At 72.8% G+C, this 56,032-nt stretch carries 50 protein-coding genes (1 of these 50 only partly in view); 21 read left to right on the top strand and 29 right to left on the bottom strand.

The features are described 5' to 3' along the window. Positions 1 to 92: the end of an FAD-binding oxidoreductase gene (locus ACPA54_RS17420; RefSeq protein WP_423530716.1), read on the top strand. The gene continues 1,570 nt to the left of window position 1, outside the view; 92 of the gene's 1,662 nt are visible here — the last part of the coding sequence; its start codon lies off the left edge, out of view; its stop codon occupies positions 90 to 92. Positions 93 to 255: 163 nt separating this feature from the next. Then, positions 256 to 2,232: an SMI1/KNR4 family protein gene (locus ACPA54_RS17425; RefSeq protein WP_423530718.1), complete on the top strand. Its 1,977-nt coding sequence runs from the start codon at positions 256 to 258 to the stop codon at positions 2,230 to 2,232. A gap of 92 nt (positions 2,233 to 2,324) precedes the next feature. Here the strand turns inward: ACPA54_RS17425 and ACPA54_RS17430 are convergent, their stop codons facing one another. After that, the gene (locus ACPA54_RS17430) at positions 2,325 to 3,146 is read right to left on the bottom strand and encodes an alpha/beta fold hydrolase (RefSeq protein WP_423530720.1); all 822 of its coding nucleotides are present in this window, start codon (positions 3,144 to 3,146) and stop codon (positions 2,325 to 2,327) included. A gap of 257 nt (positions 3,147 to 3,403) precedes the next feature. On the opposite strand from ACPA54_RS17430, the gene ACPA54_RS17435 reads away from it, so the two are divergent. Continuing rightward, entirely contained in the window at positions 3,404 to 4,192 is a 789-nt protein-coding gene (locus ACPA54_RS17435) for an SDR family NAD(P)-dependent oxidoreductase (protein ID WP_423530722.1), read from the top strand. A 78-nt stretch (positions 4,193 to 4,270) separates the two neighbouring features. Here the strand turns inward: ACPA54_RS17435 and ACPA54_RS17440 are convergent, their stop codons facing one another. Further along, positions 4,271 to 5,503 carry a metallophosphoesterase gene (locus ACPA54_RS17440; RefSeq protein ID WP_423530724.1) on the bottom strand — a complete coding sequence of 411 codons (1,233 nt, stop codon included), beginning with the start codon at positions 5,501 to 5,503 and terminating at the stop codon, positions 4,271 to 4,273. 78 nt (positions 5,504 to 5,581) lie between these two features. Beyond that, positions 5,582 to 6,247, bottom strand: coding sequence for a TetR/AcrR family transcriptional regulator (locus ACPA54_RS17445; protein ID WP_423530726.1), 666 nt, complete (start codon positions 6,245 to 6,247; stop codon positions 5,582 to 5,584). Positions 6,248 to 6,338: 91 nt separating this feature from the next. On the opposite strand from ACPA54_RS17445, the gene ACPA54_RS17450 reads away from it, so the two are divergent. Continuing rightward, entirely contained in the window at positions 6,339 to 7,268 is a 930-nt protein-coding gene (locus ACPA54_RS17450) for a zinc-binding dehydrogenase (RefSeq protein WP_423530728.1), read from the top strand. A gap of 171 nt (positions 7,269 to 7,439) precedes the next feature. Then, complete coding sequence (locus ACPA54_RS17455; RefSeq protein ID WP_423530730.1) at positions 7,440 to 8,471, top strand: DUF4328 domain-containing protein; 1,032 nt, start codon at positions 7,440 to 7,442, stop codon at positions 8,469 to 8,471. Between the two features lie 181 nt (positions 8,472 to 8,652). Here ACPA54_RS17455 and ACPA54_RS17460 read toward each other — a convergent pair whose 3' ends face one another. Continuing rightward, the gene (locus ACPA54_RS17460; RefSeq protein WP_423530732.1) at positions 8,653 to 8,928 is read right to left on the bottom strand and encodes a hypothetical protein; all 276 of its coding nucleotides are present in this window, start codon (positions 8,926 to 8,928) and stop codon (positions 8,653 to 8,655) included. A 282-nt stretch (positions 8,929 to 9,210) separates the two neighbouring features. On the opposite strand from ACPA54_RS17460, the gene ACPA54_RS17465 reads away from it, so the two are divergent. Continuing rightward, complete coding sequence (locus ACPA54_RS17465; RefSeq protein ID WP_423530734.1) at positions 9,211 to 9,963, top strand: RNA polymerase sigma factor; 753 nt, start codon at positions 9,211 to 9,213, stop codon at positions 9,961 to 9,963. A gap of 3 nt (positions 9,964 to 9,966) precedes the next feature. Beyond that, positions 9,967 to 10,632, top strand: a complete 666-nt coding sequence (locus ACPA54_RS17470; protein ID WP_423530736.1) for a hypothetical protein — start codon at positions 9,967 to 9,969, stop codon at positions 10,630 to 10,632. A gap of 5 nt (positions 10,633 to 10,637) precedes the next feature. Here the strand turns inward: ACPA54_RS17470 and ACPA54_RS17475 are convergent, their stop codons facing one another. The 3 genes from ACPA54_RS17475 to ACPA54_RS17485 all read right to left on the bottom strand — a co-directional run bounded on the left by ACPA54_RS17475 (position 10,638) and on the right by ACPA54_RS17485 (position 12,279). After that, on the bottom strand, positions 10,638 to 10,766 hold the full coding sequence (locus ACPA54_RS17475; protein WP_423530738.1) for a hypothetical protein: 129 nt from the start codon (positions 10,764 to 10,766) through the stop codon (positions 10,638 to 10,640). Next, positions 10,763 to 11,509 (bottom strand): hypothetical protein, encoded by a 747-nt coding sequence (locus ACPA54_RS17480; protein ID WP_423530740.1) that lies wholly within the window; start codon positions 11,507 to 11,509, stop codon positions 10,763 to 10,765. Before ACPA54_RS17480 ends, ACPA54_RS17475 begins: the two co-directional genes overlap by 4 nt. Before the next feature lie 89 nt (positions 11,510 to 11,598). Beyond that, the gene (locus ACPA54_RS17485) at positions 11,599 to 12,279 is read right to left on the bottom strand and encodes an SMI1/KNR4 family protein (protein ID WP_423530742.1); all 681 of its coding nucleotides are present in this window, start codon (positions 12,277 to 12,279) and stop codon (positions 11,599 to 11,601) included. Between ACPA54_RS17485 and ACPA54_RS17490 the strand changes: the two genes are divergently transcribed. Continuing rightward, positions 12,265 to 12,804, top strand: coding sequence for a DUF6461 domain-containing protein (locus ACPA54_RS17490; RefSeq protein WP_423530744.1), 540 nt, complete (start codon positions 12,265 to 12,267; stop codon positions 12,802 to 12,804). The two genes, ACPA54_RS17485 and ACPA54_RS17490, sit on opposite strands and share 15 nt — an antisense overlap. Before the next feature lie 57 nt (positions 12,805 to 12,861). On the opposite strand, the gene ACPA54_RS17495 is transcribed toward ACPA54_RS17490, so the two are convergent. Further along, complete coding sequence (locus ACPA54_RS17495; RefSeq protein ID WP_423530746.1) at positions 12,862 to 13,854, bottom strand: zinc-dependent alcohol dehydrogenase family protein; 993 nt, start codon at positions 13,852 to 13,854, stop codon at positions 12,862 to 12,864. Between the two features lie 390 nt (positions 13,855 to 14,244). Between ACPA54_RS17495 and ACPA54_RS17500 the strand changes: the two genes are divergently transcribed. Further along, the gene (locus tag ACPA54_RS17500) at positions 14,245 to 14,787 is read left to right on the top strand and encodes a pyridoxamine 5'-phosphate oxidase family protein (RefSeq protein WP_423530748.1); all 543 of its coding nucleotides are present in this window, start codon (positions 14,245 to 14,247) and stop codon (positions 14,785 to 14,787) included. A gap of 170 nt (positions 14,788 to 14,957) precedes the next feature. Here ACPA54_RS17500 and ACPA54_RS17505 read toward each other — a convergent pair whose 3' ends face one another. From ACPA54_RS17505 to ACPA54_RS17515, 3 genes are all read right to left on the bottom strand, one after another. Next, entirely contained in the window at positions 14,958 to 16,097 is a 1,140-nt protein-coding gene (locus tag ACPA54_RS17505; protein WP_423530750.1) for an alkene reductase, read from the bottom strand. Between the two features lie 92 nt (positions 16,098 to 16,189). Beyond that, positions 16,190 to 17,410, bottom strand: coding sequence for an MFS transporter (locus tag ACPA54_RS17510; protein WP_423530752.1), 1,221 nt, complete (start codon positions 17,408 to 17,410; stop codon positions 16,190 to 16,192). Positions 17,411 to 17,446: 36 nt separating this feature from the next. Further along, the gene (locus tag ACPA54_RS17515) at positions 17,447 to 18,175 is read right to left on the bottom strand and encodes an SDR family oxidoreductase (protein ID WP_423530754.1); all 729 of its coding nucleotides are present in this window, start codon (positions 18,173 to 18,175) and stop codon (positions 17,447 to 17,449) included. A 130-nt stretch (positions 18,176 to 18,305) separates the two neighbouring features. On the opposite strand from ACPA54_RS17515, the gene ACPA54_RS17520 reads away from it, so the two are divergent. Beyond that, positions 18,306 to 21,533, top strand: a complete 3,228-nt coding sequence (locus ACPA54_RS17520; RefSeq protein ID WP_479729415.1) for an AfsR/SARP family transcriptional regulator — start codon at positions 18,306 to 18,308, stop codon at positions 21,531 to 21,533. An 84-nt stretch (positions 21,534 to 21,617) separates the two neighbouring features. On the opposite strand, the gene ACPA54_RS17525 is transcribed toward ACPA54_RS17520, so the two are convergent. From ACPA54_RS17525 to ACPA54_RS17545, 5 genes are all read right to left on the bottom strand, one after another. Further along, a complete protein-coding gene (locus ACPA54_RS17525; RefSeq protein WP_423530755.1) occupies positions 21,618 to 22,124 on the bottom strand; it encodes a hypothetical protein in 507 nt (168 codons plus the stop codon). Positions 22,125 to 22,245: 121 nt separating this feature from the next. Next, positions 22,246 to 23,817: an ABC transporter substrate-binding protein gene (locus ACPA54_RS17530; RefSeq protein ID WP_423530757.1), complete on the bottom strand. Its 1,572-nt coding sequence runs from the start codon at positions 23,815 to 23,817 to the stop codon at positions 22,246 to 22,248. Positions 23,818 to 24,040: 223 nt separating this feature from the next. Continuing rightward, positions 24,041 to 27,952: an ABC transporter ATP-binding protein gene (locus tag ACPA54_RS17535; protein WP_423530759.1), complete on the bottom strand. Its 3,912-nt coding sequence runs from the start codon at positions 27,950 to 27,952 to the stop codon at positions 24,041 to 24,043. Between the two features lie 59 nt (positions 27,953 to 28,011). Continuing rightward, on the bottom strand, positions 28,012 to 28,548 hold the full coding sequence (locus ACPA54_RS17540) for an NUDIX hydrolase (protein WP_423530761.1): 537 nt from the start codon (positions 28,546 to 28,548) through the stop codon (positions 28,012 to 28,014). Between the two features lie 29 nt (positions 28,549 to 28,577). Continuing rightward, entirely contained in the window at positions 28,578 to 29,561 is a 984-nt protein-coding gene (locus ACPA54_RS17545; protein WP_423530763.1) for a polysaccharide deacetylase family protein, read from the bottom strand. A 527-nt stretch (positions 29,562 to 30,088) separates the two neighbouring features. Here ACPA54_RS17545 and ACPA54_RS17550 point away from each other — a divergent pair. Next, positions 30,089 to 30,289: a hypothetical protein gene (locus ACPA54_RS17550; protein WP_423530765.1), complete on the top strand. Its 201-nt coding sequence runs from the start codon at positions 30,089 to 30,091 to the stop codon at positions 30,287 to 30,289. A 602-nt stretch (positions 30,290 to 30,891) separates the two neighbouring features. On the opposite strand, the gene ACPA54_RS17555 is transcribed toward ACPA54_RS17550, so the two are convergent. After that, complete coding sequence (locus ACPA54_RS17555) at positions 30,892 to 31,164, bottom strand: helix-turn-helix domain-containing protein (RefSeq protein WP_423530767.1); 273 nt, start codon at positions 31,162 to 31,164, stop codon at positions 30,892 to 30,894. 220 nt (positions 31,165 to 31,384) lie between these two features. Here ACPA54_RS17555 and map point away from each other — a divergent pair, with 220 nt between their 5' ends. Continuing rightward, on the top strand, positions 31,385 to 32,152 hold the full coding sequence (gene map / locus ACPA54_RS17560) for a type I methionyl aminopeptidase (RefSeq protein ID WP_423530769.1): 768 nt from the start codon (positions 31,385 to 31,387) through the stop codon (positions 32,150 to 32,152). A 12-nt stretch (positions 32,153 to 32,164) separates the two neighbouring features. Here the strand turns inward: map and fabG are convergent, their stop codons facing one another. Both fabG and ACPA54_RS17570 read right to left on the bottom strand, forming a co-directional pair. Next, a complete protein-coding gene (gene fabG / locus ACPA54_RS17565) occupies positions 32,165 to 32,914 on the bottom strand; it encodes a 3-oxoacyl-ACP reductase FabG (protein WP_423530771.1) in 750 nt (249 codons plus the stop codon). Between the two features lie 83 nt (positions 32,915 to 32,997). After that, positions 32,998 to 34,767 carry a serine/threonine-protein kinase gene (locus ACPA54_RS17570; protein WP_423530773.1) on the bottom strand — a complete coding sequence of 590 codons (1,770 nt, stop codon included), beginning with the start codon at positions 34,765 to 34,767 and terminating at the stop codon, positions 32,998 to 33,000. 315 nt (positions 34,768 to 35,082) lie between these two features. Between ACPA54_RS17570 and ACPA54_RS17575 the strand changes: the two genes are divergently transcribed. The 4 genes from ACPA54_RS17575 to ACPA54_RS17590 all read left to right on the top strand — a co-directional run bounded on the left by ACPA54_RS17575 (position 35,083) and on the right by ACPA54_RS17590 (position 41,284). Beyond that, positions 35,083 to 36,021: an SDR family NAD(P)-dependent oxidoreductase gene (locus tag ACPA54_RS17575; RefSeq protein WP_423530775.1), complete on the top strand. Its 939-nt coding sequence runs from the start codon at positions 35,083 to 35,085 to the stop codon at positions 36,019 to 36,021. Between the two features lie 597 nt (positions 36,022 to 36,618). Next, positions 36,619 to 36,984 carry a hypothetical protein gene (locus ACPA54_RS17580; protein ID WP_423530777.1) on the top strand — a complete coding sequence of 122 codons (366 nt, stop codon included), beginning with the start codon at positions 36,619 to 36,621 and terminating at the stop codon, positions 36,982 to 36,984. Positions 36,985 to 37,254: 270 nt separating this feature from the next. Next, complete coding sequence (locus ACPA54_RS17585; RefSeq protein WP_423530779.1) at positions 37,255 to 38,850, top strand: fibronectin type III domain-containing protein; 1,596 nt, start codon at positions 37,255 to 37,257, stop codon at positions 38,848 to 38,850. 112 nt (positions 38,851 to 38,962) lie between these two features. After that, on the top strand, positions 38,963 to 41,284 hold the full coding sequence (locus ACPA54_RS17590) for a HelD family protein (protein WP_423530781.1): 2,322 nt from the start codon (positions 38,963 to 38,965) through the stop codon (positions 41,282 to 41,284). A gap of 28 nt (positions 41,285 to 41,312) precedes the next feature. On the opposite strand, the gene ACPA54_RS17595 is transcribed toward ACPA54_RS17590, so the two are convergent. The 4 genes from ACPA54_RS17595 to ACPA54_RS17610 all read right to left on the bottom strand — a co-directional run bounded on the left by ACPA54_RS17595 (position 41,313) and on the right by ACPA54_RS17610 (position 44,997). Beyond that, positions 41,313 to 41,846: a septum formation family protein gene (locus ACPA54_RS17595; RefSeq protein WP_423530783.1), complete on the bottom strand. Its 534-nt coding sequence runs from the start codon at positions 41,844 to 41,846 to the stop codon at positions 41,313 to 41,315. Between the two features lie 322 nt (positions 41,847 to 42,168). Beyond that, positions 42,169 to 42,768: an FMN reductase gene (locus tag ACPA54_RS17600; protein ID WP_423530785.1), complete on the bottom strand. Its 600-nt coding sequence runs from the start codon at positions 42,766 to 42,768 to the stop codon at positions 42,169 to 42,171. After that, complete coding sequence (locus ACPA54_RS17605) at positions 42,765 to 43,895, bottom strand: LLM class flavin-dependent oxidoreductase (RefSeq protein ID WP_423531285.1); 1,131 nt, start codon at positions 43,893 to 43,895, stop codon at positions 42,765 to 42,767. Before ACPA54_RS17605 ends, ACPA54_RS17600 begins: the two co-directional genes overlap by 4 nt. A gap of 133 nt (positions 43,896 to 44,028) precedes the next feature. Further along, positions 44,029 to 44,997 (bottom strand): aldo/keto reductase, encoded by a 969-nt coding sequence (locus tag ACPA54_RS17610; RefSeq protein WP_423530787.1) that lies wholly within the window; start codon positions 44,995 to 44,997, stop codon positions 44,029 to 44,031. A gap of 93 nt (positions 44,998 to 45,090) precedes the next feature. Here ACPA54_RS17610 and ACPA54_RS17615 point away from each other — a divergent pair, with 93 nt between their 5' ends. Continuing rightward, on the top strand, positions 45,091 to 45,456 hold the full coding sequence (locus ACPA54_RS17615) for a cupin domain-containing protein (RefSeq protein WP_423530789.1): 366 nt from the start codon (positions 45,091 to 45,093) through the stop codon (positions 45,454 to 45,456). Positions 45,457 to 45,507: 51 nt separating this feature from the next. On the opposite strand, the gene ACPA54_RS17620 is transcribed toward ACPA54_RS17615, so the two are convergent. Genes ACPA54_RS17620 through ACPA54_RS17630 form a run of 3 tightly spaced genes read right to left on the bottom strand, consistent with a single transcriptional unit; the run spans position 45,508 to position 49,315 of the window. After that, the gene (locus ACPA54_RS17620) at positions 45,508 to 46,800 is read right to left on the bottom strand and encodes an alpha/beta fold hydrolase (protein WP_423530791.1); all 1,293 of its coding nucleotides are present in this window, start codon (positions 46,798 to 46,800) and stop codon (positions 45,508 to 45,510) included. Between the two features lie 26 nt (positions 46,801 to 46,826). Next, the gene (locus ACPA54_RS17625) at positions 46,827 to 47,708 is read right to left on the bottom strand and encodes an SDR family NAD(P)-dependent oxidoreductase (RefSeq protein ID WP_423530793.1); all 882 of its coding nucleotides are present in this window, start codon (positions 47,706 to 47,708) and stop codon (positions 46,827 to 46,829) included. Positions 47,709 to 47,737: 29 nt separating this feature from the next. Further along, positions 47,738 to 49,315: a flavin-containing monooxygenase gene (locus ACPA54_RS17630; RefSeq protein ID WP_423530795.1), complete on the bottom strand. Its 1,578-nt coding sequence runs from the start codon at positions 49,313 to 49,315 to the stop codon at positions 47,738 to 47,740. 129 nt (positions 49,316 to 49,444) lie between these two features. Here ACPA54_RS17630 and ACPA54_RS17635 point away from each other — a divergent pair, with 129 nt between their 5' ends. Continuing rightward, a complete protein-coding gene (locus tag ACPA54_RS17635; RefSeq protein ID WP_423530797.1) occupies positions 49,445 to 50,059 on the top strand; it encodes a TetR/AcrR family transcriptional regulator in 615 nt (204 codons plus the stop codon). A 208-nt stretch (positions 50,060 to 50,267) separates the two neighbouring features. On the opposite strand, the gene ACPA54_RS17640 is transcribed toward ACPA54_RS17635, so the two are convergent. Together ACPA54_RS17640 and ACPA54_RS17645 are read right to left on the bottom strand one after the other, a co-directional pair. Next, positions 50,268 to 51,677 carry a CoA transferase gene (locus ACPA54_RS17640; protein ID WP_423530799.1) on the bottom strand — a complete coding sequence of 470 codons (1,410 nt, stop codon included), beginning with the start codon at positions 51,675 to 51,677 and terminating at the stop codon, positions 50,268 to 50,270. A gap of 55 nt (positions 51,678 to 51,732) precedes the next feature. Beyond that, entirely contained in the window at positions 51,733 to 52,161 is a 429-nt protein-coding gene (locus tag ACPA54_RS17645) for a MarR family winged helix-turn-helix transcriptional regulator (protein WP_423530801.1), read from the bottom strand. 138 nt (positions 52,162 to 52,299) lie between these two features. Here ACPA54_RS17645 and ACPA54_RS17650 point away from each other — a divergent pair, with 138 nt between their 5' ends. The 3 genes from ACPA54_RS17650 to ACPA54_RS17660 all read left to right on the top strand — a co-directional run bounded on the left by ACPA54_RS17650 (position 52,300) and on the right by ACPA54_RS17660 (position 54,548). Next, positions 52,300 to 53,229 carry an MBL fold metallo-hydrolase gene (locus tag ACPA54_RS17650; protein ID WP_423530803.1) on the top strand — a complete coding sequence of 310 codons (930 nt, stop codon included), beginning with the start codon at positions 52,300 to 52,302 and terminating at the stop codon, positions 53,227 to 53,229. Positions 53,230 to 53,541: 312 nt separating this feature from the next. Next, positions 53,542 to 53,916 carry a hypothetical protein gene (locus tag ACPA54_RS17655; RefSeq protein WP_423530805.1) on the top strand — a complete coding sequence of 125 codons (375 nt, stop codon included), beginning with the start codon at positions 53,542 to 53,544 and terminating at the stop codon, positions 53,914 to 53,916. Between the two features lie 176 nt (positions 53,917 to 54,092). Further along, on the top strand, positions 54,093 to 54,548 hold the full coding sequence (locus ACPA54_RS17660; protein WP_423530806.1) for a DUF4442 domain-containing protein: 456 nt from the start codon (positions 54,093 to 54,095) through the stop codon (positions 54,546 to 54,548). 58 nt (positions 54,549 to 54,606) lie between these two features. Here ACPA54_RS17660 and ACPA54_RS17665 read toward each other — a convergent pair whose 3' ends face one another. After that, complete coding sequence (locus ACPA54_RS17665) at positions 54,607 to 56,001, bottom strand: type I glutamate--ammonia ligase (protein ID WP_423530808.1); 1,395 nt, start codon at positions 55,999 to 56,001, stop codon at positions 54,607 to 54,609. Positions 56,002 to 56,032: the final 31 nt, after the last annotated feature.

Raw genomic sequence — 56,032 nt, forward strand, 5'->3', positions numbered from 1 at the left:
ACTATCCGCGCCTGCAGCGCACCAAGACCATCTGGGACCCGCAGAACCGCTTCCACCACAAGCAGTCGATCGTGCCGATCCGGCGGTCGTAGCCGGAGGCCGTGTGCCGTGCCCCCGTCGTCTGGAGGACGACCGTTCGTTGCGGAGCCTCCGGGCGGCGGGGGAGCTCGTCCGGGGTGCCGCAGTGCTGCGGCACTGTGGCACTGCGGGACCCCGGCGCCGGACGCGCGCCAAGGCGCCTCCGGGATGTCGGTGGTGACTGCGAGCATCCCGGGCATGGGCGAGCGTTACCAGCGTGACAACTGGACTGGTTTCCTTCGGCGTTGGAGCGAGGAGTGGGCGGATGCCCAGGCATCCGACGGCGTCCGGTACCTCGGCGCGGACGGGCTGACAGCCCTGCGGCAGCGCTGGCTGGGGTTCCCCGGCGCCGACGAGGAGCGCCTGGCCGCCGCCGAAGCGCGGATCGGGCACCGGCTGCCGCCGTCCCTGCGGTCGTTCCTGAAGGTCACCGACGGCTGGCTGAACGCGGGCAACTTCGTGATGCGCTTGGCCGGCACGGCCGAACTGGCGCCCTTGGACGAGGTCGAGGCCGAGCGGTACACCGGCTTCGACGACTGGATGCTGGAAGGCGGGGAGCCCTCCGAGGAGGTGCTTCACCGGCACGGGATGTGGCATCGGGCGGTGCGCCTCGGCCTGGAGGTGGACGCCGGGATCCTGGTCCTCGACCCGGGTGACGTCGGACCGGACGGCGAATGGGCGGTCTACATCTGTCACAGCTGGTCGGGCGTAGGCGCGGAACGCTTCGCGTCCTTCCGGGCATTCATGCGTGACAGGTACCGGGAGTTCCATGCGCTGGCCGCGGACCATGGGATGGTCAACGAGACCACCGAGGCGCTGGACGCGGCGTTGGAGTTCGGCCGCGAGGAGGCGTACGCGGGACGCTGGGAACGGGCGGCGAACATCTTTGCCGAGGCAGCGGCCTACGGCCGACCCGGAGCACGCGAACTGCTGGCTCGGCTGGATGCGTTCCTGACCGGTGACCGCAGGATGGGGCTGTACCACCCGCCCCTGGCCCCGGCCGATCGCGGCGAGGCCCTCCCCGTCTACCTGGCCGCCCAGTTCGAGCGCGGCTGGCCACCCCCACACGAGGTGGTGCAGCGGCAGCCGGCCGAGGTCCGCGACCTGGCCACGAGCATCGCCGATGGCACCTACGTCTACGAACCCGACGGCGCTTTCGGCGCCTTCGTCGCCCGCGCCCGCGAACTCGCCCGGTGGGGCGACACCGACGGGGCGTGGCGGCTCATCCGCGACGGTCTCCCGCACTGGGAACCGCCCGCCGAAGGGCTCCTCGCGCCCCTCGGCCTGCTCGCCGACCCGCTGCTCGCCCCCGTGGTCACACGCGAACGCGGCCAGGAGCTGCTGGCCACGCCGCGCGCCGGCCGCACCGGCCCGATGCCGGAGCCGGTGCCCGACCTGGACCCGCCGGGCCTGGACTGGCTCGCCGCGCGGGAAGGGTGGTGGAGGGAGGGCTACCGGCTCGTCCTGGTGGAAGGCGTAGACCCGGAACGGCTCGTGGAATTGATCGGGCACGAGGAACAGGACGGACTCGCGGCCCCCGCCACCGCGCACGAACTCCGTTACCGCCGAACCGATTCGGGAAACCGGCGGGCCGGAAACCCGTGGGACGACCGCGCCTTGATGACGGTAGGGCGCGCCGGCCCCGGATGGAGCTTCGCGTTCGCCCACGAGTACGCGCCCCCGGACGCCGACCGCCTCCGCAGCCCTGCGGTCCCCGCGTCTCTCGCGACGCCGGACGGGCGCGCCGTCGCGGTCTGGTGCACGACAGGGCGTCAACCGCCGGCGCAGGGACCGGCCGAGCAGTTCTCGTTCCACATCTCGGTGGCCCGAGGGGGAGAACTCGAAGGCGCGCTGACAGTCGAATCACCGCATCACGGGACCGAACCGCAACGTCCTCCTCTCGTACACCGCGTCGGCACGTTGCCCGAGGCATTCGACCCGAACAGGCTGCAGGTTGCGTCCGTCGAATCAGCCCGGTCCATGGACGCATGCGAGGCCACCCACCGGCGCGTACTCCGCGCGGTTGCCAACGAGTTCGGCGTGACCCTGCCCCGCTTCGCCCTGCTCCAAGGACGCATGCACGCGTTCGAAACGATCAGCTGGTCCCGCGGACCCCGAGCGGGGGACCGCTGGGTCAGCATCACGGTGCAATAGCGCGCGAGCCGAGGTGAGTGCCGCTGCCGGTTTTGTGTGGTGGCGGTGCAGCCCGTGCGAGGGCCGCACCGCCACCGATCACTCGATGGGGCTCAGTCGGCGAGGAACGCCAGCAAGTCGGTGTTGAAGGCCTGTTCGAAGGGGCCGTTCAGGCCGTGTGGGGCGCCCTCGTAGACGCGCAGGGTGGCCTTCGGCAGCAGTTCGGCGCTGCGCAGGCCGGAGGTTTTGATGGGGACCATCTGGTCGTCGTCTCCGTGGGCGACGAGGACCGGGATGTCGATCTTGGGGAGGTCGTCGGTGAAGTCGGTCTCGGAGAAGGCCTTGACGCAGTCGTAGGCCGCTTTGAAGCCGACCTGCATGCCGCCGAGCCAGAACTCGTCGCGCTTGCCCTGGGAGACGGCGGCCCCCGGGCGGTTGAAGCCGTAGAAGGCTTCGGAGAGGTCCTTGTAGAACTGCGAGCGGTCGCCTGCGATGGCGGCGCGGATACCGTCGAGGGCGTCCATCGGGACGCCGCCGGGGTTGGCGTCGGTCTGCAGCATCAGCGGCGGGACGGCGCCGAGGAGGACGGCTTTGGCGACGCGTCCGGTGCCGTGCCGGGCCAGGTAGCGGACGACCTCGCCGCCGCCGGTGGAGTGGCCGACCAGGACCGCGTCGCGCAGGTCGAGGTGCTCGATCAGTTCGGCGAGATCGTCGGCGTACTGGTCCATGAAGTTGCCGTCCCACGGCTGCGACGACCGGCCGTGCCCGCGCCGGTCGTGCGCGATCGCCCGATAGCCGTGCGAGGCCACCAGGTGCGCCTGCGGATCCCAGGCGTCCGCGTTCAGCGGCCAGCCGTGCGAGAACACGACCGGCCGGCCGGTACCCCAGTCCTTGTAGAAGATCTCGGTGCCGTCCTTCGTCGTGATCACCGGCATAGCTGTTCCTCCAAATGGGGTGGCGTTTCGCCCACGCTAAGCCCATGCATCGGATCCGTCACGGGGGTTGCTCCGGGCGCTCGGGCCGCGTGTCGGGCGGTCGCCGCCGAGGGGCACGCCTCCTCGGCGGCCGCGTGCATGTTCGGTTCCGGGAAATCCGGGCAACCTGGACGCGTCCTTCCGCGTGGGGGCCGGGCTTCGGCCGGGCTCCGACCCGGGGGCGTGGTGGATTGCCGATGTGCGGAAAGGGCCCGGTCATGGATCTCGGAATCACCGGCAAGACGGCCGTCGTCACGGGTGCCGGGCGCGGCATCGGCCTGGCCGTGACCCGCGCGCTCGTCGCGGAGGGCGCCCGGGTGGTCGCCGGATCCCGCTCGGTCACCGACGAGTTGGCGGACCTCGCCGCCGACGGCGGGGTGGTGCCTCTCGCCGTGGACCTGGCCGAACCGGGCGGCCCGGCCCGGCTGGTCGCCGTGGCCGCCGAGGCGGGCGGCGGCGTGGACATCCTGGTCAACAACGTCGGCGCGGTCCGCCCGCGCACCGCCGGGTTCCTCGCGGTGACCGACGACGATTGGGCCGCGACCCTGACCGTCAACTTCCTGGCCGCCGTCCGCACGACCCGGGCCGCGCTGCCGTTCCTGCTGCAGCAGGGCAGCGGGAGCATCGTGACGGTCTGCTCGGTCAACGCCTTCCTGCCCGACCCGCTGGTCGTCGACTATTCGGCGGCCAAGGCGGCGCTCCTCAACTTCTCCAAGTCGCTGTCGAAGGAAGTCGGTCCGCAGGGCATCCGGGTGAACACCGTCAGCCCCGGCCCGGTCGCCACGGCCTTGTGGCTGGGTGATTCCGGGGTGGCGGCGTCGGTCGCCGAGGCGTCGGGCCACACCCCCGACGACATCGCGGCACAGGCCGCCTCCGGTGCCGTCACCGGCCGGTTCACCCGGCCGGAGGAAGTCGCCGACCTGGTCGTCTACCTGGCGGGGGAGCGGGCCGGGAACATCACGGGTTCGGACTTCGTCGTCGACGGCGGCCTGGTCACCACCCTGTGACGGCGCCGCTTCACCCGCGGGTTCGCGGCCGCGTACGGCGCCGCTCGGCCGGTGCGGCGCCGACTGTGCTCGGCCCCGTCAGGTCGTCGAGCGCAGGGTGAGCAGGGTGATCTCGCTCGGGGCGAAGACGCGGAAGGGCGGGCCCCAGAAGCCGGTGCCGCGGCTCGTGTAGAGCCGGGTGCGCTCGCCGTGGTGGCTCAGGCCCTGGACCACCGGCTGGTCGAGGCGGACGAGGAGGCCGAACGGCCAGATCTGGCCGCCGTGGGTGTGTCCGGAGATCTGCAGGTCGATGCCCGCGGCGGCGGCCTGGGGGATGTACTTGGGCTGGTGGGCGACGAGCAGGACCGGGAGGTCCGGATCCGCGCCTGCCAGGGCGCCGTCCAGGTCGGTGCGGTGTCCGGCCAGTCCGGAGTGGTGGGCGGTGACGTCGTCCACGCCGGCGAGGACGAGGCGGTCACCGCCGCGTTCGACGACGACGTGGCGGTTGTGCAGGGCCTCCCAGCCGAGGTCGGTCATGCGGTCCAGCCAGCCCTGGGCCTCGCCGAGGTACTCGTGGTTGCCGGTGACGTACACCCGTGCCAGTCGCGCCCGGACCGCGCCGAGGGGTGCGGACTGCTCGCGGCGTTGGGTGGGCGTGCCGTCGGCGATGTCGCCGGCGTGGACCACGACGTCCGCGTCGAGCCGGTTGACGGCCTCGGTCACACGCGCCGACCAGGCGGCCCGGTCGATCGGGCCGTAGTGGGTGTCGGCCAGGACGACGACACGGGTTCCGTCGAGGCCCGCGCCGAGCCGGGGAAGGGGAACGTCCAGCTGCCGCACGCGGGGTACGCGCATCGCTTCGTAGTGGCCCCACGCCAGCAGCCCGGCCGAGACCGCGGCGACAGCGCAGGCGATCACCCGGGCGCGGTCGGCGCCGCCGGTGCCGAGACCGATGAGCAGGAGGTGCGTGAGGCCGCCGAGCACCGACCAGGTGAACAGGACCCAGGCCACCCCGAGCGTGGTGTCGGCAATGCGGGCCGCACCGTCCGCGCGCCGGGCATGGCCGGTGAACATCAGGAACGGGAAGGCGACCATGGCGCCGACGAAGACGACCGTACCGGTCACGAAGACGGGGAACGGCCAGTCGGTGCCGGAGCCGAACAGCGTCCACCACGGCAGCAGGAAGAGCAGGGCAAGGACCAGGAGGAAGACCCCGACGCCGCCCAGCCGCCGCAGCACGCGCGGCGGCTTCGCCGCGCGGGGGCGGGGCGGGGTGTCGGTGGGCGTCCGGCCGGACGCCTGGACGCTCCTGGCGTCGGACTCGGTCGGCATGCGCCAAGTCTCGCAGACGCGGCGGAGTGCGGTGCGGAGGAGAGACCGACGCTGACGAGGCCCTTGCGGACGCGTCGACTACTCCGTGGCGCGCGGCGTCGCGGTGACGGTCACGCTCTGCGGGATTGCCGCGAAGGCGGTGCGGAGTTGGGCGGTGAAGGTGTCGCGGTCGGGTTCGCCGGGGATTTCGACCCAGCGTTCCAAGGCCCAGTGGTTGGCGGCGGCGAGGAGGTCCAGGGCGAGCCGGGCGCGGGGGTCGTTCGGGTCTTCGAGGGTGAGCCTGCGCTGCAGTGTCGTGAGGGACGTGCGGATGGTGTGGTCGCAGAACTGCAGGCCGTGGGCGTCCATCGACGGGTTCTTCGCGGCGAGCCGGCGGCTGAGTCGGACGCGTCGCGGCCATGCCTCGTCGGTCATGCGGTCGACGGCGGCGAGCAGCGAATCCTGGAGGAAGGCCAGCAGGGTGCCGCCGCCGGTGACGGGGCGGGTCTCCAGTTCGTCGGTGAAGGCCGTCCACATGTCCTGGGTAGGCGCCATGACGACGTCTTCCTTGCTCGCGAACGTGCGGAAGAACGTGCGCTTGGAGACCTCGACCGCGTTGCACAGGTCGTCCAACGTCGCGCCTTCGAAACCGCGTTCGGTGAACAAGTCGAGCGCGGTGCCGATCAGTGCTTCGCGGGTGCGGAGCTTCTTGCGTTCGCGCAGGGACGGTTGCGGGGCGGCGCGGTCGGCTTCGGTGGCAGTCATGGTGCCGCCAGTGTAGCCAAAGGAGCGAATGCCGCTGATAGGCTTTTGCCACTGAGTGGCACAATCGGTGCCCACGAAAGGCGGCCTTGCCATGCGCGCACTCCTCGTCGACCGCTCCCACCCCCGGAACCTGCGTCTGGGAGATGTCCCGGACCCCGAACCGGCTCCGCACCAGGCCCTCGTCCGCGTCCGCGCGATGTCCCTCAACTTCGGCGAAGCCAAGTACGTCCTCGCCGAAGCCCCGGACGGGTCGGTGCCGGGCTGGGACGCCGCCGGGGTCGTCGAACGCGCCGCGGCGGACGGCTCCGGCCCGCCGGCCGGCACACCCGTCGTCACCCTCGGGTGGGACGGCGCGTGGGCCGAACTCCGCGCCGTCGACACCTCCTGGCTCGGTACCGTGCCGCCCGACGCCGACTTGGGCGTCATCGCCACCGTCCCGGTCGCCGGCGCCAGCGCCCTGCGGGCCCTCCGCCGCCTCGGTCCGCTGCTCGGCCGCCGCGTCCTCGTCACCGGCGCCACCGGGGGCGTTGGCCGCTACGCCGTCCAACTCGCCCGCCGCGCGGGCGCCCACGTGATCGCCTCGACCGGCGACCCGGCAACCCATGCCCCCGGCCTCCAGGCCCTCGGCGCCCACGAAGTCGTGCGCGCGCCGGAGGAGTTGACCGGACTCGTCGACGGTGTCGTGGACATGGTCGGCGGTCCCCAGCTCGTCGACGCGTACGCCCGCCTCGCGGAACACGGCACCCTCGTCTCCGTCGGCCGCGCCACCGACGCCCCCGAGCACTTCCCCGCGCACGCCTTCTCCGGCGCACCCGAAGCCCACGACCGCGCCATCGTCAGCTTCTTCCTCCTGCGCTGCACCGACCTCGCCCCCGACCTCGCCTTCCTGGCCTCGTTGGTGGCCGCGGGCGAACTCGACCCCCATGTCACTTGGCGGGCCTCGTGGGAGAAGGCCGCGGACGGCGTCGACGCTCTTCTCGACCGCGCGGTGCATGGGAAGGCGGTTCTGGACGTCGTCTGAGCCGCGGCGGGTGTCTCCGTCGGCGGCGCCGGGGCGGATCGGGTCGGATAACGACTCGGTGATCGACAACCGTTCGGTGATGACGATCTTCGTCGGAAGCGGAATGATGCGGTGCACACTTTCCGGCCGCGGGGGATGCTGCGTGCCGCTGATTTCCGGTGGGGGCTTTGGTTGATCTGTTCGGAATGTGAGGCGCGTTCCACGCGCGAGGACCGCTGCACGAACTGCGGTGCCGAGTTGTGGGCGATGCCGGACGACGGCGAGGCGCCGCGCGACAGACCCGGCGGGCCTGCCCCGGGGTGGCAGGCGGACGCCACGGTCACCAAGTGGGCGGTGCCGCCTCCGACTCCGCCGGCCATGGGCTGGCAGTTGTACGGGGTGCGGGCGAACCGGGGGCTCGGCATCGCGGTGGGGGTCCTGCTCGGCGTTGACGTGCTGCTGAACGTCCTGAACGCGATTGCCCGGTGGCGGACCGCGGAGGCGGCGGACGACCTCCTCCGCGGCAGCGGAGACGGGGGATTTCCGGGGATCACCGAGCAGGACTTGGAGACGGTGAACTCCGCGATCACGTTCTCGAACAACGTGTACGGACCTGCCGTGCTCGGGTTCATGATCACCGTCGTGGTCGCGATGGTGTGGTTCTACCGGGCGCGCGCCAACGTCGCGCTGTTCGGTCTGCACCAGCCGGGCCTGGCCGCCGGCTGGTCGATCGCCGGCTGGTTCTGCCCCTTCGTGAACTGGTGGTTCCCGGCGCGCATCGCCAACGACATCTGGAAGGGCAGCGATTCACGGGGCCGCCGGGAGCGTGTCCCGCTGATCCTGGCTTGGTGGCTGGTTTTCCAACTGGGCATCGTCCTGGAATTCGTGGGTGCCGGCGAGGAAGCCGGCGAGTTCGCGCGGCCCGACAGCCTCACGACGCTCCGGGACAACAGCTACGTGTCCGTGGCCGCGTCCCTCGTCAGCGCGGTGGCGGCCCTGCTGTTCGTGCTCGTCGTGCAGCGCATCACCATCATGCAACTGGACCGCGAACGCGAACTGTGGGCATGGACCGGGCACGGCGGGCTGCCCCCGCTGGGACATTGGCCGGTGCCGGTGCCCGCGCCGCTCCCTGGGGCGGGGGCGGACAAGGCGCCGCCGCCTCCGCTCAACCCCGCGAACGCGGCGGGCGGCGGAGAGAGCAGCGGGGCGGAAAGCGGTAGTTGACGCGGAGGCGGGACGCGGGACACGAGTGGGTGTTGCGGCGCGCAACAGGTCGAGTTGCCCGTGCCGCTCGTCCGCGGCGTGGGAGCGGAAACGACCGGACCCCGGCCCGCAGGCGCGACCTCGCGGCTCCCCCTCGGTGCGCGAAGTCGCCCGCCCACGGGCCGGGGTCCGGCTCACCCGGTCAGCGCACCCACAGCTCGTAGTTCTCCACGGGGCTGCCGCCGGTGCACTGGTAGGCGTTCCAACGGTGGGTCGCGATGCCCTGGTTGCCGGTGTCGGCGCAGGCGCTCGCCCAGAAGTAGTCGGTGATGTACGTCCATCCCGGCCCGGGCGAGTGGCACGGATGCTCGCAGGCGGCCGTCGCCGGGGCGGCCTGCGCCGGGGCGGCGGCAAGCACGCCGCCGAAGGCGAGGGCGGCACTGGCGGTCACGGTCATCACCAGGTTGCGCAGTCGCATGATCGTCTTCCTTTCGCGTGGTGACGGACATGGGGTACACGTCCGAACCCCGCCCCGATGACGACGCCGTCCATGTGGCGTGCGTCACACACGAATGGGCTAACTGCGGTCACTCGTTCGCGTGCAATGGTGACGGTGCGTGCCTCTTCGCTCACTTTGCGTTCTAGGGTGAGGCCCATTGCACACGCAGGCGCCCAGGCGCACGCAGGCGCGCTCGTACACGTGCCGGCGCGGACGCCGCACCGCATGCGCAGCACACTCGGGGAGCGGGGGGCGGCCACCATGGACACGGCCGATGAACTGGCCACGGTGCCGGGCGGGCCGGGCCCGGCGGGCACGTCCGTCGGCACGCGGCCGCAGGGGCGGCGGGAAGTCTTCGACTCGGTCTTCGCCGGCATACTGCCGCGGCTGTACCGTGCCGCGATGCTGCTGACCGGTGGCAGTGCGCACGCACAGGACCTGGTGCACGACGCGTACCTGAAGATCGGCCGCCGTCCGGAACGGTTCCTGGCCCACCCGGAGCCGTACGCGTACGCGTTCACCGCCGTGGCCAACCTGGCCCGCGACCAGTGGCGGCGCAACCGCCGCCAGCTCCCGGCCGGTGAGCCGACCGACGACTGGCACCGCGACGGCATGTGGCCCGGCGACGGCCGGCTGCCGAACGCCGCCGCGGGCGAGGATGCCCTGCTGCGGGAACACCAGGACGGTGTCGAGGTGGTGCGGCTGCTGCGTCGCCTGACGTTCAAGCAGGCGCGCTCGGTGCTGCTGGTCGACGTGGAGGGCTACACGATCGACGAGGCCGCACAACTGATCCGCACCCACCGCAGCACCGTGGCCATCACGCGCCGCCGCGGACTGGAACGGCTGCGGTCGCTGATCGAGCAGGAACGTGCCGCCGAGGTGCGGGGCGCGGGCGGCCAGGTGCACGGCGTGTCCGCCGCCGCGCTGCCCGCGCAGCCGCACCCCCATCCGCTTCCGCAGCCGGAAGGGTGGCACGTCCGGCCAGGGAACTCCGAGGGACAAGGAGACGATTGAGCCATGGCATCCCGGCAGCACGGTCCTACGGCGCCGCCCGGCCATCCGCGTGAGCGGATAAGCGACGAGCAGATCGGCGCTCTGCTGCGCCGCGGCGCCGAGACCATCACGGTGCCTCCGGCCTTGATGGCGCGGCTGCAAGCGGCGGCGCGGGAAGACGAGGCGGCGCGCTCCCACCCGACGGGGGGAGCGCGCCGCCTCGCGCTGGGCGGACGCATGCGGGTTGCGTTCGCGGTCGCCGCGGTTGCCGCCGCGCTCGTGCCGGCGGCACTCGCCGCCGACGCGCTGCAGCACGGCGGGAACGACCACGGTCGCAAGGCCGCGGTCCAAGCGCCACCGCCGCCGTCCGGGATCGCCCTCACCGTCTACAACGTGGAAGAGGCCTGCCAGCCGCTGCGCACTCTGGAGTGTGCTCTGGGGCTGGCCCGTTCGCCGTACACCCGGTACACCGCGGCGAACGTGGTGGCCCACGTGTGGCACGGCGACGTCCTGAACGCCGACTGCGTGGTGCGCGACGGTCAACTGGTCACCGACGAGCACGGCATGTCGTCCGGTCGCTGGTATCACGTGGCGTCGCCGCAGGGCTGGCTGCCGGGGGTCCGCACGCGCAACGAACTTCCGCTGCCGGACTGCCCGATGCTGGTACCGGCCGAGACGCCCGCGCCCTGACGGTGTCAGCAGTCGAACACCGACCAGCGGATCTCGTCGCGCAACCGCTGATCGTCCAGCACCGGGTCGCGGTTCATGGCATGGCCGCGCTCCTGTGCCTGTCGCGACGAACCCGTCCGGGCGTGGCGGATCACAGGTGCTTCGTCCGGTTGAGGTTGGGCGCGAGGGCCGGGACTTGGCGCTCCACGCTCGCGGTGCGGTCGGCGATGCGCTGGTCGAGGGCGACGTTCGCGTGTGATTCCCCGGTCTTGGGCAGGGCGAGGTCCACGACCGGGCCGAGGCCCTGGGTGGCGGCCGCGGGCGCCGGGCGCCGGTTGTGCTCGTTGAGCCGTGCCGCGGCTGCCGCCGCACGGTCGGGTGTGGCTTGCGCCGGGGAGATCGCCGGCGCGCGGTTGGGGACCACGGCGATCTCGGGGTGGCGGGGTGGCGGGCCGGTGTTGACGGGGATCGCGGCGGCCTCGGTCCGGCCCGCGAGGTACCCGAGGACGGTGGACAGGACGGCTTGTTCGTTCCCGCCGGGGAAGTGTCCGCTGCCCTGCTGCTCGATGAGCCAGGTGCCGCCTCCGGGTTTGGCCTTGTCGCCGTAGTACGCGGAGCGGGCTTCGTCGAAAGCCGCTGCGGTCACGCGTACCGAGTAGTCCGGAATCCGCGGATCGGCACTGCCGAGGATGAAGACCAGGTGACGCGGGGGATGCCGGACCTCTTCGGCGATGCCGCCGGAGTGGGCGTAGCCCGCCCGGCGGTCGACGGGGTCCGACTCGTCCATGTGGACGAGTCGCTGGCTGTTGTCCGCGGACAGCGTGGTCAGGATCGGGCGGTTGAACACCATGCTGTCGAACCGGTCGGCCATGTGCCGGAGCACGTCCAGCCCGGTCATGCCGCCGGCCGACTGGAAGAAGCCGATGCGCCCTTCCTTGCCCGCGTGTTCGGGGGCGTGATTGCGAACGACGGAGAGGAGCCGTGGGCTCAGTCCGCCACGTGCGGGGCGTCCGCCATGAAGTGCTCCCAGACGCTTGCGCCGTTGGCCCAGATCGACAGCCAGCGGCGCAGCGGCATCGCGTAGTGGACGGCGTCGTGCGGGCCTTGGCCTCGTTCGGGTGCCCACCAGTCGCAGTCGTAGACCAGTACCGGGCTGTCGATGGCGATCAGCGACAGGTGGGTCTCGACGGTGCAGCCGCAGTATGTAAGGAAGAGCCACGACCGTGGCGGCTCCCGGTCCCCTGCGTGGCCGGTGCGTTCGCGGACGGCACACGGCCAGTCGTGGGTCTGGCCTGGCGCGCGGTTGGTGCGGCGCAAGGACGCGATACCCGAGTCGGGGCCGAAGCCGCCGTCGCCGACTTCGGTGTAGACGCGGCGGAGCAGTTCGGGCAGCGGCCGCCCCAGCTTGCGCTCGGCCTGCTCGACGTCGGACGCGGTGGCCGGGGTGAACAACGGCCCGCGTGGGGCGTCGGCGAAATAGGCGGCGACTTCGAGCGACCGGGACGGGAGTTCCAGGTCTGTGCCGTCGGCTGCCTGCGAGACGGCGCGGTGGGCGAGCTGCGCTGGGCTGTCGGGGCCGTAGCGCTCGACCAGCCATGCGGCTGGATACGCAAATCGCCGACCTTCGACCTGGCGTTGGAGGTCGGCTACACGGTGGTTCTGGTCCATGGCCTCGGGCCTGAGCAGTTGCGCGGTGTTCTGCGGGCGGAACCGTGCGGCATGGCTGTGGGGATCGACCCGATCGTCGAGGCGGCGTACGACGGCGTGGATGTCGTCGGTGTGGTCCCGGTGTCGGGTGACGGCGGGTCCTGGTCGCTGCTCGTGTCTGTCACCGACGCGATGGCGATGCGGCCGCGGCTCCTGGAAACCCTGTCGGAGGGGCGGCGCGTCGTGGCGCATTCCGGCAACGGCGGCAAGCCCATGGACTTCTTCTTCTGGTACCAGGACGGCGAGTTGCGCATGGGGTTCGAGAGTCCTTGCGACCGTGACGGAACCACCCCCGATGAGCTGGTGCCGCTGATGCGGGCACTCGGCTGCGACGTCGATGGGGAGCAGGATCTGGACGTGTACGACGAGAAAGCGGCCGTCCTCGCCCTCGCGGAGAGACTGACCGGGGTGCGGATCGCCGAGGGGTTCCTGCGCGAGGCCGAGTTCCGGATGATGCGGGTACCGGGCGTGCCCGACGAGGAGTAGCGCGGATTTGGGGTGTGGCGGCCGCCGCCCGGGAACGGGCGGCGGCCGTTGTGCGGGTCAGTGGTCGACTGTGGCGACGATCTTGCCTATCTGGGTGCCGGATTCGAGGTGGCGGTGGGCGTCGGCGATGGCCGTGAGGGGGAAGGTGCGGTCGACGACGGCCTGGAAGTCCCCGGCGCGGAGGCCTTCGGTGACGAAGGCGTGGGCGCGGCGGAGGAGTTCGGGGTCGCGGGTGATTTCGTGGACGGTGAAGGTGCGCAGGGTGAGCGCGGGTAGGCCGAGGTCGATGCCGGGGAACGGCGTGGGCCGGCCGCTGAGCGCCCCGTAGACGATGACGCTGCCGCCGGGGGCGGTGGCGCGGGCGAGGTCCGTGACGCCCGGACCGGCGACCGCGTCGAACGTGTGGTCGGTGCCGCGGCCGTGGGTGAGGTCGAGGATCGCCGCGGCGACGTCCTGCGTGTCGGTGGTGATGACGTGCGCGGCACCGTGAGCCAGCAGGGTCGCCTTCTTGGCGTCGGTGCGGGTGACGGCGATGGGGGTCGCGCCGAGGCGGCGGGCGACGCGCAGCGCGGCGAGGCCGACGCTGCTGGACGCCGCGGTGACGACCAGGGTGTCGCCCGGAGCCAGCGTGCCGGCGAGCGCGCCGTAGGCGGTGAGGTACGGCATCCACACGGCGGCACCGTCGACGGCACCGACGGTGTCGGGTCGGGGGATCACGGCGGACGCCGGGACAAGGGCGTGGTCGGCGTAGACCGCGTAGTCGTTCTGGGAGAACGCCGGGATGACGCTGACGGCTTGCCCGGGTGCGAAACCGGTGACCCCGTCGCCGACGGCGTCGACCGTGCCGGCGGCTTCGGTGCCCAGGCGGGCGGGGAACCGTGCCACCGTTTCGATGTAGTTGCCGTCGCGCCACAGGACTTCGGCGCGGTTGAGGCCGATCGCGTCGATCCGCAGCCGTAGTTCGCCGGGGCCGGGCGTGCCTACCGGGAGATCGGCGAGGGTGAGGACGTCGGGTCCGCCGTGCTGGTGGAAGAGGACGGTGGTGGCCATGGCGCAGCTCCTTGGTGAGGGCGAGAACGGCAGCCCCCGCGTGCGTGGGACGGCTGTCCCGATCGCCATCAACCCCTCCGTACCGACTTCGATTCCGGACGCCGATCCTCAGAACGGCTGATTCGCGAACAGCTCCGGATGGCCGCACGCCGGGCACCGGAACACCTCGATGACGAACTTGCGGCTCTGTCCGTATCCCTTGGCGCCGCCGAATGCGTGGCGCCGCAGCAGGCCGCTGACCCACAGGGCAAGGTGGCCGCCGGACGAGGGCCGGGCAGCGGCCGCGCGGGCGAATCTCGGCGGAGAACCACCGATGATTCGGGCGCCTCCCCTCGGTCTATAGGAAACCGGACAGGAAAACGGACCGGAAACCGACCAGGAAGGACCCTCATGCCCGCCCACCCCACGACCGAGCTGGACGCCCGCTACAGCTCCGCGGTCAACCCGCGCCCGGGTGCCGAGAAAGCCACCGCGGCCGCTTGGGACGACGCGCGGCGCCAGACGCAGGACGCCGAGATCCTCCAGGTCGTCACGGTCCGCCCGGACGGCCGACCGCACATCACCCCGGTGATCGCCGTCTGGCACGACGGGACGCTGTACTTCTCCACCGGCCCTGAAGAACAGAAGGCGAAGAACCTCGCCCACAACCGGCACTGCGCGCTGCTCACCGCCGGCAACGCCCTCACCGAGGGCCGCGACGTCGTCGTCGAAGGCGCCGCGGCGCAGGTCGACGACCCCGCGCTGCTGGAAGCGGTGATCCGCGCGTTCGAGGCCAAGTACGGCCCGCACATCACCTCTCCCGAAGGTACGTTCCACGGCATCGGGGACGCCTTCCGCACGGGCCAAGCCGTCGTGTTCGGGGTCGCCCCCGCCACGGCCTACGGCTTCGGCCGCGAGAACGGCGTCTACACCCACACCCGCTGGACGTTCTGACCCCGCGACCCCCGCGACCCCCGCGACCCCCGCGACCCGACCCCGCGACCCCCGAGCCCACGGCACGGCGAGCGGGCGCCACCCGCCCCGGGTGACGCCCGCTCGCGTCGCCGTCGCGCCCGGACACCCGCGAGGGGCCGGGCGCGGCGGATCGTGAGGCCGACCGCGGTTCACACTCCGGCAGGAGCGAGGCCGGCGTGGTCCAGCGTCGGGTAGTCCGTGTAGCCCTCCGCCCCTCCGGTGTACATCAGCCCGTGGTCGCGCACCTGGTTGACCGGGGCTCCGCTGCGCAGCCGGTCCACGAGGTCCGGGTTGGCGAGGAACGGCCGGCCCAGCGCGATCAGGTCGGCGCCCGCGGCGAGCAGGCGTTCGGCGGCGGCCTTGCCGCCGTCCTCGGGCAGCGGGCCGCCCCAGCCCAGCACGGGGTTGGCGATCAGTACGCCGGTCCAGGCCGCGCGGAGTTCCCGGAACAGCGGCTGGTCGGGGTCGGCGAACACGACGTGCAAGTACGCCGGGCCGATCTCGGCGAGCGCGGCGACGAGTTCCGGGTAGATCGCCTCGGTGTCGCCTTCCGCCATCGCGTTCGCGGTGACGCCGGGGGCGATGCGGACGCCGACCCGCTCGGCGCCGATCGCGTCGACGACGGCGCGGACCACCTCGACGGGGAACCGGATGCGGTGGGCGACCGGGCCGCCGTACGCGTCGGTGCGCCGGTTGGTGCCCTGGCCGAGGAACTGGTGGAGCAGGTACCCGTTCGCGGCGTGCACCTCGACACCGGCGAAGCCCGCGGCCACCGCGTTGCGGGCGGCGTTCGCGAAGTCCTGCACCGTGGACCGGATTTCCTCGACGGTCATTTCGCGCGGCACAACCGGCGGGCGCGACCCGGACGGCGTGTGCATCGCGTCGGGGAACGGCACCGGCGACGGCGCGACGGGGTGTAGTCCGCTCGTCTCCGGGTGTCCGATCCGGCCGCCGTGCTGCAGTTGCAGGAACATCCGCCCGCCCGCGGCGTGCACGGTATCCGTCACCGCCCGCCAGCCCTCGACGTGCGTATCGCGGTAGATGGCGGGGATGTTCGGGTACGTCGCGCCGACCGCGTTGGGCGTCGTGGCCTCGGCGATGATCAGCCCGGCGCCGGCCCGCTGCGCGTAGTACTCGGCCATGACCGGCAGCGGCGTTCCGTCGTCCGCGGCCCGGTTGCGGGTCATCGGGGCCATCACCAGGCGGTTCGGCAGGTCGAGCGGGCCCAGGCGGGCGGGGCCGAACAGGTCGCGGGCGGCGGAGGCGGCGGGGACGGGGTTGATGGTCATGACGGAGGTCCTTTCGGGCATGGTGAATTGGGCGTTAGGGGTGCCGGGTGCCTGGTGCCTGGCGCTTCGGGAAATGAGGGGAGGACGGACGTTCAGGACGCCGTGCCGCGATCGCCCGGGAATCCGTGCCGCCGGGCAGCCGCCACCACGGCGAGCACCGGTACGAGCAGCAGGAGCGCGCTCCATGCGAACGCGTCCGCCCCGATCAGGTTGTAGAGGAGCCCGCCGAGCAGGCCCCCGGCGGCCATCGCCGCGTTCCACAGCGTGACCAGGGCGGCCTGTGCCGCGTCGGCGGCGTCCCCGGCCGCGTCGCCCGCGGCGGTCTGCAGCAGGGTCGGTACGCCGCCCCAGCCGAGGCCCCACAGGGCGGCCGCGGCGTAGACGACGGGGGTGCTGTCGGCCCACAGCGCGAGGCCGGTCGCGGCGACCGCGACGAGCAGCGTGCTCGCCACCATCAGCGCCCGGAGCCGGCGGTGGATGAGCGCGCCCACCACCCAGATCGCGAGCAGTGACGCCGCGCCGAACACCAGGAGCACCGTGTCCGTCGACGAGCCGAGGCCGAGGTCGTCGAGGAGCGTGGCGATGTAGGTGTAGAGGATCGTGTGGGCGAGGACGAACACGAGCGTGACGGCCAGCACCGGCAGCACACCGGGCACCCGCAGCACGGCCCGCAGGGGTGTTCCCGCGGCGCGCTCGCTGCCCGGCTGGTCGGGCACGAGGACGGCGATCCAGGCGAGCAGCAGCAGGGTCAGGCCGGTCATGATCAGGAACGCGGTCTGCCAATTCACGGCGTGTCCGAGGAACGTCCCGGCCGGGACGCCGAGCGACAGCGCGAGGGGGATGCCGGCCATCGCCACGGCGACGGCCCGGCCTTCGAGGTGCGGCGGGGCCAAGCGCCGGGCGTATCCGGCGAGCAGCGCCCACGCGAGACCGGCGGCGACGCCCGCGACGAAGCGGGCCGCCATGGTCAGCGCGTACGCCGACGACAGCGCGGTGACCGTGTTGGCGGCCGCGAACCCGGCCATCGCGGTGAGCAGCAGCCGCTTGCGCGACCAGCGGGCGGTGGCGGCGGTGAGCGGGATCGCGGTGAGGGCGGTGCCGACGGCGTAGACGGTCACGGTCTGTCCGGCCGCGGACTCGCCGACGCCGAGGTCGGCGCTCATCGCGGGGAGGAGCCCGGCGGGCAGCGTCTCGGTGAGGCTGGTGACGAAAACGGCGGTGGCCAAAGCCAGCAGGGCGGGGAGCGGAAGCCGGTCGGTGCTCGCCGGCGGAGGAGCTGCTTGCCGGGGTATCCCGGATGCGGTGGCAGACATGGCGAAGCGTCCTGTTCGTGAGAAAAGAGAGGTGTGCTAGGGCCGGAGGCCCGGGCGGCTGTCGGATCCGAGGCCGCCGTCGACGGCGAGCACCGTGCCGGTGGTGAACGTCGCGTCCGCGGCGAGGAAGAGCGCGGCGCGGGCGACGTCGTCTACGGATCCGCGCCGGCCGAGCGGTGCGGTGCCGGACCGGAGGTTCCGGGCCAGGGGCATGTCGATGGCGCCGGGTGCGACGGCGTTGACGCGGACGCCGCGGTCCGCGAGTTCGACCGCGAGCACCCGGGCGAAGGCGTGGACGGCCGACGCCGTCATGGCGTGCACGCCCGCATCGGGCATGCCGGGGCGGCAGGCGTCCGCCGCGATCGTGGTGAAGACGACGGCGCCGTCGTCGGCGAGCAGCGGCGCCAGCGCCTGGGCGGCCAGGTAGGCGCCCTTCGCGGTGGAGGCACACCCGTCGAGCGCGCCCTGCGCGGCGGGGGGCTCGGCGCCGACGAACAGCATGTCGACCGTGCCGAAGACGCGCTGCGCTTCGGCGGCCAGCGCCGCGGCGGCGTCCGAGGCGTTCGCGGCGTCGGCGGCGGACAGGTCGCAGGCCACCAGCGACGCCGCGCTGCCCAGCCGGCCTGCGGCATCCGCGAACCCGTGCGCCCCGTCGGCGGTCACCAGGACCTGGGCACCGCCCTCGACCAGGCGCTTGGCGATCGCAAGGCCGACGCCCGTGGTACCGCCGACGACGACCGCGTTCCGGCCCGTGTACTTCGGCACGGTGTGCTCCCTTCGACCGCTTCGTTCCGGTGTGCCGTGCTTCCGACGGGAACGACTCTGGCCGAGGGCGCTTCGGGTCGGCTGATGATCCGCTGACGGTGCGCCGTAAGGCGCTGTGTAGCGTTCAGCCATGCGTTTCGGGGTGCTCGGGCCACTGGCGGTGTGGGACGCCGCCGGGGAGCCGGTGAAGGTCCCCGAGGCGAAGGTCCGCGCGCTGCTCGCCGCCCTGCTCGTCCGGGAAGGCCGGGTGGTCTCCGCGGACCGGCTGGTCGACGACCTGTGGGGCGACGAACCGCCCGGCAACCCGGCCAACGCGCTCCAGGCCAAGGTGTCGCAGCTGCGCCGCGCGATCGGCCGGGACCGGGTGCCGCGGCAGGGCCCCGGCTACCGGCTCGACCTCGCCGACGGCGCGGAGGCGGCCGAGGTGGACGCCGTGCGGTTCCTGGCCCTGGTCGCCGAGGCCCGCGCCGTCGGCGACCCCGCGGAACGCGCCGCCCGGCTCGCCGACGCACTGGACCTGTGGCGCGGACCGGCCTACGCGGACTTCGCCGACGAGACGTTCGCGCGCACCGCGGCCGACCGCCTCGACGAACAGCGCCTCGCCGTCCTCGAAGAACACGCCGAAGCCCGCCTCGCCGCGGGCGACGACCCGCTCCTCACCGGCGAACTCGCCGACCTGGTGGCCCGGCACCCGCTGCGCGAACGCCTGCGCGCCGTGCACCTGCGGGCGCTCTACCGGGCCGGGCGGCAGAGCGAGGCGTTGGCGTCCTACGCCGACCTGCGCAGCCGACTGGCCGACGACCTGGGCCTCGACCCGAGCCCCGCGCTGGCGGCGCTGCACGAGGCGATCCTGCGGCAGGATCCGGCGTTGGACGTGCGGGCGGAGCGGACGGACGCCGGCACCGCGGCTGCGCCCGTGGTTACCCTGGACCCCGCCCCGGACCCCGCCCCGATCAGCTCCAACCTCCCGGCCGACCTCACCCCGCTGATCGGCCGCGACGCGGTGCTCGCGCACGTCGCCCGGTGCATGGACGAGGCACGCCTGGTGACGCTGACCGGCCCCGGCGGTGTCGGGAAGACGCGGCTGGCGATCGCCGCGGCCCGGCGCCGGATCGACCCGGCCGCCGCGGCTTCGCCGCTTCCGGACAGCGTCCGGTTCGTCGAACTCGCCGGCCGGTACGGCGATGCCGCCGACCTGGCCGCCGAAGTCGCCGCCGTCCTCGGCATCCGCGACGACACCCCCGCGGGCGCCCCACGCGTCGGCATGCCGTCGGCGCCCGCCGAACGACTGGTGCAGGCATTGCGCGACCGGTCCGTGCTGCTCGTGCTGGACAACTGCGAGCACGTGGTCGACGCCGCCGCGGAGTTGGCCGCGCTGCTGCTGCGGGGCGCGCCGGGCGTCCGGATCCTGGCCACCAGCCAGGAGCCGCTCGCGGTCCACGGCGAGGCCGTCGTGCTCGTCGAACCCCTCGAATCGGTGGAAGCCCAAGCCCTGTTCCTGGCCCGGGCGGCAGCCGCCGCGCCCGGGTTCGGACCGTCCGGCGGCGACCCGGCCGCGATCGCGGAGATCTGCGCCCGCCTGGACGGCATCCCGCTCGCCCTCGAACTCGCCGCGACCCGGGTGCGGGCGCTCGGCGTCCGCGGGCTGGCCGACCGGCTCGGCGACCGGTTCGGGCTGCTCACGTCCGGCCGCCGCGACGCACCCGCCCGGCAGCGCACCCTGCGCGCCGTCATCGACTGGAGCTGGGAACTCCTCGGCGCACCCGAACGCATCGTGCTGCGGCGCCTGGCCGTCCACCGCGACGGCTGCACCCTCGACGCGGCCGAGGCGGTGTGCGCGGGCGACGGGGTGGCGTCGGCGGACGTCCTGGACGTGCTGACCCGGCTCGTCGAACGGTCGCTCGTCGTGGTCGTCGCCACCCCCGCCGGGACGCGCTACCGGCTGCTCGAAACGGTCGCCGCCTACGCCCACGACCGGCTGCACGAAATGGCGGACGCCGCCGACACGCAGACCCGGCACCTGCACTACTACCGGGCCCTCGCCTCGGCCGCCGAACCGCACCTCCGCGGCGCGGACCAGCAGATCTGGCTTGCCCGACTCGATGCCGAAGCCGCCAACCTGCGCGCCGCGCTCGACACGGCACTCGAGGACCCGTCCGAGGCGGCCCGGCTCACCGCCGCGCTGTGCTGGTGGTGGCTGCTCCGCGGCCGCCTCACCGAGGCCCGGCGCCGCCTGGAAGCCGCCCGCAAGGCAGCCCCGGACGATGCCGAACTCGCCCTACTGCACTATGCGTTCGCCCGCATGACCGGGGGACCTGCTGCGCCTGTCGACGGCATGGCCGACGACATGGCCGACGGAGTGCCCGATCCGGTCCGCCGGGCCCGGGCGTTGTGGCTGTGCGCGTACGGCGAGTTCAGCGCGAACGACATGTCCGCGAGTGCGGAGCTGAACGACGCCGCGGTGGCGCTGTCCGAGGTGGCCGGCGACCGTTGGGGCGTCGCCGCCGGACTCGCCCTGCGTGCGATGCACGGGCTCTTCACCGGCGACCTGGCCGCTCTCGACCGCGACGGTCTGCGCGCCGCCGACGCGTTCCGCGAACTCGGCGACCGCTGGGGCGAGCTGCAGACCGTCTCGCCCCTGGCCGCGCACGCGCAGATCCTCGGCGACTACGCCACCGCCGAACGCCGCCAACAGCAAGGCCTGGCCCTGGCCGAGGAACTGAACCTGCACGCCGAGGTATCCGCGCGCCTCTCCGGCCTCGGCCGCCTCGCCCTGCTCGCCGAGGACTGGCCGCGCGCCGCCGAACTCCACGAACGGGCCCGAAAGTTGGCCGCCGAGCAGGGCTACCGCTTCGGTGAGGCCGCCGCCGAAACCGGTCTCGCCCTGGGCGCGCGCCGCTCCGGCGCGTTCGACGAGGCCGAAGCCCGGCTCCTCGGCATGCTGAACCGCTTCGTCTCCCCGGCCGGCGACCATCTCCGCTACGCCGAACTCGGCTTCACCGCCGAACTCCGCGGCGACCGCGAGGCCGCCTTGGCACACCACCACCACGGCCTCGACCGGGCCTTCACCCTGGCCGACCCCCGCGCTTTCGCCCTCTCCCTGGAGGGCCTCGCCGGCGCCGAATCCCTCACCCCGGCGGGCACCCTCCGCGCCGCCGTCCTCCTCGGCGCCGCCACCGCCGCCCGCGACAGCGTCGGCGCGCCCCTCCCCCCGCCCGAACGCACCGACGTCGACCGCATTACGTCCCGCACCAGGAAGGCCTTGGGCGACCGGGCATTCCGCGAAGCCTTCGACCGCGGCACGGCTATGACCCCCGAAGCCGCCGCGAACCTGGCACGGACATCGACGACCGACTGATGCCGGGGCCGGCTGAGAGGCGGAGGTCGGCCCGGGCCCGCGCGTCGGCGCCGTATCGGCGCGAGTGCGGGCCCGGGCGGGCGGTCAGGCGAACACGATCGTGTCGCCCTGGTCGATGCGGCAGTCGCCGTCGCACGAGACGGATTCCTGGCCGGCGGAGTTGATGTCCAGGGTGATGGACATGGCGCGGCCGTCGCTGCTCTCGTAATCGGCCGTGGAGCGCTCCGAGAAGGCGACGGTGCTGCGAAGCAGACCGAAGATGCTGCCGGGGAAGTTCGCGTCGCCGGTGTGCCGGGTGAGCGTGAGGGTGGCACGCGAATTGTTCTGGATCACGGCGGTGAAAGTCGGTGCCGGGGACGGGGTGCCTCCGACGCCGGTTCCCGGGCCGCCCGCGCCGATCGAGCCGATCGAGCCGACGGTGTTGTCACGGCCGGCGTTGAAGACGTTCTGCCCGGCGAGCTGGTTGTTGTTGCCGACGACGACCACGGTCGAGGGCGGCGGAGCGGGGGCGTCGGCCACGGCGATGCCCGGAAGGCAGGCAATGCCGACGGCCGTCAGCAGGACTGCGGCTCGCTGGAACGTTCGGTGCACGTCGTACCCTTTCGTGACGGAAAGTCGGGGCCGACACTAGGACCGAATTCTCGCCGCGTCGCGGATCGTCCCTCGGTTGGCGCATGTCGAAGGCGCGCCCCCGCGTCCGCTCCTCCTCACCTCACTTCAGTCCGATGCGGTCCATGAACACCACCCCCGCGTTGTAGACCTCCACTCCCGTCACCTTGTCGTTGTAGATCGGGCCCACGACGGCCTCCGAGTACACCCACAGCGGCATGTCCTCGATCAGGGCGCGTTGCAGGTCGGAGTAGGCCTGTTTGCGGACCGCGGCGTCGGAGCTGCCGCGGCCGGTGAGGAGGGCCTTGTCCACCGCGGGGTTCTTCCACGATCCGTAGTTGAGGGGGCTTTGTGAGAAGAACGCCATGAAAAGCTGCGGCTCCGGGTCGACCACCCAACGTTGGGTGAGCAGGCCTTGGAAGTCGTGCTGGATCGCGGACTTCTGGATGTACGCGCCGATCTCCAGCGCCTCGATCTTCATCGACACGTTGGAGTAGGTCAGCAGACGGCTCTGCATGTACTCCGCCGTCTTCTGCGACGACGGGTTCTGCGGAATCAGGTACGAGAAGTCGACCTTCTTCCCCTCCGCCGCCAACTGGTCGAACAGCTTCTGCGCCTCCGCCCGGTTCGGCGGCGGCTGGACGAACGCCGGGTCGAAGAAAGCGGATTGGGACGAGAACAGGCCCTTGGCCGGGATGTAGCCGTTGTTCAGCGTCTTCGGAATGTCCGCGGGATCGAGGGCCAGCGAGATCGCCCGCCGGGCCCGCGGGTCGTCGAAGGGCGGGCGCGAGAGGTTGAACATGAAGTACTGGCCGCCGTCGACACGCAGCACCGACGCGTGCGCGTCCTTCGCCGCCTTCTCCAGCAGCGCCGGGTCGGAACTGGTGAACACGTCGGCCTGGCCGTTCTTCACCGACGCCAACTGCTGCTGGATGTCGGGCACATTGCGCACCGTGAACCCGTCCAGCTTCGGCAGGCCCTTGTCCTTCTGCCAGTACGTGGGGTTCCGCGCGAACACCTGCTCGCTGCCGCGCGTCCAGCTCTTCAGCACGAACGGGCCCGCGCCGACGGGCTGCGTGCCGTACACAGCCGGGCCCTTCGCTAGCTGCAACGGCGACTCGATGTACGTGAGTTCCTGGGCGAGCGTGCGGTCGAAGTTGGCGTTCGGCGTCTGCGGGGCGATCGTCAGCGTCAGCGGATCGGCCACCGTCAGCTTCAGCCCGGTCGCCGCCGCCCGGTGCAGCGAACCCGTCGCCGGATCCGCGTGCATCTCCCAGTTCGTCTTCACCGCCGCCGCGTCGAACGGCGCGCCGTCGCTGAACTGCACCCCCGAACGAAGCTTCAGCACCCACGACTTGCCGCCGTCCGGCGACGTGATGCTCTCACCGAGATGCGCGAGGAGCTTCCCGGTGCCCGGCTGGATCGCGAACAGCGGGTCGTACAGCGCGGACAACCGCGGCTCGTCGGTCACCGCCACATAGGCCGTGCGGAACGGGTCGAGCTGCGCGGAGTCCTGCACGGCGAGCATCGTGATGGTCCCGCCGGTCTTCGCGGGCGGCTGCGCACTGGCCGCACCGGTCGCGGCCGGGGGAGCGGCGCTGGGCTTCGGGGACGCCTTGTCGCCGGAACTGCTGCACGCCGACGCGGTGAGCGCCAGCGTCAGGGCGGCGGCCACACCTGGGCCACGGAATCTTCGTGTGGGCATGGGGGATCGGGGCAACGTGCACACCTCCGGGGCGGGAAGCGACGTGCCGGATAAGGAGCAGCCACAGTAGGGCCGCGCGGCGGCCAAATACATGCCCTCGAAACGGTTTCTTCCGATCACTTCACGGACATGTCCGCATGAAGCGCCATCCCGACCGTTGTTTGGCCGCCCCTCTGCTCCCCGGCTGCTCGGACTACGCGACCCGCTCGTGCGCCCCCGTGAACGCCGCCCACAGACCCGCGTATACCCCGCCCGCGTCGACCAGTTCGGCGTGCGTGCCGGTCTCCACGATGCGGCCCCGGTCGACCACCGCGATCCGGTCCGCCTTCGCCGCCGTCGTCAGCCGGTGCGCGACCACCAGCGTGGTGCGCCGCTGGGCGAGTTCGTCCGCCGCACGGGTCACCGCCGCCTCGGTCGCCAAATCCAACGCCGCTGTCGCCTCGTCCAGCAGCAGGATGTCCGGGTCCACCAACTGCGCCCGGGCCAGCGCGATCAACTGCCGCTGCCCGGCCGACAGGGTGCGGCCGCGTTCGCCGACCGGATGCAGATAGCCGCCCGGCAGCATCGCGATCGCGTCGTGCGCGCCGACCGCCCGCGCCGCGGCCTCGACCTCGGCGTCCGACGCGTCGGGGCGGCCGTATGCGATCGCGTCGCGCACCGTGCCCGCCGCCAGATAGGCCTCCTGCGGCACAACGCCCAGCCGGTGCCGGTACTCGGCCAGATCCCAGTCCCGCACGTCCACACCGTCGACCAGGACCGCACCGGAGCCCACGTCGTAGAAGCGCGCGACGAGCTTCACCAAGGTCGACTTGCCGGCGCCGGTCTGCCCGACGAGCGCGACCGTCTCACCTGGGGCGATCCGCAGGGAAATACCGGTCAACGCCTCCGGAGCCTTGCGCGGTCTGCCGCCCGCGACCGGCTCGCCGGCCAACGTGTCCGGCGCTTCCGTCGCATACGCGAAGTGCACGTCGTCGAACACGATCTCGCCCTTGAGGCCGGCCTCCGGCACCGGCACCGGACGCGCCGGCGCCGGCGTCGACGTCGGCGTCCGCAGCAGGTCCCGGATCCGGCGCAGCCCCACCGCGGCCTGCTGATACCCGTCGAACACCTGCGACAACTGCTGGATCGGCGCAAAGAACATGTCGATGTACAGCAGGTACGCGATCAGCGCACCCGCCGTCATCGTCCCCGCACCCACCCGGTGCGCCCCCACGATCAGCGCCAGCGCCGCCGCCACGTTCGACAGGAACTGCCCGAACGGGAAGTACATCGCGATGTACCGCTGCGCCGTCAGCCGCGAGTCGTAGTAGTCCCGGCTCCGCGCCGCGAACCGCGCCGAATTGCGCTCCTCGCGGCGGAACGCCTGCGCGGTACGCATGCCCGCGACGTTCTCCTGCAGGTCGGCGTTGACCACGCTGACCTTCTCGCGCGCATCGTTGTACGCGGCCGACGACCGCTTCCGGAACACCACCGTCGCGGCGATCAGCACCGGCAGCACGCTCATCACGACCAGCGCCAGCTCCCAGTCCAGGACCAGCAGCGCCGCCATGATGCCGAAGAACGTCAGCACGCTCACCACCGCGCTGACCAGCCCGGTCTGCAGGAACGTCGACGCCGCGTCCACGTCGGTCGTCATCCGGGTCATGATCCGCCCGGACATCTCCCGCTCGTAGTAGTCCAAGCCCAGCCGCTGCAAGTGCGCGAACGTCTTCACCCGCAGCGTGTACAGCAGCCGCTCGCCGGTCCGCCCCGCGATCCGCACCTGCGCCACGCTCACCAGCCAATCCGCGGCCACCACACCGAGCGCGACCAGCGACACCGCCATGATCGTGCTCGTCGCCGCGTCCGCGACACCCCGGTCGACGCCGGTCCGGATCAGCGCCGGCAGCGCCAGCTGCGCCGCGGCGTCCAAGGCCACCAGCAGCAGGCCGATCAGCAGCGGCCACCGGTACGGCCGCAGGAGCGACTTCAGAGTGAACTGCGGGTCCTCGGCACGCGCCGCACGCTCGTCGATCCGCGGCGTATCGGTCGCGGGCGGCAGCGCCGCGACCTGCGCGAGGAGTTCCGGGGTGGCCGACAGCATCGACGCGAACCCGCCGCCGGGACCGCCACGCCCGCCGCCCCCGCCGCCGAGGGCGACGGACTGCGCGGCGGTGGGCTGGAGGTCCGAGGGGGCGTCGTCCGGGGCCTGGGAACGGTCCCAGAGCTCGGGGGTGACGCCGTCGACGCGGCCGGTCGAAGCGGCCGGGGCCGCCGGAACGGCGGGGACGGCGATCTGCTTGCCCGCGGTGTCCGCGACCGACTCCCGGCCTTCCACGTCCGCGTCACAGCCTTCGGCGTCCTCGCCCGGGCCGGACAGCAGCAGACGGAACAGCGGGCAGCGTTCGTCCAGCTCCTCGTACGTGCCGATGTCGACGAGACGGCCGCGGTCCAACACGGCGATCCGGTCCGCGAGCTGCAGCGTCGAGCGGCGGTGCGCGATGAGCACCGTCGTGCGGCCCGCCATCACCCGGCGCAGCGTCGCGTGGATCTCGGCCTCGACCTTCGGGTCGACCGCCGACGTCGCGTCGTCCAGGATCAGGATCCGCGGATCGGTGATCAGCGCCCGCGCGAGGGCGATGCGCTGGCGCTGGCCGCCGGAGAGGGTCAGGCCCTGCTCGCCGACGACCGTGTCGTAGCCGTCCGGCAGGTCGGAGATGAAGCCGTCCGCTTCGGCGGCCCGCGCCGCCGCGCGGACCTGCGCGTCGGTCGCGTCCGGACGCCCGTACGCGACGTTCGCGCGCACGCTGTCGGAGAACAGGAACGAGTCCTCCGCGACCAGGCCGATCGCCTCGCGAAGCGAACCGAGCGTCACGTCGCGGACGTCGTGGCCGTCGATGCGGATCGCACCGCCCTGCACGTCGTAGAACCGCGGCAGCAGCATCGACACCGTCGACTTGCCCGACCCCGACGTGCCGACCAGCGCGAGCGTCTCACCCGGCGCGACCGCGGCCGTGAACGAGTCCAGCACCGGGCGCGACGCGACGTAGCCGAAGCTGACGCCGTCGAACTCGATCCCCGACGCCCGGGCCGGCAGCGGCGGCGCGTCCGGTTTCTCGGTCACCAGCGGCTGCGAGTCGATCACCTCGTACACCCGCTCGACCGACGCCCGCGCCTGCTGCCCCATCGTCAGCAGCCCGGCCAGCAGCCGCACCGGGCCGACCAGCTGCCCCAGGTATGTCGAGAACGCCAGGAACGTACCCAGCGTGATCTCGCCTTGGATCGCCAGCCAGCCGCCCAGCGCCAGCACGCCGACCTGGCCGAGCGCGGGAATCGCCGACAGGGTCGGCGTGTAGCGGCTGTTGAGCCGCACCGCCCGCATCCGCGCCGCGAACAGCCGCCGCCCGGAGTCCTCCAGGCGGCCGACCTCCTGGGCCTCCTGCCCGAAGCCCTTGACGACCCGTACGCCGGTCACCGCGCCGTCCACGACACCCGCGAGCGAGGCAGCCTCCTGCTGCGCCGCCCACGTCGCCGGGAAGAGCCTGCGCCGCGACATCCGCGCGATCACGAACAGCCCGGGACCGACGGCGATCGCCACCAGGGTCAGCAGCGGCGACAGCGAGAACATGACGACCAGCGAGATCACGAACAGCAACGCGCTGCCGGTGAGCATCGGCAGCATGGCCAGCACGCCGGAGATCATCGTGATGTCCGAGCCGGCGCGGCTGACGATCTGTCCCGTCTGCAGTTCGTCCTGACGGGCGCCGTCGAGCCGGGAGAGCGCGCCGAAAACCTGGTTGCGCAGGTCGTACTGCACCTCGAGGGACAGGCGCCCGCCGATATAGCGGCGGATGAACGACGATCCGAAGTTGATCACCGCCGCCCCGAGCAGCAGGAAGGCGAGCGGGGCCAGGGGGCGGTTGTGCGCGAGGACGGCGTCGTCGATCACGGCGCGCTGGACGAGCGGCACGAACGCGGTGACGGTCATGCCGACGATGGACGCCCCGAAGGCCCACAGGACGCTGCTCTTGTGCCGCCAACAGGCAGCCAGCAAGCGCCGCAACCACCCGCGCCCGGCGGCGGCACGCGAAACCTCGGTAGCGGCCTGCGCCGCGGGGGTCGTCACAACCGCCAAGTATAGATGCTTAGCACGTCTAACGATTATGGGATTGTCCTGGGGTCGCTTTACGCCCAAGTGAAGGTGGCTTCGTTCATCGGCGGCAGGAGGGCTTGCGCGGCCTCGACGGGTGCGCGCGGATGGGCCAGTCCGGCGAGCGGGACGCGCGGGAAGAGGTGGAGGCCGCCGGTCTGCCGGTAATTGAGCCAAACGACATCGCCGGGGCCGGCTTCGTCGTCTTCGGTCGTCCGGAGGCCCGCGCGCAGGCCTGGGGCGAGGTGCACCCGGTAGACGAGATGCAGCTTGCGGGGCGGGGTGCCGCCGGGGCGGGACACCATCGCGTCGACGAGCCAGGTGAAGCCGGGAACGGGACCGACGGGGGCCAGGCGCAGGCCCAGCTCCTCGTCCAGTTCGCGGCGCAGGGCGTCGTCGAGGTCCTCGCCGGGCTCGACGTTCCCGCCGGGGAGGGAGTAGTGGCTCGCGCCGGTCGGCTTGACGCGGCGGACGAGTGCCACGTCGTCGCCGTCGAAGACGGCGGCGGCCACCCGGATTTTGATGTGGTGGAAGGGGGGTTCGTGGGTGGGTTGGGGGGTCGTCGGAGGCATGGCGGCGACCGTAGCGGCAGGGGATCGGCTCAGAGATAGTCCTCCAGGCGTGCAAGTGCGAACCCCTGGTCGGTCACTTCGCGGAGGACACGGCGGAGCATGTCGGCCATCGTGCCCTTCCACGTGTCCGTGCCGCGGAAGTGGGTGAGGATGATGTCGCCGGACTGGAGCTTGTGGTCGCCGTAGCGGTACTCGATGCGGTCCGGGAAGGCTTCCTCGTTCCAGAGGGGCACCGCGGTGACGCCGCACGAGCGGGCGATGGAGAGGGCTTCCGCGGTGTATTCGCCGTAGGGCGGGCGGAAGAGCTTGGGGCGGACGCCGATCTGCTTCTCCAAGCTGTCCTGCTGGCCGCAGACTTCGCGCTGCAGGGCGTCGCCGCCGAGCTTGCGCAGGTCCTTATGGTTGAGCGTGTGGTTGTTGATGGCGACGCCGTGCGCTTCGAGGTCGCGGAAGTAGCCGTAGTCCGTACGGGCGAGGTAGTCGGATACGAACGCGCTGACCGGGACGTTGAGTTCGCGCAGCATGCGGCTGAAGTCCGGGTCCTTCTCCGCACCGTCGTCGATCGTCAGGAAGACGACCTTGTCGGTGGTCGGCACGCGGCGCACCACGGGCGGCAGTCCGGGGCGGACGATCACGTGCTGCCCGTTGTCGACGAGCACCGGTTTGGTCACGGGCGGTGCGGGGGCGGCGAGCGGGGGAGTGGCGAGCCCCCACTTGCGGGCGGCGGCCTCGCGGGCGGTACGCGCGACGCGCTCGGCTTCGGCGCGCGCCGCCTCGGCTTCGACGGCGGCCCGCGCCTCCGCGGCGGCGCGCTCGGCGGGGTCCTGCTCGGGCTTGCCGGGAACAGCCTTGGCGTGCGCATCCTGCGACGGCGTTGCGGGCCGAGTCGATGTATCGGCTTGCCGCGGCCAACCGGACCCGCTGGACGAGGAGCAGCCCACGGCCGCCGAAACGGCGATCAGACAGGCGACGGCAAGGCGTCGACGGCGTCGGCGGGGATTCGTGGGGATCACCTCCGGGGCGCTGGGATATGCCCTAGATGATCCCTTATATGGTTATATTCCTGCGGCAGGTGGGGCGGATGGCGTGTCGGAGCGGTCGATTCGGCCCTCGTCGGCCGGGTGCGGGCACCCGGCGAACACGGCGGTCCAGCGGTTCAATGGTCGGGTGGACGACCTGCCCGACGGCTGCACGAACGACTGTCGCGGTTGAACGCCGACCTGTTCCTGGACCTTCTGAAGTCGCGGGAGGTCGTTCGCGCGGCCGACGCGCGGACGGCCGCGGGAGCGTAGTCCGTCGCGTGATCGGCTGTGCTTTGGACACCGCAAACGGCGTGGCAAACAGCCCCACGATGCTCACTCTTCGGGGTGAACTTGCGTGTCCCAGCCCGCTCACGGGCCCTTCGCTTCACCCGTGCGGCTCAACCTGGCGCATCGGAATCTCGACAAAACGCTAGCGTCATGCCGCCGCCACGCGGGTGGCGGGTCACGGCGCCAAGTCCGGGGTGGACGGCGTCGGTTCACGAGGAAGCGAGACAGGCATGAGGTTCGGTTTCCGGCGTGCGGCCGTGGTGGCCGTCGCGGTGCTGTTCGGGTCGATGGCGTCGTTGTACGTCCCCGCCGCGCGGGCGTCGCAACTGCCGCGGATGCCGCGCGTTCCGGACCGCCTCGTGCCGGCGTACTTCGCGTCGCCGTTCCCGGGGCCGCTGTGGGGCACGGCGGGCACCGCCGCGTTCGTCTGAGCGGGGCCGCGGGCGTTCCGCGGCGGTCCGTGCGGGTGTGGTCCCTCGCGCCCGAACGAATAGTCGCCTGACCGTCCGCCTACCCGTTGCTCCCGCCCCACGCGCCGCTCCGGGCGCACGGACAGGGCTCAGCGTGCCGGCTCCCCCCTTCGGCCGCACGCACGCTCCGTCCGATGCCCCCGCACGCGGCGCGGGCGACTCGGGAACGCGCCCGCGCCGCGGGGAGCTTGCCGTCCGGCGGCACGGGCATCAGCTGGTCGGCTCGACACCTCGACCTCCCGAACCGGTTGCGGCGCCGCTCCGATGCGGCGGCGTCTACCGCACACAACGCGTACCGCCCGGCGAAGACACGGCCGCGGCGCGGAAAGTCGGCGGCACACGTCCCCAATCCTCCGATCGGCGCATCGGCCGACGGCCCGGGGGCGGTGCGGACGGCACCGGTCTTCCGGTACCCCGACGGGGGTACCCGGGCCGGCCGTCCGGTGCGGAGCCGGCTTGCTCGGGAAAACCGCGCCGCGGCACCGCCCACGCCGGGCGGCCGCGCCACCGGCGGCGATCACCGCCGGGAAAGTCGCAAGCTGTCGCGACGACCGCCGGAAGGCTCAGGACGCCACGGCGTGATCCGCGTCCCCTGCCGCCAGCATGTCGTCCGCCAGCGTCGCGAGATCCAGGTCGAGGACGCGGGCCAGCTGCGCCACGGTGAAGAACGCGGGCATCGCGATCACACCGCGCTCGATCTTCCGCAGCGTGTCCAGCGGCACGCCGGACTCCGCGGCAATCTGCGCGGCACTCCGCGCCCCGCGCGCCTCGCGCAGCGTCTGCCCCAGCGCGCGGCCGCGATACCGCTGTTCCTCGGTCAGGGGAGTTCGCACCATGCGCCGAGTCTAAGCCTTGTCCCCTCGGGGCGAACCAGGCTTCCGTCACCAGCGCCAAGATTTTTCGGCTGGGATTTTTTGGTGTGTATTATTTGGCCACTGCTTGGCCGCTGCTCGGTCACCAGTGGCCCCACCCAGCCGCAGCCCAGCCGCAACCCGGCCGCGCCCTGGTCGTCCCCGACCCCACCGGCCGTCGTCCCCGCACCGGAAGGCCCCTGCCTTGGTCTCCCTCAAGAGCCACTCCGAGATCGAACTCATGCGCGCCGCAGGCCGCGTCGTCGCCCGGACGCTGCGCGTCACCGCCGCCGCCGCGGTCCCCGGCGTGTCCCTGATCGAGCTGGACCGCCTCGCCGCCGACACCATCCGTGCCGCGGGCGCCGAGCCGAATTTCCTCGGGCAGCGCCCGCACTGTTCCGTGCCGCCGTTCCCCGGCGTGCTGTGCCTGTCCGTCAACGACCGCATCGTGCACGGCGTCCCCGACGACACCGTGCTCCGGGAGGGCGACCTGCTGTCCATCGACGGCGGCGCCGCCGTCCGCGGCTACCACGCCGACGCCGCGATCACCGTGGAAGTCGGCAAGGTCGACGCCGCCGCCACCCGCCTGTCGCGGGCGACGAAGGAAGGGCTCGACGCCGGGATCGCCCAGATGATCCCGGGCGCCCGCCTCGGCGACATCTCGTACGCGATCCAGGAGGTTGCCAAAGCCCACGGCTACGGCATCCTGCACGGCCACGGCGGCCACGGCATCGGCACGTCGCTGCACGAAGACCCGCACGTCGCGAACGAAGGCCGCCCCGGCCGCGGCTACCGGCTGCGCGAAGGCCTCGTCCTCGCCATCGAACCGATGTACCTCGAAGGCGGCACCGGCGACTACCGGATCCTCCCCGACCAGTGGACGCTCGCCACCGCCGACGGCCGCCGCGCCGCCCACTTCGAACACACCGTCGCCATCACCGCCGACGGCCCGCAGATCCTCACCCGGGAATGACGGGCCCGGCGGTCACATCCCGCGGCCGCCCGTCACCTCCACGACCGACCCCGTGATGTAGCTGGACAGGTCCGACGCCAGGAACAGCACCGCATTCGCCACCTCGGAAGGCTCGCCCGCCCGCTGCAGCGGGACCTCGCGTTCCTTCGCCTCCCAGATGTCCGGCCGCATCGCCTCGGTCATCGGCGTGCGGATCAGGCCGGGCTGCACCGCGTTGACGCGGACGCCGAGGTGGCCCAGCTCCTTCGCCGCAGCCTTCGTCATGCCGACGATCCCGGCCTTCGCCGCGCTGTAGTTGGTCTGCCCGGGCAGGCCGATCTTGCCGGACAGCGACGAGATGTTGACGATCGCGCCGCGACCCTGCTCCCGCATCACCAGCGACGCGGCGCGCAGACCGAGCCAGGTCCCCTTCAGGTGCACGTCGACGACCGCTTCGAAGTCGTCGAGGCTCATCTTGCGGAGTGTCGCGTCCCGCGTGATGCCCGCGTTGTTGACGAAGACGTCCAAGGCCCCGAACGTGTCCACACAGGTCCGCACCAGCGCGTCCACATCCTCCGGCACGGTCACGTCGCAGCCCGCGGCCACCGCCGTGCCGCCCTCCGCGGTCAGCGTGTCGGCCGCCGCGCGGGCCGCGTCCGCGTCCCGGTCGCCGATCAGCACGCGGGCGCCCTGCGCGCAGAACACCCGGGCGATCGCCAGCCCGATGCCTTGGGCCGCGCCCGTCACCACCGCGCCGCGCCCCTGGAGCAGTCCTTCGACCATTGCCCGTCCTCCTCGCCGCACGCGGCCGGCCCGAGCGGCCGGCACCCCGCATACCTACCGCGACTTGCCCGAACGCGGCACCCCTACCGCGACCGCCAGTAGTCCCGCCGCCGGATCATGTCCCGCGTGAACCCGGCATCCGGCCCGTAGGCGGTCTGCGCCTCCGCCAGGATGAACTCGTACAACTGCGCCGCCCGCCGCGGGTCGCCGGCCGCGCCCGTCCAGTGCGCGTGCGACGACTTCGCGTCCAGCGTGATCGCGGCGATCTCGGACAGCGTCGCCCGGCAGTCCGCCACCACCGCGTGCAGCTGGTACGACGCCGCGCCCGGGTCACCGGCCAGCCCCGTCCACAGCGCGAGTTCCGTACGGACCGCGAGCGTGGCGGGCGCCGTCGGCCCGACCGTCGCCGAGTACTCGGTGACCAGCGACTGGAGCAGCTCCGCCGCGTGCCCCGGGTTGCCGCCGTGGCCGGTCCACAGCGCGTGTTCGCCGCGCATGAGGAAGGTGTGCGGATGCCCCGCGCCGAGGGCCTGCGTGAGGTGGTGCACCGCCTGCTGCGCCTGGTCGCGGGCCATCGCGTGCCAGCCGAGGCGGCCCAGCGCATGGATGTTGCCGAGCTGGGCGAAGACCGCCAGCGTGTGGTGGGCGCCGAACCGGGCCGACACTTCCTGGTACAGCTGGTGGAACGCTTTCGCGGCTTCGCGGTGCTGGTTGCGGGACGCGAGCTGCGCGGCCTGGTCGTGGGCCGCGGCGTAGGGACGTTCCTGCGGGGTCAGCGTGTGGACCGCGGAGTCGAGCGCCGCGTAGCGGGCCTGGCGCGGTTCCGGCGGGTTGACCCGGCCCGGCGGCGGGGCGACGACGGGCACGGCGGGCATGGTGCGGTCCGGGTCGCCGTCGCGCGGCTGGGGCGGCGCGGCTTTGAGGAGGCCGGTCGGCGACGTCGTCCCGGGCGTGGCCGCGCTGCGGAACGCCTGGAGGAACTCCCATGCGGCGGGGCTGAGCCAGCCTTCCGCGCCTTCGTAGGCCATGAGGTCCACGCTGCTGCCGAGTTCGGCGATGATGCCGGAGGTGCTCGGGCGGCGGCGCGGGTCCTGTTCCACACAGCGCGCGATCAGGTCGCGCAGCGTGGCGGGCAGGGTGGGGAGCTGCGGCACGGGCTGGCCGGGGCTGCATCCGGTGGCGGCGTACAGCATGGTGAGGCCGAGGGCGTAGACGTCACTGGCGGTGCTGAGCGCGTGCCAGCCGACGTGCGCCTGTTCGGGGGCCATGTAGCCGGGGGTGCCGATGGCCGTGGTGCCGCCGGTGGTGGTGGCGCGGCCGGGGGCGCCGGTGGCGATGACGCTGCCTACCGCGTAGACCAGGCCGAAGTCGATGACGCGCGGGCCTTGTTCGTCGACGAGGATGTTCGACGGCTTGAGGTCGCGGTGGATGATGCCGACGGTGTGGATCGACTGGAGGGCTTCCGCGGTGCCCGCGGCGAGCCACATGACCGCGCCGGGCGGCAGCGGGCCGCAGGTCTCCACGAGGGTCTGCAGCGAGGGCGCGCGCACGTAGTCGGTGGCTATCCAGGGCACCGGCGCGTGCGGGTCGCTGGCCACGACGGCCGCGGTGAACGCGCCGCTGACCCGGGCCGCGGCGGCCGCTTCGTGGGTGAAGCGGGCACGGAACTCCGGGGTCGCGGCGTGCTCGGGCCGGATGGTCTTGACCGCCACGCGGCGGCCCGCGGGGGAGCGGGCCAGGAACACCTGGCCCATGCCGCCCGCACCCAGTCGGCCGAGCAGCGTGTACGGGCCGACTTGCGCGGGGTCGCCGGGTTCCAGCGGCGTCCAGGCGCGCGGTGCCAACGGGTCCACGCCCCCCTCCCCTCCTGCCTGACGATCCGTCGTGCCATCGAGGGCGCATATATCCGGGTTTCCCCGTCGCGGCCGGGGCGGCCGCCCCGAAAGCGCTCCCGAACAGGGAATCTTTCCACACGCGGCGGCCCGCGGAGTGCGCTCGGCGCGCCGGATGGACGGAGCCGGACCGGAGCGGTCCGGGACGGGTGCTTTTGCCGGGTCCGGCGCACGGCGGACGAACCGGGCGGATGGGGTCCGCGCCGGGCTTGTGCCCGCGTCCGCCGTGCCGCATAGTGCATGATCGAGTCAAGCATTCTGTCGAGGAGCCGCCCCATGACCGCCTACGGAGCCGACACCACCACCGACGAGGTCATCGCCGGCATCGACCTCACCGGCACCACCGCGGTGGTCACCGGCGCCACCTCCGGGCTCGGCCTGGAGACCGCCCGGGTGCTGTCCGGCGCCGGCGCGCACGTCGTCCTGACCGCGCGCACCGCGGAGAAGGGCGCCGAAGCGGTCGCGGCGATCGCCGACGCCGCCGAGCCCGGGAAGCGCGCCGGATCCGTCGAGGCCGGCGTGCTCGACCTCACCTCCCTCGCCTCGGTCCGCGCGTTCGCCGCCCGGGTGACCGAGCGCCACCCGGAGATCGGGCTGCTGGTCAACAACGCGGGCGTGATGGCCACCCCGTTCGAGCGCACCGCCGACGGCTTCGAGCTGCAGTTCGGCACGAACCACCTCGGCCACTTCCTGCTCACGAACCTGCTCGCGCCCGCGCTGCTGCGCGCCGCACCCGCCCGTGTCGTCAACCTCAGCTCGGGCGGCCACGTGGCGAGCGACATCCTGTGGGACGACCCGAACTTCGCGGAGACCGAGTACCACCCGTGGAAGGCCTACGGGCAGTCCAAGACGGCCAACATCCTCTTCACCGTCGAACTCGACCGCCGCCTCGCCGACCGCGGCGTCCGCTCCTACGCCGTCCACCCCGGCATGATCCGCACCAACCTCGGCCGGTACATGACCCGCGAGCAGGGCGGCGACCTGCAGAGCAAGATCAGCCGCGCCGGCATGCCCGCGATGAAGACCGTTCCGCAGGGTGCCGCCACCCAGGTCTGGGCCGCCACCGCGCCCGAACTCGCCGCGCAGGGCGGGGTGTACGCGGAGGACTGCGCGGTCAGCAGCGGCCACGCGGCGTGGGCCCGCAACCCGGAGTCGGCGGCCCGGCTGTGGACGCTGTCCGAGGACCTCGTCGGCGAGAAGTTCCCCGCCCCCTGACCGGCGGACCACCGAAACCGCGCACCGGCGCGCACCGGCGCGCACCGGCGCGCGGCGGCGCGCGGCGGAAAAGCGCGCAAAGGGAAACGGGCCCGCAGACGGGGGGAATGTCTGCGGGCCCGTCCCATGCCGGCCGCGCGCTGGGGGGAGGTGCGCGCTCTGCCGGTCCTCCCGCGACCGGCTTGCGCCGTCGGCGGGGGTCGGACACCGGCCGTGCGGCCGGTATGTCGATCCTACGCACTCCACGATGCCCGACGCCCCACCCTGCCGCCGGGAGACCTGCGGATTCGGCGCCGGATGCGCGATCCGGACAGCCCGGCGCGCGGATTCCCGACGGGGGCGACCGGATCGGATCGCCTGCGATCGGGCTTGGCCGGAATCTGGCCGCATCCGTGACGTCAGGCCACCTCGCCGCCCGTGGCGCGCCCATCGCGGATTGGCCCAGTCCACTCGCGGCCGATTGGCCCTTGGATCATGATGGCGCCTTCCGCAGACTGGAGAAGACCGAGAACGGGACCCCGCGAAACCCACGCGGCTCTCGCCCGCTCCCGGTCGGTTTCCGGGGAGGTGCCAGTCGTGGAGTACGTTTTTGCCGCAATGGCGGCGCTTTTCTTCGTCGCGCTCGCGGTGCTCGGCCCGCTGTTCGGCGCGGACAGCCGCGACGGCCGCGACTGGCGGCCCACCGGTCCGACGAGGACTCCGGGGCCACGGCCGCCGGGGCGGATTCGGGCCTTCTGGCGGCGTCAAGTCCGGTTGTGGGAACGGGTCTTGACCGCGCATCAGCCGTGGCGCGGGCAAGGCGACCCACTGCGCTGGCGGCGCGACGGCGACCGGTGGATCCTCGACGGTTCCACCGCACCCGCGGACGACGCCGGGCCGGTATCCGATGCCGGTGCGCTATCCGGCAATGCATTCGACAACCGCGTCGACGACGGGGAAGACTTGCGGCGCATCGGGTCCTGACGCGACCCGGTCCACAATCCCTGTCCGGTGGCCGCCGTTCGACCAACCAACCCCTGTCGGTCGGTGGCTGCCGGGCAGGCTTTCTTCTGCCCCGGTGCGAACTCCCGGGCATCCCACGGGAATCTCACGGGAATCTCACGGCGATCTCCGCGCGCAGCCTCTCGCGGTGGCGCGCGCACGGCGCTACCATCCGCGCGTACGACCGACCGGACACCCGTGAGCTGCGACGACGTCCGGTTCCGGACGCAGCCCACGGGGGTCCCGCACAGCATGGTCGAACGTCTTCGTCACCGTTTCCCGTTCGGCGGCGCACGGCCGCGCCCACGCGCCGGAGCGCGCCCCGGCGCGGTGCTCCTGGCCGCCGCGCTCGTCGCCCTGAGCGGGCCCGCCGCCGCCGCCCCGGCCGCCCACCGCGCGGCCGGCCAACCCGCGCACCCGGCCCGCCTGACGGCCACCGTCACCACCCAGCACGAAGTCACCGTCACGCAGTCCGGCACAGTGCCGATCCCGGCGGACGCCACCTCGGTGTCGGTCACCCTCTACGGCGCGGCCACCGTCGCCGGCCCCGGCGCGACGGCCACCGGCACCGCCCGCATCGCCGCCGACACGCCGATCAAGCCCGGCGGCAGCGTGACCGCGATGCTCGACCAGATATCCACGTCCCTCGGCGGCACCGCCTTGACCCCCTGGCTGTCCGCGCCCGCGGGCGGCTCGCCGGGGTCCTTCCCGACCGACCGCAACGTCTTCCCCGACGGCAACGTCGTCATGGGCGGCGGCAACGGCGCCCCTCGTGCCGTCCTCGTGTTCAGCGTGCCCGCGGGCGACATCGGCGACCTGCCGACCGGCGTCGACTTCGGCAGCAGCCCGGTGCCGTCCACCGTCAACCGCAACGTGCCGGTGTCCAGCAGCGGCGCGGCACCGCTCACGCTGACCTCCATGACCGCGTCGCCGCCGTTCGCCGTCGAGAACACCCAGACCAGCTGCCCGCTCAACACCCCGCTCCAGCCCGGCACCAAGTGCAGCGTCAACGTCACGCTCACCGTCGGCCAGCGCGGCCCCGCCACCGGGACGCTCACCTTCGCAGGGAACTTCCCCGGCGGCACCCGCAGCGTGCCGCTCACCGCGGCCGGCGTCACCATCCCCGGCGCGCCGTCCGCACCGACCGCGACCGCGGGCGACGGCGAAGCCGTGCTGTCCTGGATGCCGCCCGCCGACAACGGCGGCTCCGACCTCACCGGCTTCCAGATCTACCGCACCGGCGGCACCGCGCAGCCGACCCCGATGCTCATCACCACGGTGACCCCCGCCACGCTCGTCTACACCGACACCGGGCTGACCCAGGGCACCTCGTACGCCTACGTGGTGCGCGCGGTCAACGCCGTCGGCACCTCGCCCGAATCGCCCGCCGTCACCGCCACGCCCAGCGCCGGGCTGAAGATCGCCTCCGGGGCACTGCCGCAAGGCACCGCCGGACAGCCGTACAGCATGAAGATCCAGGCGCTCGGCGGCACCGAGCCGTACCGGTTCGGCGCGGACGGGCTGCCGCCCGGGATCCTCCTCGACCCGCTCACCGGCGAAATGTCCGGCACCCCCACCGACGCCGGGTCGACGTCCGTCACCATCACGGTCAACGACAGCGCCCTCCCGGCCGCGGAGGCCAAGGTCCAGCTGACCCTGACCGTGCAGTCCGCCGCGCCCGCCGCCCCGGCCGGCGGCGGAACCGGGCCGCAGGCCGCGCGCGCCCCGTCGCCCGACGGCGGCTCGGGCGGCATCGGCGGCGCCGTATGGCTGTGGGCGCTCCTCGGCGCCGCCGGGCTGGCCGCGGCGATCGTCGCCGTGCGGCGGCTGCGGCGGAAACGGGCCTGAGGCACAGGCGGGCGGGGACGTTCCGGGCGGGATTCCCGCCAGGTGCCCGGCACGTACTAGCCTCGGGTCTTTGGGATCTTTGCCCGCCCTTCCCGCACGAGGAGCCACCCCGATGCCCCTGCCCTCACCCGGGCAGCAGCCTTCCGGCGCGCCCGCGCCGGATCCGGCGACCACGCCGACCGCGCCGCAGCCGGCTTCCGCCGCCCCCGCCGCGGATGCCGCCGCGCACGTCAAGCAGCGCGAGATCGACGCCGAGCAGCAGCACGTCGACCGCGCCTACGAGCGGCTCGACGCCATGCGCGGCGAAGCGCAGGCCCTCATGCGCGAGGGCTACAAGCAAGCCCAGGTCGGCACCATGGGCTCGCTCGTGGAACGCGACACCATGGTCTTCCGCGCCGAACTGTGGGCGCGCACCCTCGACGCCGCCGACGACGGCCTCGTCTTCGGGCGCCTCGACCTGCACACCGGCGACGTGTGGCACATCGGCCGCGTCGGCGTCCGCGACGAGGACAGCGAGATCCTCGTCGTCGACTGGCGCGCCCCCGCCGCCGAGTCCTTCTATCAGGCCACCCCGGAGGACCCGCGGCAGGTCGTGCGCCGCCGCGTCCTGCACTGCCGCGGCCACAAGGTCGTCGACGTCGAAGACGACCTCCTCGACCCCGAGAACGCCCCCGACGACCTGGTCGTGGTCGGCGACGGCGCGTTCCTCGCCGCGCTCAGCCGCACCCGCGACGGCAGCATGCGCGACATCGTCGCCACCATCCAGCAGGAGCAGGACGACGCGATCCGCGCCCCCGCCGACGGCTCGGTGATCGTCCGCGGCGGCCCCGGCACCGGCAAGACCGCCGTCGCCCTGCACCGCGTCGCCTACCTGCTGTTCCGGCACCGCCAGCGGTTCGGCTCACGCGGCGTCCTCGTGGTCGGCCCCAACCCGCGCTTCACCGCCTACATCGAACGCGTCCTCCCCTCGCTCGGCGAAGGCGGCGCCGTCCTGCACTCCCTCGGCGACCTCGTCGACGGCACCACCGCGAACTACCACGACCGTGCGGCCGTAGCCCGAATCAAGGGCTCCACCGCGATGGTGCCGCTGCTGCGCCGCGCCGTCGACGACACGCCTGCCGGTGCGCCGCGCGAACTGCGGATCCGGCACCGCGGCACCGAGGTCGTCCTGGACGCGCGCACCCTCCGCGGCATTCGCCGCGACCTGCTGCACCGCGCCCGGCGCGGCCCCAACACGCAGCGCGTCGCCGCGGCCAAGGCCGTGCTGGCCGCGCTGTGGGAACGCCTCGCGTCGCGCGGCGCGGGCCGCGGCGAGAAGGAGGCGTTCCTCGAAGACGTCGCCGCCCGCGACGAGTTCGCGGTGTTCCTGGACACCTGGTGGCCGCTGGTGAAGCCGCTGGACATCCTCCGCGGTCTCGCCGACCCGGCGCGCCTGGACCGGGCGGCCCGCGGCCGGCTCGGCCGCGAGCAGATCGAGCTGCTGTCCGGGTCGTGGCGGCACACCGCGGCCACCGGCGACGTGTCGTTCCTGGACGTCGCGCTGATGGACGAACTCGACGGCTTGGTCGGCCCGTTGCCGCGGCCCCGGCCGAAGATCGCGGGGGTGCCGGAGGAGGACAACCCGTACATCGTCGACGGCTACGACATCTTCACCGGCGAGGCGGTCCGTGCCGCGTCGCCGGCCGACGAGATCCGCGAAGTGACCACGTACGCGGACCGCATGGCCCGCGCGGGCAGGACCCGCGACGAGGCGGAAGAGCCCGCCGAGTACGCGCACATCGTCGTCGACGAAGCGCAGGACCTGGCCCCGATGCAGTGGCGCATGCTCAAGCGCCGCGGCCGGCACGCCACGTGGACCATCGTCGAGGACCCGGCGCAGAGCGCGTGGGAAGACCTCGGGGCGTCGGCGGCGGCGATGTCGGACGCGCTGGGGGAGCGGCGCCGCCACGAGTTCGTGCTCACCACGAACTACCGCAACCCGGCGGAGATCGCCCGGGTCGCGGCGCGGGTGCTGGAACGCGCGGTGCCGGGCGCCGAGCCGGCGCGCGCGGTGCGGACCGGCGGCGAACCGCCGCGGCTGGTCGCCACGGGCCCCGGCGGCATGCCGGACGCGGTCCGCGCGGCGGTGACCGGGCTTCTCGACGAGGTCGAGGGCACGGTCGGCGTGGTCGCGCCGGTCGGCGGAACGGCCCCGTACGCGGCGGCGCTTGCCGGGTTCCCGGCGCGCGTGCAGGTGATGGACGCGCTGGACGCCAAGGGCCTGGAGTTCGACGCCGCGGTCATCGCCGACCCGCGGGAAATCGCCGAACAGGCCCCGAGCGGCCTGCGCACGCTGTACGTCGCGTTGACGCGGGCCACCCGGAGCCTGGTGGTGGTGACGGAGGATCAGGACTGGGCGGCGGATCTGATGGGGGTCGAACCGGCGCGGGCCTGATCGTGCGGGGCCGTTCGCGGCCCTGCACTTACTTGAGCTTGGCGGTGAGCTTGCCCTGGTTGGCGTCGGCGACCATGCACTGCAGGGTGCGGTCGTTGTCCATCATCCAGGAGGACGACGACGGGTAGATGTAGCTGTAGCTGTACTTGTTCGGGTTCGTCTGGCGCTCGATGATGGGCGTCAGCAGGGTCTTGCACTTGTCGTCGATGTCGTCCTTGAACGTGAGCGACATCGGGCTCATCGAGTCGGGCAGCGTGTAGATCGCGCCGGCCTCTTCGTCGTGCGGGCTGCTGCACGACACCTTGGTCGTCTTCTCGCCCTCGTAGTTGACGCAGTCGCCGACCTTCAGGTCGATCCGCTTCACCGAGTCCGAGATGTCGGAGGAGCCGGTGGCGGTGGGGTTGCCCGTGGGCTTCTTCGTCGAGGTCGACTTGCCGGTCGGGCTCGCCGTGGACTTGCCGGTCGCATCGTCGGACGCCGAGGCCGAGGCCGAGGGGGAGCTGCTCGACGACGCGTTCGACTTCTTGTCGTCCTTGCCGAGGCAGCCGGTCAGGGCCGTCATGGCAATGATCCCGGAGGCCGCCGCGGCGGTCACGCGCAGAGCGGAAACACGGGTGGAACGGAAAGAACGCATGGGGGGACGAAAACCTCTCGTGGTCAGTGGGACGGGATGAGTCTGCACCATCGCCACTGCACGAGAATGAGGGAGTCCGCGCTTGACTTGCGCGCCCCCTGTGTGGGACAGGCTCCCCACCTGCCTCCGCATCACCAAGGGTTTTGTATCACAACCTTGGTGACGATGTATCAGTTCTGCACCGGAACTTTGCCCGGAGAACCAACCGCCCGCCAACCGGGTGTTCGGGTGGCGGGCGGTGCCGTCGCGGTCAGCCGTCCGAGGACGGCCGCAACGCGGCCAGCTGCTGCGCGAACGGGATCAGCTCCGGTTCGGCGCGCTGCGCCGGCAGCCGGTGCGCCAGCAGCGCCGTGAGGTCGTCGGCGGCGCGGGCGATCCGGGCGTCGAGCCCGTCGGTGCCGCCCCAGTCCTCCGAGGCGGCGTAGACGGACGTCGGCACCACGACCGCGTGCAGGTAGGTGAACAGCGGCCGTACTGCATGCTCCAACGCCAGCGAGTGGCGGGGAGTTCCGCCGGTGGCGCCGATCAGCACCGGCTTGCCGGTCAGCGTGTCCGGTTCGACCAGGTCGAAGAACGACTTGAAGAGGCCGGAGTAGGACGCGTTGAAGATCGGCGTGACGGCGATCAGCGCGTCCGCGGACGCCACCGCGTCCAGGGCCTCGCGCAGGTTCGCCGACGGGAAGCCGGTGACCAGGTGCTTGGCGATGTCCGTGGCGTACTCGCGCAGTTCGAGCACCCGGACCTCGGCGTCCGAGACGCCCGCCGCGACCGCCGCCGCGAGGCGGTCGGTCAGCAGGCGGGTCGACGACGGCACGCTCAGGCCGGCGGTCACCGCGACGATGCGGGTCATGCGGTCACCTCCACGGTCTCGGTCTCGGTCTCGGTTCCGGTCTCGGTCTGCGCGGCGGGGCCGGCGGCGACGCGCGCGGCGTGCGTCGGGGCGTCCGGCACGTCCGCCGGGCGGCCCTTCGCGAACTCCTCGCGCAGCACCGGTATGACCTCCTCGCCGAGCAGGTCGAGCTGTTCGAGCACGGTCTTGAGCGGCAGTCCCGCGTGGTCGACGAGGAACAGCTGGCGCTGGTAGTCGCCGAAGGTCTCGCGGAAGCCCAGGGTCTTCTCGATGACCTCCTGCGGGCTGCCGACGGTCAGCGGGGTCTCCTCGGTGAACTCTTCGAGCGACGGGCCGTGTCCGTACACCGGCGCGTTGTCGAAGTAGGGGCGGAACTCGCGCACCGCGTCCTGCGAGTTCTTGCGCAGGAACACCTGTCCGCCGAGCCCCACAATCGCCTGCTCGGGCGTGCCGTGCCCGTAGTGCGCATAGCGGGTGCGGTACAGCTCGATCAGCCGCTGGAAGTGCTCCTTCGGCCAGAAGATGTTGTTCGCGAAGAACCCGTCGCCGTAGTAGGCGGCCTGCTCGGCGATCTCCGGCGAGCGGATCGAGCCGTGCCACACGAACGGCGGGGTGTCGTCCAGCGGCCGCGGGGTCGAGGTGAACGCCTGGAGCGGGCTGCGGAAGCGGCCCTGCCAGTCGACGTTCTCCTCGCGCCACAGCTGGTGCAGCAGCGCGTAGTTCTCGATCGCCAGCGGGATGCCCATGCGGATGTCCTGGCCGAACCACGGGTAGACCGGGCCGGTGTTGCCGCGGCCGAGCATCAGGTCGACGCGGCCGTCCGCGAGGTGCTGGAGCATCGCGAAGTCCTCGGCGATCTTCACCGGGTCGTTCGTGGTGATCAGCGTCGTGGACGTGGACAGCAGCAGCTTCGACGTGCGCGCCGCGATCCAGCCGAGCATGGTCGTCGGCGACGACGGCACGAACGGCGGGTTGTGGTGCTCGCCGGTCGCGAACACGTCCAGCCCGACCTCTTCCGCCTTCAGCGCGATCGCGACCATCGCCTTGATGCGCTCGTGCTCGGTCGGCGTACGTCCGGTGGTCGGGTCCGGCGTGACGTCGCCGACGCTGAAGATCCCGAACTGCATGCCGCTCATGGCCGACTCCCTCTCCTGGCTAATGGTTGAATCGTAAACCATCGGCTATAAGGGAGTCGGCCACGGGGTTATTCCCCGCCTCGGAGCGGTGCCTTATATGGGCCTCCGACCTGCGGAAACAGGCTCAGTAGCGGGTGCCCTCCGGGGCCGGGAGCGCGTCCAGCTCCGCCAGATCCGCGTCACTCAGCGTGAGGTCTCCTGCCGCGGCGTTGTCGACCAGGTACTTCGGCGTCTTCGTGCCGGGGATCGGGATCACGTACGCGCCCTGCGCCCGCACCCACGCCAGCGCGACCTGCGCGGGCGTCGCGCCCGCCCGGTCGGCGATCGCCCGCACCGCCGCCACGATCGCCTGGTTCGCGGCGATCGTCTCGGCCTGGAACCGCGGCATCGTCCGCCGCCAGTCGCCCGCCGGGAGATCGTCCACGCTCGCCATCGTGCCGGTCAGGAACCCGCGGCCGAGCGGCGAGAACGGCAGGAACGCGATGCCGTGCGCCTCGCAGTACGGCACCACGTCCGCCAGCGCGTCCCGCGTCCACAGCGACAGCTCGGACTGCACCGACGCCACCGGATGCACCGCCCGCGCCCGTTCGATCTGCTCGACCGTCACCTCCGACAGGCCGATCGCCCGCGCCTTGCCCGCCTGCACGGCCTCCGCCAGCGCACCCCACGTCTCCTCGATCGGCACCTCCGTGTCGACCCGGTGCAGCTGGTACAGGTCGACGTGGTCGGTGCGCAGCCGCCGCAGGCTCTCGTCGATCGACCGCCGGACATGCTCCGGCCGCCCGTTCAGCTTCATCCCCGACATGCTCGACGTCAGGCCCTGCGGCCCCAGCTCCAGGCCGACCTTGGTGGCCAGCACCACGCGGTCCCGCAGGCCCTCCAAGCCGCGGCCGACGAGTTCCTCGTTCGTGTATGGCCCGTACACGTCCGCCGTGTCGATCAGTGTCACACCCAGCTCGACGGCCCGGTGCAGCACCGCCACCGACGTCGCATCGTCCCGCCCGTCCGGATCGTACGCGTGTGTCATCCCCATGCAGCCAAGCCCGATCACGCCGACCTCGGGACCCGCTGCACCCAGTGTGGTGGTCTTCATGACACCCCTGCCTACCGCATCGGGGCGCATTCCGCCCGCAATATCATCGGCGCGGGAACCGGCCGCGGGCGCGGCGCAGGCGGATAGGCGGCCATGAACGACGACACGGTGTACGTGGGCAACGCGGGGCACGACGCCCCCCTCGACCGCGGCTGGCTCTTGGGCCACTTCAAGGACCCCGGCGACCCGCGGCACAGCAGCGACGTCGAGATCAAATGGGGCACCCACCCGCCGGGCGACCGGCGTGCGCAATGGGCCACCGGCGAAGTCCGCACCGCGCTGCTCGTCCTGATCAGCGGCCGCTTCCGCGTCGAACTCCCGGACCGCACCGTGGTACTGAGCCGCCAGGGCGACTACGTGGTGTGGGGCAAGGGCGTCGACCACTCGTGGGTCGCCGAGGAAGAATCCGTCGTCCTCACCGTCCGCTGGCCGTCGATCTCCGGGTGGCGCGTCGACTGAGGCAGGCACGGGTGCGCCGCCGCCCCGGCCGGCGGCACACCCGCGCGTTCCTCACCCGGCCGACGCGGGCTCCGGCGCCGGTGCGGAGGGCTTGGGCCCGGGCTCGGCTGCGGCCCGGCACAGGTCCCGCAGCGGCGCCGCGACCGTCTCCGGACGCTCCGTCAGCACCATGTGCCCGCAGCCGGGTTCGATGTCCAGCTCGGCGTGCGCCAACTCCGCCGCGAGCCGCTTGCTGTGCCCGACCGGCGTCAGCTTGTCGCGGTCCCCGACCACGATCCGCACCGGGACCGACGCCAACGCACCGAGCCTGCCCGCCTTGTCGTGCGCCGCCAGCGCGGGGAAGAACCCGCACAGCGCCTCGACCGGCGTGTTGTAGACCATCCACGCACACGACTGCACCACCGCGTCGTCCGCGTTCTTCCCGAACAACCCGCGCCGCGTCGCCCGCACATGCGCCTTCGTCTGCGGCCCCGGCAGCAGTCTCCGGCCCCGCGCGAACACCTGCGGACGCTGCTCGCCCCACGCGAAGAACCGCAGCAGCGCCCGGCTGCGCAGCCGGGCGCCCCACCGGAAATGCGGCGCCACCGGGACGAGGTCGCCCGCCGAGGTGGCGCACAGCAGGACGCCGCGCACCCGGTCCCCGCCCTCGAACAGTTCGGGGCGGGCGGCCGCGAGCGCCATGATCGTCATGCCGCCCATGGAATGCCCACCGAGCACGATCGGCCCGGTCGGCACCGTCGCCTCGATCAACTCCGCGAGGTCCTCGCCGAGCCGGTCGATCGAGAACGGCCGCTCCAGCCCCGCGGTGGAGCGCCCGTGGCCGCGCTGGTCGTAGGTCACCACCCGTACGCCGGCATCGGCCAGCGCCTGCGCGGGCACCGCCCAGGAACCGTGCGTCAGCGTCCAGCCGTGCGCAAGCACCACGGTGAGGCCGGCGTCGGTGGGCCCGTACTCGACGACGTGCAGGGCGGCGCCGTCGCGGAGGAGGACGGTGTGGAGACGGCGCGCGGGGAGGATCCGGCGGGGGGAGGGGGAGGGGGAGGGGGAGGGGGCGGATCGGGCCGACGGGATGCTTTGCGCCGCGGCCGGTTCCACGGTGCCGCTCGCGGGTGCCGGGTCGCCGGAGTCGTCCGGCGCCACCGTCGCCGAGCCGCCGACGGCGCGCTTCGGGACGGGCCGGGCTTTGGGGGTGCGCGGCTTGCGGGCGGCCTTCGCGGGCCGGGGTCCGGCCGGGGCGGCCGTCTCCTTCACGACTACGTCCGGCTCGGTGCTCCTCGTGTCCGGCGGCGGTACCGCGTCCCGCGGTTCCTCCGCCGGTTCGGCCGTCGGGGATATCTCGCTCATGGGGCTCCTCGTGCGGGAGACGTCGGTCAGGTGGCGGACGGTGCGGCCGGGGGCTGCTTGGCCGCGGTCGGCGCGGCGGGGGCGACGGGGAGCGAGCGGCCCGCGAACAGGCGTACCAGCGGCTCAAGTCCGGCACCGAGGACGCGCTGGCCGAGGTCGATCGCGGTGGCGTCCGGGCCGACGAAGACCCGGGAGCGGTTGTGCCGGACCCCGCGCAGGATGATCCGCGCGGCGCGCTCCGGCGACGTGGTGGCGAGCTTCTTGTCGAAGTGGTCGGCGATCTCGCCCTGCGGCAGGCCCTTCGCGACGCGGGCGCTGCGGGCGATGTTCGTCTTGATGCCGCCCGGGTGCACGGTGGTGACGCGTACGCCGCTCTTCGACAGCGCCATTTCCTGGCGCAGCGACTCGGTGAAGCCGCGTACCGCGTACTTCGCCGCGCAATACGCGCTCTGCGTCGGGATGCCCATCAGCCCGAACACACTGGAAATGTTGACCAGATGGGCCTCACGGGCGCGCCGCAGGTGCGGCAGGAAGGCCTTCGTGCCGTAGGCCACGCCCCAGAAATTGATCCCCATCAGCCATTCGAAGTCCTCCCACTCCATCTCCTCGACGGAAGCGGTGAGGGCGACGCCCGCGTTGTTGAAGACGAGGTTGACGGTGCCGAAGTGGGCGGCGGTCTCGTCCGCCCACGCCTGCACCGCGTGCCGGTCGGCGACGTCGAGCCGGGTCGCCGTGGTCTCGCTCGCCCCGAGCTTCAGCGCGTGCGCGGCGGTCTCCGCGACCGCCGCCTCGTTGATGTCGGACAGTGCCAACCGGGCTCCGTAGCGGGAGAGTTCGTACGCGAGGGCGCGTCCGATGCCCGATCCCGCCCCGGTGATCGCGGCGACTCGTCCGGCGAAGTCCTGCACTTTCGGCTCCTAGGTTCGGCTGTTCCGGGTCAGCGTCGGGCAGCGGCCGGTTCGGGCAGCTGGTCCCAGGTCCGCGCCCGGTGTCCGGCGGGCGAGAACCTGCGGTTCATGCGCATGAACTTCCACACGAAGTCCGGCCACAGCGTGGTGTTCTTGCCGGTGCGCCGATCCAGGTACCAGCTGACGCAGCCGCCGGTCGTCCACACCGTGTCGGACATTTTGTCCTGCAGCCGCGCGTTGTACGCGTCCTGGGCGGCGCGCGTCACCTCGACGTCGGCGATGTCGTTGCGGTCCATCTGCACGATCGCGTCCACCGCGTAGCGGATCTGCGCCTCGATGACCAGCGTCATGGAGGTGTGCCCGAGCCCGGAATTGGGGCCGATGACGAAGAACAGGTTCGGGAAGCCGGCGACCATGGCGGCCTGGTGTGCGGCCATGCCGTCCTTCCACGCGTCCGCGAGCAGGACCCCGTCGCGGCCGGTGATGGCGTGCGACATCGGCATGTCGGTCGCCTCGAAGCCGGTGCCGAGGATGATCGCATCGCACGGCCGCTCGATGCCGTCGGTCGTGACGATCGAGTGCGCGCGCACTTCGGCGATGCCGTCCGTGACGACATCCACGTTCGGCTTGGCGAGCGCCGGATAGTAGTCGTTGGACAGCAGGATGCGCTTGCAGCCGATCGTGAAGTCGGGCGTGACCTTGGCCCGCAGCTCCGGGTCCGGCACGCCGCGCTTGAGGTGCAGGCGGGCGATGGCCTCGACGCGTTCGACCAGCTTGGGGTGCTTGCCGTTGAAGCTCAGCCAGAACGTCTCGCGGCCCCAGAACAGCCCCAGCCGCACGGCCTTCTGCACGGGCGGCGCGGCCCGGTAGACGCCGCGCTCCAGCGGCGTGAGCGGCCGGTCCGTCCGCGGCATGATCCATGGCGGCGTCCGCTGGTACAGGTCGAGCTGCCCGACCTCCGGCTGGATCTGCGGCACGAACTGGATCGCGGACGCCCCCGTGCCGATCACCGCGACGCGCTTGCCACGCAGGTCGAAGCCGTGGTTCCAGCGCGACGAGTGGAACAGCTCGCCGCGGAACTCGGTGGTGAGGCCCTTGATGTCCGGGTAGGCGGGGTCGGCGAGCGGTCCGCCGCCGGCGATCAGGGCGTTGGCCGTCAGCGGACCGTGGGAGGTCTCGATCTCCCAGTGCGCCGCGGCGTCGTTCCAGCGCGCGTGCCGCACCTCGTGCCGGAAGCGGAGATGCGGCATCAGCCCGAACTCGCGGGCGCAGCGGCGCAGGTACTCCCAGATCTCGGGCTGCGGGGAGAACGACCTGGTCCAGGTCGGGTTCGGCGCGAAGGAGAACGAGTAGAGGTTCGACGGGACGTCGCACGCCGCGCCCGGGTAGGTGTTGTCGCGCCACGTGCCGCCGACGTCGTCTCCGCGTTCGAGGATGACGAAGTCGTCGACGCCGTACTTCAGCAGCCGGGCGCCGGCGCCGAGGCCGGAGAAGCCGCTGCCGATGACGGCTACGCGGACGTGCGGGACGGGATCGTCCCGGCGTGCGTCGGTCGGGTCGTCCTGGGCCTGCGGCGTGGGGGGCTCTGATGTTCGGGGAGGGGGCACGGTCGTCTCCGGCGCGGTGTCGGCCCGCGGGGGCCTGCCTCGGGGTGGTGGGGTGGGGCTGGGACGACCCTAGAAACATTACTGAACAGTAGTCAATAGTTTCGGCGCCAAGTCCGTACACTGTCCGCCATGCCGTCTCCGCGCCGCACCCGCCTGACCCCCGATCAGCGCCGCGCCCAACTCCTCCTCCTCGGCCGCGACCTCCTCGGCACCCGCACGCTCGACGAACTCTCGATCGACGACCTGGCGGAGAAAGCGGGCATCTCGCGGGGCTTGATGTTCCACTACTTCAAGTCCAAGCAAGGCTTCCACCGGGCCGTGGTGGAAGCCGCATGCGAGGACTTCCTGGCGCGCACGGCCCCGGACCCGGCACTCGAACCACTGGCCCGGCTGCACGCGGTGCTGGGGGCGTTCGTCGACTACGTCCTCGACCACCGGGCCACCTACGTCTCCTTGGTCCGGGGCGCCGCCAGCGCCGACGAGACGGTGCGTGAACTGGTCGAGAACGCGCGGCGCACCCAGGCCGACCGCGTCACGGCCGGTTGCGTCGAACTCGGCCTGGCGGACACCCCCCTGCTGCGCACCGCGGCGCGCGCGTGGGTCGTCTTCGCGGAAGAGTCGGTGGTGGCCTGGCAAGAACCGGACAGCGACCGGACGGGCTTGGCGGAGTTCCTGGAACGGACGCTGGTGGCGGTGCTCGGGTGCGTGGACGAGGGGGCGTACGTGCTGGGGGCCGGCGGGTGAGGTGGCAGGTGCGGACTTTGTGACCGGTAGGGGCGCGGGCCGTCCACAGGCATCGCGTTTGCGGGTTTGGTGACGGCAGGCGGGCTGCTTTGCTTGCGTTGTTGGCTCCGTCGTCGTCGGGCGGTGTCGGCAACGGCGGTGGAGGCGGGGGAGGGGGACTCCAGCCGTGGGGAGGGGGCCCTATGACTGGGCCCCGCCGGAGCGCAGCTCACCGCCAGACAGCCGAGCTGCCACCCCATCCGACCGGCCCCGCAGCCCAGTCCGTCGGCCCGCCCTCGAGCCGGAACGGCGGCAAGGCGTAGTCCAGCCGGGCACCCGCAACGGTGGCCTGGCTCAGGTGGCCCGCGGAGCGGACGCGGCGGGGGAATGACGGCAGGTGCTCGTCCGGGTCGAAGTGGCGGGTCAGCCATGCCGCGGTGCGGGCCAGGGCGAGGTCGATGCGGGTGCCGCGGCCGTCGTGCTGGCGTTCGGTCAGCGCGCGCAGGACGCCGGCGGCGAGCAGGTAGCCCGTGCCGTGGTCGAGGGCTTGGGCGGGGAGCGCGGCCGGGCGCAGGTCGCCGTCCGCTTCGATCGCGGCGATGCCCGTCGGGGCCTGGACCAGGCTGTCGAAGCCGCGGTACGCCGACCACGGGCCCGGGCCCCACGCCGACAGGGTGACGACGACCAGGCCGGGGTGGCGGGCGAGCAGCGCGTCCGGGTCCAGACCGAAGCGGGTGAGTGCTCCCGGGCGGTAGCCGGAGACCACGACGTCGGCGTCGGCGAGGAGTTCGTCGAGGCGGGCCAAGCCGTCGGCGCTCCGCAGGTCGAGCAGGGCCGAGCGTTTGCCGAGGCCCGTGTCGAGGTGCTGGGCGGGCAGTTCGGGCAGGTCCGGCGGGTCGACGCGCAGGACGTCCGCGCCGAGCAGGGCCAGCGTCCGGGTGCCGACCGGGCCGGCGATCACCCGCGTGAAGTCCAGCACGCGGACCCCGGCGGCGGGCAGCAGCGGACCGCCCGAAGGCGTCGGCCCGAGACGGCGCGGTGTCTCCGCGCCGGTCCGTCGCATCGCCACCGGGGGCAGGCCGGCGAGCCCGGCGCCGTGCGGGTGGGCCCGCCACGCGTCGAGCGTGCGCACCGCGAATGCCAGACCGCCGTGCTCGCGCACCCGCTCCTCGACGTCCGCGACGGGCAGCATGACGAGCCGCTCGGCGACGGCTTCCTCCGGGTCGGCCGGCTCCTCCTCGATGCCCAGGGCGGCGAACAGCGCGGCACGGTGGTGCGGGTAATTCGCGTGCAGGCGCACCACGCCGTCCGCGCACGCGAAGAACTTCGACAGCGGGTCCATGCCGCCGAGCGGGTTGCCGTCCAGCCGCAGGTGGCGCTCGCTGGTGAAGGCGATCGCCGCGGCCTCGCTGTCCACGGTGACCGCGGCCAGTGCCGAAGGCGATCCGGCGCGGGCCGTGGCCAGTTCGGCACCGGCCAGGCCCGCCGCGGCGGCGACCGCCTGGGCGAACTCGGTGGCCGGGAGACGGGCGGGAAGCGTGTCGGGGCGTCCGGTGAACGCGGCCGAGGCGGTCAGGGCGGGGTCGCCGCCGAGCGACTGCCAGGCTTCCGAAAGCAGTTCGTGCGGAGTGGGGCGCATGGGGCCATCCCACCACCCGGGCGGCCGGGCCGGTGCGCGGGGTGCCTGCGCCGCCTCAGGGCCGGGCGACGGTTTTCTCCAGCAGTTCCTGGAGGGTGCGCTGCTGTTCGGAGGTGAGGCCGGCCAGCGGCGACTCCTGGGCGAGGAGTTCCAGAAGCCGTTCGCGCAGGGCTACGCCGTCGTCGGTGAGGACGAGGAGCTTGGCGCGGCGGTCGGTCGGGTGGGGGTGCCGCTCGACCAGGCCCTGCTTCTCGAGTTTGTCGACGACGAACGTGGCGTTGGACGGCTCGCAGCTCATGCGTTCGGCAAGCTCCCGGGTGGTCATCGGACCGGTCAGCTCGCGTAGCGCGGTCGCCTGGGCCGCGGTGAGACCGAGCGTGACCGCGCGTCGGCGTACGTGGTCGGAGATCTGCGAGGCCAGCCCGTTGACCAGGCCGCACAGCTCGCGCTCGGCGATGGCCTGTGCCTGCGGGGGTGTCGTCATGGGCCCAGCCTAGCAAGTCCATCAAGTAAGAATAAATGCAGCTTGAATAGTTCTAACTTGATGCATATGGTGGTGCTGCCGCCGAGGCAGCGCCCGGCGGCAACCGCCCGCATCCCCTGACGGAACGGGAGTAGGACCATGGCGAACCCCACGATCGACGACAACGGCCTGACGCACCGGGACGAGCGGCTGCGCCGCCCGTCGGGCGTCGCCTCGGTGCAACTCGGCGACACGAAGGTGACCTTCGTCCCGGACGGCGCGATCCAGGGCCGGCCACGCGCCTGGCTGCCCGACAGCACCGACGAGTTCTGGGCGGCCCACCCCGAATACCTCGACGATTCCGGCCACATGGTCGCGAGCGTCGGCGGCCTCCTCGTGGAGCACGGCGACCGCGCCCTGCTGATCGATGCCGGGTTCGGTCCGTACGACCTGCCCGCCGATCCGGCGACACCGAACGGAGCCATGCGCGGCGGCTCGCTGCCCGCCAACCTCGCCGCACTCGGCCGCGCGCCGGACCGGATCGAGGCCGTGGCCTTCAGCCACCTGCACCCCGACCACCTCGGCTGGGCCACGCACCCCGAGCCGGGCGGCGACCGACCCCTGCTCGCTCAGGCCGAGTACCTCGTGGCCGCGCCCGAGTGGGCCCCATACGCAGATGCCGAGGGCGGAGTCGTTCGCGACGCGAGCATCGAGGCCCTCGCGCCACGCGTCCGCACCGTGTCCGACGACCAGGAGATCTTCCCCGGCGTGCGGGTCCGCATCGCCGCCGGACACACCGCCGGACACGCCGAGTTCGTCATCACCGGCGGCGGCAGGCGGCTCATCGCCTTCGGCGACTCCCTGCACTCGCCCGTGCAGGTGGAGCACCCCGACTGGTCGTGCGTCTACGACCACGACCCGGTCCGCGCCGCCGCGCACCGTCGCCGCCTCGTCGCCGAGTTGGCGGAGCCCGACACGATCGGCTTCGGCCTGCACTTCGCCGACGTCGTCTTCGGCCGCGTCCGGCGGGACGGGCGCGGGCTGCGGTGGGAGCCGCTGGAGGGCGGGAGCGTCGTGGATGCCGAGTGATGGCCGCCGCCGCGCCGATCGTCCTCGTGGTGCACGGCGCGAAGGTGAGCCCCCGGGTCCGTCGCCACTGTGTGGGACGCTGCCGCCCACCTGGTGAGACCAGGCCGGCAGCGCCCGGCCCGCGATCTGCCGGTGATTCCTCCGTAAATGTCGCATCCTCACCGGACCTTTACGAAGTCTCCTTCACCCTTTTGCGGCAAGAAGACCGTCGCGTGGCCCGGACGGCCGGACCGCGACGGACACTGGACGAACGGGGCAACCGCCGTGTCGGAGGCGGCGGTTGGCGGCACTACCAGCGTGGGGAGCACGGCCATGCGCAAGATCTGGGGCGGCGACGGGGCCGGCGGTCTCGGGGTCAACGACGCCCTCATGAAAGACGCCCGACTGAGCGCCGCGGCCCGCGGCCTCGCCGTCCATCTGCTGCTCCTGCCCGAGGCTGCGACGCCGGACCTCGCCCGGTTTGCGGCCCGGCCCGGCGAGTCGGAGGCGACCATCGAGGGCTACCTCGGGGAGCTGGAGTCCGCGGGCTACCTGCGTCGGCGGCGGCTCGCGGGGGAGGGCGGCCGGGTGTACGAGGAAGCGACGGTGTACGCCCAGGCGGCCGGGGCGGACGAGCTGCCGGGGCGCGTGGGGCGGGTATTCCGGTGGCCGGTGCTGATGGGGGCGAGAGCGCGGAACGCGGGGTGAGGATGCGGAGCGCGGGGTGAGGATGCGGAGCGCGGGTGTGGAGCGCGGGGGTGACGGCGGGTCCGGCGGTGGTGCACGGGGTGCGTCCGGGGGTGGCTGCGGTGCCTGGGTGACGCCTGTCCGGACGCGCCGGGCGTGTCCTTCCCCCGAAAGTTACTTGCGGGTAGCATGCCGGGGTGACCAACGACTTCTCCTTCGTCGGCGACGCACTGCGCCAGTCCGTGCCCTTCGTCCGTACGCTCGGCCTCGAGTTCGTCGAGCTGGGCCGCGAGCACGCCGTGCTGGGGCTGCCCGACGAGCCCGAGCACCGCAACCACGTGGGCGGCCCGCACGCCGGCGCGATGTTCACCCTCGGCGAGTCCGCGACGGGCGCGGTCGTGATCGCCGCGTTCGGCGACCAACTCGGCCGCTCGGTGCCGCTGCCGGTGCACGCCGACATGCAGTACCGCAAGATCGCCATGGGCCCGCTCGTCGCCGAAGCCCGCCTCGGGCGTGCCATCGACGACGTGGTCGCCGAACTCGACAAGGGCGAGCGCCCCGAGTTCCCGATCACCGTGGAGATCCGCACCGAGGACGGCACCCCGACCGCCGGGATGACCGTCGTGTGGACGCTCCGGCCGAATCGGGACTGAGCGGCCACCGAGTCGGAGCGTCAACCCGGGCCCGAGCCGTCGCGGCGTCGGGGACAGCTCAGTACCGCCACCGCGTCGCGTCGGCGATCTCGTCCGGCGTCGCGGTGGCGAACAGTGCCGCCTCGGCCCGGCGGACCGCCGCGACCGCCGCGTGCAGGTCGGGCCCGAGCGCGGCGGCGAGCAGCGCGGAACGGTCGAACGCGGTCGCCGCGTCCATCAGCGACGCCGGCAGCCGCTCCGCCCCGGTGTGCGCCGGGTCGGCGGTGACCTCGGCGGGCAGCGTCAGACCGCGGGCGATCCCGTCGAGCCCGGCGGCGACCACCCCGCCGACCGCGAGGTACGGGTTCGCCGCACCGTCGAAGCACTTCACCTCGGCGTTGGCCGCGTGCCCGGTCTCGCCGCGGCTGCCGGTGACGAGCCGTACCGCGGCCTCCCGGTTCTCCCGCCCCCAGCAGCGGAACGCGCCCGCCCAGTGCGACGGGACGAGCCGCAGGTAGCTGCCCGCGGACGGCGTGCCGAGCGCGAGCAGCGCCGGCAGCGCGTCGAGCACCCCGGCGAGGAACGCCTCGCCGTCGCGGGTGAGGCCGTGCGGGCCGGGGCCGCCCTGCATGACGTTCGTCCCGTCCCGCCACAGGCTGACGTGCAGGTGGCCGCCGTTGCCGACCACGCCCGGGGTCACCACCGGGGCGAACGACGGCCGCAGCCCGTGGCGGGCGGAGACCGCGCGGATGGTGTGCCGGACGAGCACCGCCGTGTCGGCCGCCCCGACCGGATCGGCGGCGGCGACGGAGACCTCGAACTGTCCGGGGGCGTACTCGGGATGGATCTGCAGGACGTCGAGGCCTTGCGTCTCCAGTGCGTTCATGACATCGCGCAGATAGTCGGACAGGTCGACCAGGCGCTGCATGCCGTACGCGGGACCGGCGGTGGGGAAGCGGAGTTCGGTGTCGCCGGTCGCCACGACCCACTCGGTCTCGAACCCGGCGCGCACCGTGAAGCCCTGCGCGGCGGCGGCTTCGGTCATGCGGCGGGCGAACCGGCGCTGGCAGCCCGGGTGGGGCGTGCCGTCCTGCGTCCACCGGTCGGCGGGCGCCCAAGCCCAACCGGGCTGCGCGGCCAAGGCGACGAGCCGTTCCAGGTCGGGCAGCAGCCGGAGGTCGCCGGTGGGGCCGGGGACGTCCGTGCCGTAGGCCATGCCGTCGTCGACGAGGAACACGTCGAAGCACGGAGCGGCACCCACGCCCCAGGCGGCGACTTTCTCCAACTGCCGCACGGGGAACGCCTTGACGCGCGCCAGCCCGGCATTGTCCACCCACCCGACCACGACCGAGTCGACCCCGCGCGAGGCCAAGGCCGACCCGAGCGCCCGCCCGTCGGCGGCACGGGCGGCACGGGCATCGGGGGTGAGGGCGGGGGCGTCCAACGGGGGGAAGGGGGTGGGGGAGCGGAGCATGAAGTCATCCTGCCGGGTGGTTGGGCGGGTT

The organism is Uniformispora flossi (genome assembly GCF_049534875.1).
Classification (GTDB): Bacteria; Actinomycetota; Actinomycetes; order Streptomycetales; family Streptomycetaceae; genus Yinghuangia; species Yinghuangia aomiensis.

What these genes read in the sequence shown, in the direction of transcription:
- ACPA54_RS17430 (WP_423530720.1), bottom strand. Translation starts at nt 3,146, where the DNA reads ATGCCGGTGATCACGACGAAGGACGGCACCGAGATCTTCTACAAGGAC.
- ACPA54_RS17435 (WP_423530722.1), top strand. Translation starts at nt 3,404, where the DNA reads ATGGATCTCGGAATCACCGGCAAGACGGCCGTCGTCACGGGTGCCGGG.
- ACPA54_RS17440 (WP_423530724.1), bottom strand. Translation starts at nt 5,503, where the DNA reads ATGCCGACCGAGTCCGACGCCAGGAGCGTCCAGGCGTCCGGCCGGACG.
- ACPA54_RS17445 (WP_423530726.1), bottom strand. Translation starts at nt 6,247, where the DNA reads ATGACTGCCACCGAAGCCGACCGCGCCGCCCCGCAACCGTCCCTGCGC.
- ACPA54_RS17450 (WP_423530728.1), top strand. Translation starts at nt 6,339, where the DNA reads ATGCGCGCACTCCTCGTCGACCGCTCCCACCCCCGGAACCTGCGTCTG.
- ACPA54_RS17460 (WP_423530732.1), bottom strand. Translation starts at nt 8,928, where the DNA reads ATGCGACTGCGCAACCTGGTGATGACCGTGACCGCCAGTGCCGCCCTC.
- ACPA54_RS17465 (WP_423530734.1), top strand. Translation starts at nt 9,211, where the DNA reads ATGGACACGGCCGATGAACTGGCCACGGTGCCGGGCGGGCCGGGCCCG.
- ACPA54_RS17470 (WP_423530736.1), top strand. Translation starts at nt 9,967, where the DNA reads ATGGCATCCCGGCAGCACGGTCCTACGGCGCCGCCCGGCCATCCGCGT.
- ACPA54_RS17480 (WP_423530740.1), bottom strand. Translation starts at nt 11,509, where the DNA reads ATGACCGGGCTGGACGTGCTCCGGCACATGGCCGACCGGTTCGACAGC.
- ACPA54_RS17485 (WP_423530742.1), bottom strand. Translation starts at nt 12,279, where the DNA reads ATGGACCAGAACCACCGTGTAGCCGACCTCCAACGCCAGGTCGAAGGT.
- ACPA54_RS17495 (WP_423530746.1), bottom strand. Translation starts at nt 13,854, where the DNA reads ATGGCCACCACCGTCCTCTTCCACCAGCACGGCGGACCCGACGTCCTC.
- ACPA54_RS17500 (WP_423530748.1), top strand. Translation starts at nt 14,245, where the DNA reads ATGCCCGCCCACCCCACGACCGAGCTGGACGCCCGCTACAGCTCCGCG.
- ACPA54_RS17505 (WP_423530750.1), bottom strand. Translation starts at nt 16,097, where the DNA reads ATGACCATCAACCCCGTCCCCGCCGCCTCCGCCGCCCGCGACCTGTTC.
- ACPA54_RS17510 (WP_423530752.1), bottom strand. Translation starts at nt 17,410, where the DNA reads ATGTCTGCCACCGCATCCGGGATACCCCGGCAAGCAGCTCCTCCGCCG.
- ACPA54_RS17520 (WP_479729415.1), top strand. Translation starts at nt 18,306, where the DNA reads ATGCGTTTCGGGGTGCTCGGGCCACTGGCGGTGTGGGACGCCGCCGGG.
- ACPA54_RS17540 (WP_423530761.1), bottom strand. Translation starts at nt 28,548, where the DNA reads ATGCCTCCGACGACCCCCCAACCCACCCACGAACCCCCCTTCCACCAC.
- ACPA54_RS17550 (WP_423530765.1), top strand. Translation starts at nt 30,089, where the DNA reads ATGAGGTTCGGTTTCCGGCGTGCGGCCGTGGTGGCCGTCGCGGTGCTG.
- ACPA54_RS17555 (WP_423530767.1), bottom strand. Translation starts at nt 31,164, where the DNA reads ATGGTGCGAACTCCCCTGACCGAGGAACAGCGGTATCGCGGCCGCGCG.
- fabG (WP_423530771.1), bottom strand. Translation starts at nt 32,914, where the DNA reads ATGGTCGAAGGACTGCTCCAGGGGCGCGGCGCGGTGGTGACGGGCGCG.
- ACPA54_RS17575 (WP_423530775.1), top strand. Translation starts at nt 35,083, where the DNA reads ATGACCGCCTACGGAGCCGACACCACCACCGACGAGGTCATCGCCGGC.
- ACPA54_RS17580 (WP_423530777.1), top strand. Translation starts at nt 36,619, where the DNA reads ATGGCGGCGCTTTTCTTCGTCGCGCTCGCGGTGCTCGGCCCGCTGTTC.
- ACPA54_RS17585 (WP_423530779.1), top strand. Translation starts at nt 37,255, where the DNA reads ATGGTCGAACGTCTTCGTCACCGTTTCCCGTTCGGCGGCGCACGGCCG.
- ACPA54_RS17590 (WP_423530781.1), top strand. Translation starts at nt 38,963, where the DNA reads ATGCCCCTGCCCTCACCCGGGCAGCAGCCTTCCGGCGCGCCCGCGCCG.
- ACPA54_RS17595 (WP_423530783.1), bottom strand. Translation starts at nt 41,846, where the DNA reads ATGACGGCCCTGACCGGCTGCCTCGGCAAGGACGACAAGAAGTCGAAC.
- ACPA54_RS17600 (WP_423530785.1), bottom strand. Translation starts at nt 42,768, where the DNA reads ATGACCCGCATCGTCGCGGTGACCGCCGGCCTGAGCGTGCCGTCGTCG.
- ACPA54_RS17605 (WP_423531285.1), bottom strand. Translation starts at nt 43,895, where the DNA reads ATGCAGTTCGGGATCTTCAGCGTCGGCGACGTCACGCCGGACCCGACC.
- ACPA54_RS17610 (WP_423530787.1), bottom strand. Translation starts at nt 44,997, where the DNA reads ATGAAGACCACCACACTGGGTGCAGCGGGTCCCGAGGTCGGCGTGATC.
- ACPA54_RS17615 (WP_423530789.1), top strand. Translation starts at nt 45,091, where the DNA reads ATGAACGACGACACGGTGTACGTGGGCAACGCGGGGCACGACGCCCCC.
- ACPA54_RS17620 (WP_423530791.1), bottom strand. Translation starts at nt 46,800, where the DNA reads ATGAGCGAGATATCCCCGACGGCCGAACCGGCGGAGGAACCGCGGGAC.
- ACPA54_RS17635 (WP_423530797.1), top strand. Translation starts at nt 49,445, where the DNA reads ATGCCGTCTCCGCGCCGCACCCGCCTGACCCCCGATCAGCGCCGCGCC.
- ACPA54_RS17640 (WP_423530799.1), bottom strand. Translation starts at nt 51,677, where the DNA reads ATGCGCCCCACTCCGCACGAACTGCTTTCGGAAGCCTGGCAGTCGCTC.
- ACPA54_RS17645 (WP_423530801.1), bottom strand. Translation starts at nt 52,161, where the DNA reads ATGACGACACCCCCGCAGGCACAGGCCATCGCCGAGCGCGAGCTGTGC.
- ACPA54_RS17650 (WP_423530803.1), top strand. Translation starts at nt 52,300, where the DNA reads ATGGCGAACCCCACGATCGACGACAACGGCCTGACGCACCGGGACGAG.
- ACPA54_RS17655 (WP_423530805.1), top strand. Translation starts at nt 53,542, where the DNA reads ATGCGCAAGATCTGGGGCGGCGACGGGGCCGGCGGTCTCGGGGTCAAC.
- ACPA54_RS17665 (WP_423530808.1), bottom strand. Translation starts at nt 56,001, where the DNA reads ATGCTCCGCTCCCCCACCCCCTTCCCCCCGTTGGACGCCCCCGCCCTC.